This is a genomic window from Streptomyces sp. NBC_01433 (assembly GCF_026340105.1).
Lineage (GTDB): Bacteria > Actinomycetota > Actinomycetes > Streptomycetales > Streptomycetaceae > Streptomyces.
In genome coordinates this window covers 229,248-286,918 of the sequence record NZ_JAPEPM010000003.1, presented here as the reverse complement: position 1 = coordinate 286,918, position 57,671 = coordinate 229,248, and the positions used below count along the sequence as shown (strand labels likewise).

50 protein-coding genes and 1 pseudogene (1 of these 51 only partly in view) are annotated in these 57,671 nt (G+C 70.6%); 27 read left to right on the top strand and 24 right to left on the bottom strand.

The genetic code is table 11. The annotated features are described in order from the left end of the window. Together OG413_RS38075 and OG413_RS38070 are read right to left on the bottom strand one after the other, a co-directional pair. A protein-coding gene (locus tag OG413_RS38075) for a trimeric intracellular cation channel family protein (RefSeq protein ID WP_266813725.1) crosses the window boundary here: on the bottom strand, nt 1-651 show its 5' portion. The gene continues 186 nt to the left of window position 1, outside the view; only the first 651 of its 837 coding nucleotides appear in the window; its start codon is at nt 649-651; its stop codon lies beyond the left edge, outside the window. A 262-nt stretch (nt 652-913) separates the two neighbouring features. Next, nucleotides 914-2,743: an alkyl/aryl-sulfatase gene (locus OG413_RS38070; RefSeq protein ID WP_266813723.1), complete on the bottom strand. Its 1,830-nt coding sequence runs from the start codon at nt 2,741-2,743 to the stop codon at nt 914-916. A gap of 305 nt (nt 2,744-3,048) precedes the next feature. Here OG413_RS38070 and OG413_RS38065 point away from each other — a divergent pair, with 305 nt between their 5' ends. Together OG413_RS38065 and OG413_RS38060 are read left to right on the top strand one after the other, a co-directional pair. Next, nucleotides 3,049-3,627 (top strand): VOC family protein, encoded by a 579-nt coding sequence (locus OG413_RS38065; RefSeq protein WP_266813721.1) that lies wholly within the window; start codon nt 3,049-3,051, stop codon nt 3,625-3,627. Between the two features lie 134 nt (nt 3,628-3,761). Continuing rightward, a complete protein-coding gene (locus OG413_RS38060) occupies nt 3,762-4,490 on the top strand; it encodes a hypothetical protein (protein WP_266813719.1) in 729 nt (242 codons plus the stop codon). Between the two features lie 127 nt (nt 4,491-4,617). Here OG413_RS38060 and OG413_RS38055 read toward each other — a convergent pair whose 3' ends face one another. Continuing rightward, nucleotides 4,618-5,763: a serine hydrolase gene (locus OG413_RS38055; protein WP_266813717.1), complete on the bottom strand. Its 1,146-nt coding sequence runs from the start codon at nt 5,761-5,763 to the stop codon at nt 4,618-4,620. A 291-nt stretch (nt 5,764-6,054) separates the two neighbouring features. On the opposite strand from OG413_RS38055, the gene OG413_RS38050 reads away from it, so the two are divergent. Continuing rightward, a complete protein-coding gene (locus OG413_RS38050) occupies nt 6,055-8,853 on the top strand; it encodes a hypothetical protein (protein WP_266813716.1) in 2,799 nt (932 codons plus the stop codon). Between the two features lie 122 nt (nt 8,854-8,975). On the opposite strand, the pseudogene OG413_RS38045 reads toward OG413_RS38050, so the two are convergent. Both OG413_RS38045 and OG413_RS38040 read right to left on the bottom strand, forming a co-directional pair. After that, nucleotides 8,976-9,846 (bottom strand): annotated as a pseudogene (locus OG413_RS38045) (hypothetical protein); the annotation flags it as partial. A 104-nt stretch (nt 9,847-9,950) separates the two neighbouring features. Next, entirely contained in the window at nt 9,951-10,718 is a 768-nt protein-coding gene (locus tag OG413_RS38040) for an NPP1 family protein (protein WP_266813715.1), read from the bottom strand. A gap of 50 nt (nt 10,719-10,768) precedes the next feature. On the opposite strand from OG413_RS38040, the gene OG413_RS38035 reads away from it, so the two are divergent. Further along, a complete protein-coding gene (locus OG413_RS38035; RefSeq protein ID WP_266813713.1) occupies nt 10,769-11,041 on the top strand; it encodes a hypothetical protein in 273 nt (90 codons plus the stop codon). A 70-nt stretch (nt 11,042-11,111) separates the two neighbouring features. On the opposite strand, the gene OG413_RS38030 is transcribed toward OG413_RS38035, so the two are convergent. Together OG413_RS38030 and OG413_RS38025 are read right to left on the bottom strand one after the other, a co-directional pair. Continuing rightward, entirely contained in the window at nt 11,112-12,275 is a 1,164-nt protein-coding gene (locus OG413_RS38030) for an NAD(P)/FAD-dependent oxidoreductase (RefSeq protein ID WP_266813711.1), read from the bottom strand. A gap of 52 nt (nt 12,276-12,327) precedes the next feature. Continuing rightward, nucleotides 12,328-13,020, bottom strand: a complete 693-nt coding sequence (locus OG413_RS38025; protein WP_266813709.1) for a TetR/AcrR family transcriptional regulator — start codon at nt 13,018-13,020, stop codon at nt 12,328-12,330. A 174-nt stretch (nt 13,021-13,194) separates the two neighbouring features. Between OG413_RS38025 and OG413_RS38020 the strand changes: the two genes are divergently transcribed. Beyond that, nucleotides 13,195-13,719: an SET domain-containing protein-lysine N-methyltransferase gene (locus tag OG413_RS38020; RefSeq protein ID WP_266813707.1), complete on the top strand. Its 525-nt coding sequence runs from the start codon at nt 13,195-13,197 to the stop codon at nt 13,717-13,719. Between the two features lie 65 nt (nt 13,720-13,784). Here the strand turns inward: OG413_RS38020 and OG413_RS38015 are convergent, their stop codons facing one another. From OG413_RS38015 to OG413_RS37990, 6 genes are all read right to left on the bottom strand, one after another. Next, a complete protein-coding gene (locus tag OG413_RS38015; protein WP_266813706.1) occupies nt 13,785-14,609 on the bottom strand; it encodes an aldo/keto reductase in 825 nt (274 codons plus the stop codon). Between the two features lie 86 nt (nt 14,610-14,695). After that, nucleotides 14,696-15,898, bottom strand: a complete 1,203-nt coding sequence (locus tag OG413_RS38010) for a cytochrome P450 (protein ID WP_266813704.1) — start codon at nt 15,896-15,898, stop codon at nt 14,696-14,698. 138 nt (nt 15,899-16,036) lie between these two features. After that, entirely contained in the window at nt 16,037-16,867 is an 831-nt protein-coding gene (locus OG413_RS38005; RefSeq protein WP_266813702.1) for a class I SAM-dependent methyltransferase, read from the bottom strand. 99 nt (nt 16,868-16,966) lie between these two features. Next, nucleotides 16,967-18,223 carry a YcaO-like family protein gene (locus tag OG413_RS38000; protein WP_266813700.1) on the bottom strand — a complete coding sequence of 419 codons (1,257 nt, stop codon included), beginning with the start codon at nt 18,221-18,223 and terminating at the stop codon, nt 16,967-16,969. Next, nucleotides 18,223-19,137 (bottom strand): HEXXH motif-containing putative peptide modification protein, encoded by a 915-nt coding sequence (locus tag OG413_RS37995; RefSeq protein ID WP_266813699.1) that lies wholly within the window; start codon nt 19,135-19,137, stop codon nt 18,223-18,225. Before OG413_RS37995 ends, OG413_RS38000 begins: the two co-directional genes overlap by 1 nt. A 128-nt stretch (nt 19,138-19,265) precedes the next feature. Further along, nucleotides 19,266-19,415, bottom strand: a complete 150-nt coding sequence (locus tag OG413_RS37990; protein WP_158074508.1) for a hypothetical protein — start codon at nt 19,413-19,415, stop codon at nt 19,266-19,268. 945 nt (nt 19,416-20,360) lie between these two features. Between OG413_RS37990 and OG413_RS37985 the strand changes: the two genes are divergently transcribed. The 7 genes from OG413_RS37985 (at nt 20,361) to OG413_RS37955 (ending at nt 28,706) form a co-directional block, all read left to right on the top strand. Beyond that, the gene (locus OG413_RS37985) at nt 20,361-21,518 is read left to right on the top strand and encodes a glycosyltransferase family 4 protein (protein ID WP_266813696.1); all 1,158 of its coding nucleotides are present in this window, start codon (nt 20,361-20,363) and stop codon (nt 21,516-21,518) included. Further along, nucleotides 21,515-23,014, top strand: a complete 1,500-nt coding sequence (locus OG413_RS37980; RefSeq protein ID WP_323137998.1) for a N,N-dimethylformamidase beta subunit family domain-containing protein — start codon at nt 21,515-21,517, stop codon at nt 23,012-23,014. Before OG413_RS37985 ends, OG413_RS37980 begins: the two co-directional genes overlap by 4 nt. 132 nt (nt 23,015-23,146) lie before the next feature. Next, the gene (locus tag OG413_RS37975) at nt 23,147-24,082 is read left to right on the top strand and encodes an NAD-dependent epimerase/dehydratase family protein (RefSeq protein WP_266813695.1); all 936 of its coding nucleotides are present in this window, start codon (nt 23,147-23,149) and stop codon (nt 24,080-24,082) included. 188 nt (nt 24,083-24,270) lie between these two features. Then, complete coding sequence (dhbA, locus tag OG413_RS37970) at nt 24,271-25,101, top strand: 2,3-dihydro-2,3-dihydroxybenzoate dehydrogenase (protein ID WP_266813693.1); 831 nt, start codon at nt 24,271-24,273, stop codon at nt 25,099-25,101. Nucleotides 25,102-25,172: 71 nt separating this feature from the next. Next, entirely contained in the window at nt 25,173-26,378 is a 1,206-nt protein-coding gene (gene dhbC, locus OG413_RS37965) for an isochorismate synthase DhbC (protein ID WP_266813691.1), read from the top strand. Further along, a complete protein-coding gene (locus OG413_RS37960; RefSeq protein WP_266813689.1) occupies nt 26,375-28,012 on the top strand; it encodes a (2,3-dihydroxybenzoyl)adenylate synthase in 1,638 nt (545 codons plus the stop codon). Before dhbC ends, OG413_RS37960 begins: the two co-directional genes overlap by 4 nt. Nucleotides 28,013-28,073: 61 nt before the next feature. After that, the gene (locus tag OG413_RS37955; RefSeq protein ID WP_266813687.1) at nt 28,074-28,706 is read left to right on the top strand and encodes an isochorismatase family protein; all 633 of its coding nucleotides are present in this window, start codon (nt 28,074-28,076) and stop codon (nt 28,704-28,706) included. A gap of 157 nt (nt 28,707-28,863) precedes the next feature. Here OG413_RS37955 and OG413_RS37950 read toward each other — a convergent pair whose 3' ends face one another. Both OG413_RS37950 and OG413_RS37945 read right to left on the bottom strand, forming a co-directional pair. Then, nucleotides 28,864-29,850 (bottom strand): hypothetical protein, encoded by a 987-nt coding sequence (locus OG413_RS37950; RefSeq protein WP_266813686.1) that lies wholly within the window; start codon nt 29,848-29,850, stop codon nt 28,864-28,866. Nucleotides 29,851-29,915: 65 nt separating this feature from the next. Further along, nucleotides 29,916-31,166 carry a hypothetical protein gene (locus OG413_RS37945; protein ID WP_266813685.1) on the bottom strand — a complete coding sequence of 417 codons (1,251 nt, stop codon included), beginning with the start codon at nt 31,164-31,166 and terminating at the stop codon, nt 29,916-29,918. Nucleotides 31,167-31,604: 438 nt separating this feature from the next. Between OG413_RS37945 and OG413_RS37940 the strand changes: the two genes are divergently transcribed. Both OG413_RS37940 and OG413_RS37935 read left to right on the top strand, forming a co-directional pair. Next, the gene (locus OG413_RS37940) at nt 31,605-31,991 is read left to right on the top strand and encodes a DUF6192 family protein (protein WP_266813683.1); all 387 of its coding nucleotides are present in this window, start codon (nt 31,605-31,607) and stop codon (nt 31,989-31,991) included. Next, nucleotides 31,918-33,312, top strand: coding sequence for an MFS transporter (locus OG413_RS37935; protein WP_266814277.1), 1,395 nt, complete (start codon nt 31,918-31,920; stop codon nt 33,310-33,312). The genes OG413_RS37940 and OG413_RS37935 overlap by 74 nt, the downstream gene beginning before the upstream one ends. Nucleotides 33,313-33,435: 123 nt before the next feature. Here the strand turns inward: OG413_RS37935 and OG413_RS37930 are convergent, their stop codons facing one another. Further along, nucleotides 33,436-33,975 (bottom strand): DinB family protein, encoded by a 540-nt coding sequence (locus OG413_RS37930; protein ID WP_266813681.1) that lies wholly within the window; start codon nt 33,973-33,975, stop codon nt 33,436-33,438. A gap of 161 nt (nt 33,976-34,136) precedes the next feature. Continuing rightward, on the bottom strand, nt 34,137-34,808 hold the full coding sequence (locus OG413_RS37925) for a FadR/GntR family transcriptional regulator (RefSeq protein ID WP_266813680.1): 672 nt from the start codon (nt 34,806-34,808) through the stop codon (nt 34,137-34,139). A 97-nt stretch (nt 34,809-34,905) separates the two neighbouring features. Here OG413_RS37925 and OG413_RS37920 point away from each other — a divergent pair, with 97 nt between their 5' ends. The 4 genes from OG413_RS37920 (at nt 34,906) to OG413_RS37905 (ending at nt 38,086) form a co-directional block, all read left to right on the top strand. Next, entirely contained in the window at nt 34,906-35,343 is a 438-nt protein-coding gene (locus OG413_RS37920) for a RidA family protein (protein ID WP_266813678.1), read from the top strand. 113 nt (nt 35,344-35,456) lie between these two features. Then, nucleotides 35,457-35,954: a cupin domain-containing protein gene (locus OG413_RS37915; protein WP_266813677.1), complete on the top strand. Its 498-nt coding sequence runs from the start codon at nt 35,457-35,459 to the stop codon at nt 35,952-35,954. Nucleotides 35,955-36,185: 231 nt separating this feature from the next. Further along, nucleotides 36,186-37,406: an enoyl-[acyl-carrier-protein] reductase FabV gene (gene fabV, locus OG413_RS37910; protein ID WP_266813675.1), complete on the top strand. Its 1,221-nt coding sequence runs from the start codon at nt 36,186-36,188 to the stop codon at nt 37,404-37,406. A gap of 230 nt (nt 37,407-37,636) precedes the next feature. Beyond that, the gene (locus OG413_RS37905; protein WP_266813673.1) at nt 37,637-38,086 is read left to right on the top strand and encodes a GNAT family N-acetyltransferase; all 450 of its coding nucleotides are present in this window, start codon (nt 37,637-37,639) and stop codon (nt 38,084-38,086) included. A 98-nt stretch (nt 38,087-38,184) separates the two neighbouring features. Here OG413_RS37905 and aroQ read toward each other — a convergent pair whose 3' ends face one another. Beyond that, nucleotides 38,185-38,859 carry a gamma subclass chorismate mutase AroQ gene (gene aroQ, locus OG413_RS37900; protein WP_266813672.1) on the bottom strand — a complete coding sequence of 225 codons (675 nt, stop codon included), beginning with the start codon at nt 38,857-38,859 and terminating at the stop codon, nt 38,185-38,187. A gap of 212 nt (nt 38,860-39,071) precedes the next feature. Between aroQ and OG413_RS37895 the strand changes: the two genes are divergently transcribed. Beyond that, a complete protein-coding gene (locus OG413_RS37895) occupies nt 39,072-40,481 on the top strand; it encodes an NAD(P)-binding domain-containing protein (RefSeq protein WP_266813670.1) in 1,410 nt (469 codons plus the stop codon). Between the two features lie 125 nt (nt 40,482-40,606). Here the strand turns inward: OG413_RS37895 and OG413_RS37890 are convergent, their stop codons facing one another. Then, a complete protein-coding gene (locus tag OG413_RS37890) occupies nt 40,607-41,545 on the bottom strand; it encodes a LysR family transcriptional regulator (RefSeq protein WP_266813668.1) in 939 nt (312 codons plus the stop codon). A gap of 261 nt (nt 41,546-41,806) precedes the next feature. Between OG413_RS37890 and dnaE the strand changes: the two genes are divergently transcribed. Next, nucleotides 41,807-45,403, top strand: a complete 3,597-nt coding sequence (gene dnaE / locus OG413_RS37885; protein WP_266813666.1) for a DNA polymerase III subunit alpha — start codon at nt 41,807-41,809, stop codon at nt 45,401-45,403. Nucleotides 45,404-45,420: 17 nt separating this feature from the next. Here the strand turns inward: dnaE and OG413_RS37880 are convergent, their stop codons facing one another. Then, nucleotides 45,421-46,752, bottom strand: a complete 1,332-nt coding sequence (locus OG413_RS37880) for an aspartate aminotransferase family protein (RefSeq protein ID WP_266813664.1) — start codon at nt 46,750-46,752, stop codon at nt 45,421-45,423. Nucleotides 46,753-46,842: 90 nt separating this feature from the next. Here OG413_RS37880 and OG413_RS37875 point away from each other — a divergent pair, with 90 nt between their 5' ends. After that, nucleotides 46,843-47,592: an SDR family oxidoreductase gene (locus OG413_RS37875; RefSeq protein WP_266813662.1), complete on the top strand. Its 750-nt coding sequence runs from the start codon at nt 46,843-46,845 to the stop codon at nt 47,590-47,592. On the opposite strand, the gene OG413_RS37870 is transcribed toward OG413_RS37875, so the two are convergent. From OG413_RS37870 to OG413_RS37860, 3 genes are all read right to left on the bottom strand, one after another. Next, nucleotides 47,521-48,105 (bottom strand): DUF6309 family protein, encoded by a 585-nt coding sequence (locus OG413_RS37870; RefSeq protein ID WP_266813660.1) that lies wholly within the window; start codon nt 48,103-48,105, stop codon nt 47,521-47,523. The two genes, OG413_RS37875 and OG413_RS37870, sit on opposite strands and share 72 nt — an antisense overlap. Beyond that, a complete protein-coding gene (locus OG413_RS37865) occupies nt 48,102-48,896 on the bottom strand; it encodes a phytanoyl-CoA dioxygenase family protein (RefSeq protein ID WP_266813658.1) in 795 nt (264 codons plus the stop codon). Before OG413_RS37865 ends, OG413_RS37870 begins: the two co-directional genes overlap by 4 nt. A gap of 244 nt (nt 48,897-49,140) precedes the next feature. After that, a complete protein-coding gene (locus OG413_RS37860) occupies nt 49,141-49,911 on the bottom strand; it encodes an IclR family transcriptional regulator (RefSeq protein WP_266813656.1) in 771 nt (256 codons plus the stop codon). 161 nt (nt 49,912-50,072) lie between these two features. Here OG413_RS37860 and OG413_RS37855 point away from each other — a divergent pair, with 161 nt between their 5' ends. From OG413_RS37855 to mmsB, 6 genes are all read left to right on the top strand, one after another. Continuing rightward, entirely contained in the window at nt 50,073-51,227 is a 1,155-nt protein-coding gene (locus OG413_RS37855) for a mandelate racemase/muconate lactonizing enzyme family protein (protein ID WP_266813655.1), read from the top strand. Then, nucleotides 51,224-52,228 (top strand): zinc-binding dehydrogenase, encoded by a 1,005-nt coding sequence (locus tag OG413_RS37850; protein WP_266813654.1) that lies wholly within the window; start codon nt 51,224-51,226, stop codon nt 52,226-52,228. The genes OG413_RS37855 and OG413_RS37850 overlap by 4 nt, the downstream gene beginning before the upstream one ends. An 87-nt stretch (nt 52,229-52,315) precedes the next feature. Continuing rightward, nucleotides 52,316-53,317: a hypothetical protein gene (locus tag OG413_RS37845; protein ID WP_266813653.1), complete on the top strand. Its 1,002-nt coding sequence runs from the start codon at nt 52,316-52,318 to the stop codon at nt 53,315-53,317. A gap of 3 nt (nt 53,318-53,320) precedes the next feature. Further along, nucleotides 53,321-54,427 (top strand): multiple monosaccharide ABC transporter substrate-binding protein, encoded by a 1,107-nt coding sequence (gene chvE, locus OG413_RS37840; RefSeq protein ID WP_266813651.1) that lies wholly within the window; start codon nt 53,321-53,323, stop codon nt 54,425-54,427. A 20-nt stretch (nt 54,428-54,447) separates the two neighbouring features. After that, complete coding sequence (mmsA, locus tag OG413_RS37835) at nt 54,448-55,986, top strand: multiple monosaccharide ABC transporter ATP-binding protein (RefSeq protein WP_266814275.1); 1,539 nt, start codon at nt 54,448-54,450, stop codon at nt 55,984-55,986. A 9-nt stretch (nt 55,987-55,995) separates the two neighbouring features. Further along, entirely contained in the window at nt 55,996-57,222 is a 1,227-nt protein-coding gene (gene mmsB, locus OG413_RS37830; protein ID WP_323137997.1) for a multiple monosaccharide ABC transporter permease, read from the top strand. Between the two features lie 95 nt (nt 57,223-57,317). Here mmsB and OG413_RS37825 read toward each other — a convergent pair whose 3' ends face one another. Further along, nucleotides 57,318-57,524, bottom strand: coding sequence for a hypothetical protein (locus tag OG413_RS37825; protein ID WP_266813649.1), 207 nt, complete (start codon nt 57,522-57,524; stop codon nt 57,318-57,320). Nucleotides 57,525-57,671: the final 147 nt, after the last annotated feature.

The following is a 57,671-nucleotide window of genomic DNA, read 5'->3' as shown; positions in this document are numbered from 1 at the left end:
CCAGCCTCGGTACAGCGCCGTGAGCCGCACGGTGAAGCCGACCAGGAACGCGAGCGGGGCGCTCGCGGCGCGGGGCAGTCCGAGCTGGTCAAGGGCGATCCACACCGCACCGGTCAGCGTGGCGATGGCGACGAACCACTCGCCGCGGACGAACTGTTTGGGCGGGACACCGCAGGAGACGTCGATGAGGAAGCGTCCCGCGGTGGGGCCCACGACGGCGAGCGCGAGGCAGCCCAGAACCGGTAGGCCGACGTCCACCCCGGTCTGTGCGCCGACGATGGCGTACCAGGGCAGAGCAAAGGAGGTGACCAGCTGGAAGAGCCCCTCCCGGAAGAGCTGCCCTTTGCCGTAGGCCAGGTGGTGGCCGATGACTCCGGCGATGAGGCACAGCACGATGTACGAGGAATTGGTGAGTGCGGCCGGGACACGGCCCACCAGGACGTCGCGGCTGACACCTCCGCCGATGCCGCCGAGCAGGGCCATCAGCAGGATGCCGACCACGGTGAAGTTCTTGTAGTGGTCGGGACGGCGGGCGAGCAGCGCGCCGTTGAGGGCGTTGGTGGTCGCCGCGACCAGGTTGATGAACGTGCCGCCTCCGGTGAACTCGAAGGATCCGAAGCCGACGGTCATGGCCAGCTCTCTCGTGCTCACGGGGTTCCTTCCGTGGAGTGCTGCGGGAGCGTCCGGTGTACCGGCCGGTCAGGGCGCGGGCGCGCAGGGTCGTTCCCGAGCGTGTGGTGAGCCCGCACCGCGGCCTTGGGCAGGTCCAGGAGGGCCGGACCGCGGCCGTCGCCGGTCAGCGCGGTCCACGCCGCCCGGCCCGCATGCCCGCGCTGCGGCGCGGGTGCGCTCTGCGCGGATGCGGCTGTCCCGGCCGTGGCTCGGGGCAGCCGCGTCGTGCGCGTGGTGGTGGTCAGGGCGTGACGATGGCGAAGTCGGGGTCGGGGGTGTCGAACAGGCCCGCGAGAGTGGCGAAGACCTGTGGGTCGCCCTGGACCTTCACGCCGTCGAGGCCCGCGCCCCCGAGGACGCCGAGCAGTTGCCGCTTCGTCAGGGTCAGCGTCAGGTCGGCGGCTGGCGCCGAACCGTGCGCGTCGGCAGTGCCGTCGGTGCTGCGGTACGTCAGTGCCCCGTTCGACAGCAGCAGGTGCCAGGTGCGGCCCTCGTCGGTGACGTTCCAGGCCATCGTGAGCTTCTTGGTCCATGCGCGCGGCCCGTCGATGCGGATGGCGAGTGAGTCGATGAGCATGTCGACGGTCAGTGCCATCGCCATCTCGGGGTTGGTCATCTCCAAGGAGGTGTGCGCGACCGAGCCACGCAGTTCCTGTGTGCCCATCAGGTAGAAGTTGCGCCAGGTGCCGTTCTCCGAGCCGTGACCGAGCTTCTCGTACACCGAAGCCAGTGCCTCCTTGGCCGCCGTGTCGCCGGGGGCGGCGAAGACCGCGTGGCCGAGCAGCGTGGCGGCGAAGCGCAGGTCTCCCGAGGCTGCGTACTCCTGCCCCTTGGCGACCAGGGCGGCGACGCCGCCGTAGTCGGCGGCGAAACGGGTGGCCAGCTCGGTCGGCGGGTGCTCCCACAGGTGCGCGGGGTTGCCGTCGAACCAACCCATGTAGCGCTGGTAGATGGCCTTGACGTTATGGCTGAGCGAACCGTAGTAGCCGCGGTTCGCCCACCGGCCCGCGATGGCGGGCGGCAGTTCGATCCGCTCGGCGATCTCGCTGCCGGTCAGTCCTTGATTGGTCATGCGCAGGGTCTGATCGTGCATGTAGGCCCACATGTCGCGCTGGCCGGCCAGGTGGTCGACGATGCGGTCCTTGCCCCAGGTCGGCCAGTGGTGGGAGGCGAACGCGACCTCGGCCCGGTCGCCGTACAGCGCGATGGTCTCGTTCAGGTAGTGGGCCCAGATGCGGGTGTCGCGGACCACCGCACCGCGCAGGGTCAGGATGTTGTGCATGTTGTGTGTCGCGTTCTCCGCCATGCACAGCGCGCGCCGGTCGGGGAAGTAGAAGTTCATCTCCGACGGTGCTTCGGTATCCGGCGTCATCTGGAAGATGATCCGTACCCCGTCGACGGTCTCCTCCTGGCCGGTGCGGGTGATGTCGAGCGTCGGCGGGATGAGGGTGATGGTGCCCTTGGAGGTCGTCATGCCCAGGCCCGCACTGATCTGACCGGCGGGCCCCTTGTCCAGTTCGGCGCCGTACATGTACACCGCGCGGCGGGTCATCGCGCCACCCGCGTACACGTTCTCCGCGACGGCGTGCTCCAGGAACCCGGCCGGGGCGATCACCGGCACCGGGGCGTGACCGTGCGGCAGGACGCCGAGCGAGCCGCCGAAGTGGTCGCCGTGCGAGTGCGTGTAGATGAGTCCGGTGACCTGGCGGTCTCCTCGGTGCTCGCGATACAGGGCGAGCGCCGCCGCCGCGGTCTCGGCGGAGATCAGCGGGTCGATGACGATGACCCCGGTATCGCCCTCGACGAGCGTCATGTTCGACAGGTCGAGATTCCGGACCTGGTAGATCCCCTCGGTCACCTCGAACAGACCCTGTTTGTTGCACAGCTGGCTCTGCCGCCACAGGCTCGGGTGCGCCGTGTCCGGGCATTCCTCGTCCAGGAACGCGTACGCGTCGCCGTCCCAGATCACCCGGCCGTCGTCCGTCCGGACGACCGCCGGTGCCAGGGCGGCGATGAATCCCCGCTCGGCGTCTTCGAAGTCGGACCTGTCTGCGTAGTCGAGATCAGTCATATGCGATAAGTAACCCATATAACATCAAATTACTCATTTTCATATGGTGCGTCTCACCGCGCGGCACTCCCCCGGGCTCCCCGGTGGTGCTCTCCGGCCAGCGGTCGCCTCCTTCCGCGAAACAGTCCTCGCGGCGCGAGGCGCCACCCGAGCAGGCGGCGGCCCGACCGCCGAAGCCGCACCGTCCGTGCATCACCGTTGATCCAGTCATGACCCGTACGCCACACTCGGTGATTGGCGCCGCTCACGGGAGGGCGGCGGCCGGACAACGGGACCGCTGTCCCGTATCACTGGAGGTACCAGAAATGACACCTCGGAACACCGAGTTCGAACTCGGGGGAATCAACCATCTGGCTTTGGTCTGTGCGGATATGCGCAGGACCGTGGATTTCTACTCGGGCATTCTCGGTATGCCGCTCATCAAGACGATCGAGCTCCCTGGGGGAACCGGCCAGCACTTCTTCTTCGACTGCGGGGGCGGTGACTGCGTGGCCTTCTTCTGGTTCGCGGACGCCCCCGATGGCGTGCCCGGAATCTCCGCCCCCGTATCCCTCCCCGGCCAGGGGGAGTTCCTCAGTGCCGTCGGCTCGATGAACCACGTCGCCTTCCATGTGCCGCCGGAGCGGTTCGACGAGTACCGCACCCGCCTGATCGCCAAGGGGGTGGAGGTCAGCCCGGTCATGAACCACGACGACAGCCCGACGACAGTGGCCGCCCGTCTGCAGGAAGGGGTGTACGTACGGTCCATGTACTTCCAGGACCCCGACGGGATCCTGTTGGAATTCGCCTGCTGGATCAAGCAGCCGGCCGGTGAGCCGCACAACACCACCGACGAGCCCAGAACAGCGGCCGACCGCACTCCACGCACGCCGGTCCCGGCCTGAGGATTCGTACGGCACCGCACCCCTCCCCCACCGCACCGCGACGCGGGGAGCGGTGCGGCGGGGGTCCCGCCACCACATGACGGCCGGGGGGGACCCCTACCCTGGCGGTACGGCGCGCCGGGCAGACTGTGCGGATGGACAACTATCGCCCGGTGGACCGGGATCCCGCTCCCGAACGGTACGGACGCCTCCGCGTGCAGACGGCTGTCGCGGGCCCGGCCGACTGGCTCACCGAGCGCGCTCCGGGGTACGGGGACTTCGGAACGGTGGCAGGCGTCGCCGCACCCGGATTCGCCGCCTACGCACGGGTGTTGCATCCGGCCTCCCTGGGCGAGCTGCCGGTGCGGTGGGCGGCGGTGGCCGCCGCCCACGGCCGCGAGGTGGTGCCGGGCACGGACTGGCACGATGTGATCGGGATGGACCGCGACTACCACAACGCCTCGGAGTACGGTTTGCCCGGCGTCTGGGACGAACATCCGGCGGAGGGACCGACCCCGCCCGCTGTCGCCCGGATCCTCATCCCCGTCCTGGCCCGGCACACCCGGACCGCCGAGCGCTGCTGGTTCGGCCTGTGGAGCGGCTACGGACGGTGGGACTTCGACCGGGTACCCACCTTCGAGACCCCCGGCCGCGACGAGGTGCTGCTCGCCGGGACGCTCGCCGAAGCCGTCACACCGGTGTCCCTGGACGAGTTCGCCGAGCTGCCCGACCTATGGTGGCCGCAGGGCCGTGCCTGGTGCCTGGGCGGTGACGTGGACCTGGTGAGCACGTACGTCGGCGGCTCCAGCGACCTGATCGCCGACATCCTGGCAGACCCTGACCTTGAGGCGCACCCGGTGGCGCCCGGCGACGGGGTCAGCTGAGCCCTCCCCCGGGCTGCCGGGGACACCGGGCACAGCCCCCTCCGCTCCCACGCCGCCCGCGGAGGCCACGCTGCCCACCTCGCCCGCGCAGGCCACGGCCAACCGGTGTCCCGCCCCCAGGCGGACGTCAGCCGGCCAGGCAGGTGCGTACCGCCGCGATCAGGCGGTCCGCGCGGGCGTCGCCGTGACCGATCATGCGGTTGGCGACGTACGCGAAACCCACGCCGAACTCGTCGTCGCCGAAGGCGAACTGGCCACCGGCTCCGTCGTTGCCGAAACCGCGCTCCCCCAGCATCGGCCGGAACGCCGACGAGTCGAGGAGGAAGCCCGAGCCCCAGCGAGCCCCGGCGTCGAAGCCCAGCCAGCCCTCGCCGGACGACACCTCCCGGACCGCGTCCGTCACGGTGTCCGGTGCGAGCAGCCGCTCCCGGCCCTCGATTCCGGTCACGGCAGCGGCGTAGAGCCCGGCCAGGCCGCTCGCCGACGCGGTGGCACCCGCTCCCGGCAGTTCCATTCCGAGCAACGCCGGGTCGTTCCAGCCGTGCGGCTCGTCGAGGCCGGGGAAGATCAGGGCCCCGTTCATCGTCACGATGCGGGTGAGCAGGTGTTCGGGCCCCGGCATGCCCGGCCGCCCCTCGGCCTCGACGAGCCGCGCACGGCCGTCCGTCTCCTCGGCGGGCAGGCCGATCCAGGCCCGTAGCCCCAGCGGATCGCCCACGGCGCGGCGGAAGTACGCGCCCGGGGTGAGACCGGTGATGCGCCGGATGACCTCACCGATGAGGAAGCCGAAGACATGGCCGTGGTATTCGTACGCCGTGTCCGGCTCCCACAGCGGCTTCTGCTCCTCGACGGCCCGGATCACCGGTGTCCAGGCGGCGATCTCCTCGAAGGTGAGCGTTCGGTCGAGGGCGGGAAGGCCCGCCCGATGTCCGAGGACCGTGCGGCAGGTGATGAGCTCCTTGCCGTGCCGCGCGAACTCGGGCCAGTACCGGCTCACCGGGGCGTCCAGGTCGAGATGTCCCTCCTGGGCGAGGAGGTGGGCGCACAGGCTCACGATGCCTTTGGCGCAGGAGAAGACCGGTACGGCGGTGTCCTGGTCCCACAACCGGCCGGTCCGCCGGTCCGCGACGCCGCCCCACAGCTCCGCGACCTTGCGGCCGTCGACGAACACGGTGACGGCTGCGCCGAGTTCGGGGAAGTCGGCGAAGTTCCGCGCGAACGTGTCGGCGATGACTCCGTAGTGCTCGTCGGCCCATCCCCCGTATTGCTCCACTGTGTCCGGCCCTCCGCATGATCATGGTTGCCCGTGGGGCCGCCCGGGGCAGCGCCCGCGCGCCCCACGGTTGTCGACCGGTCACAGTACGGCGGCGGGCGGCACCGGCACGAACGGTTTGGCCGGGCGGCGGAGAACGGCGGTTCCGGGGCCTCTCCTGGACCGCCGTCTCCTTCGCGGCGACGGTCGTTCGGCATCGAATTCCCTTCTACGAGGCAACCCTTGGCCACAGGTTTCCGTCCTCGGGGGCACAAGAGCCTCAGAGATGACCGGGGCTCCATAACGCAAGTGATGCCGAGGAGTACCACTTTGATACGGGTCCTGCACGTGGCCGGCGCCGCCGTGGCGGCGCTCGCGCTGGCCGCGACGACACTGGGATCGGCACACGCCCTGCCGACGACGGACCCACTGCGGTCCGCGCGCTCCGCGAACGCCGAGGGAAACCTTCCCCCTGGGTGGCGGTTCGCCGACAGCGGCGCCGGGAAGCAGCTGATCTGGACTTCGTCCGACCCGGTGCCGATGGGCGACGCACGGGTCGAGTTCTACACCGGGGACCGGCTGCTCGGGCTGCCCGTGGCGGCGAAGGACCGGCGGTCGTTCCGGCTGTCCCTGGACACCGCGCGGCTCGGCCGGGCGGAGGATCTGCGCGTGCTGGCCGCCGGACGCCGGCTGGACGAGGCGGGGAAGCGGGCGGCGTCGCGCCTCCCGCGGCTCGCCCCACCCGCGCGGCCCGCCGCCACGCTGCCCGCCGCGAAGACCGATCCCGGCCTCCCCGGCCGCTACCGCACCGCGACGGGCGAGTACGCGCTCACGTCGGTCCGCCTGCCGGGCTTCCCGGCAGCGGTCGAGATGCGGGCCCGCGTGGTCGGACCCGTCGGCGCCCCGGGCAAGCGGCCGCTGGCCCTGTTCCTGCACGGCCGTCACTACACGTGTTACAGCACGGCGGGCGACCAGGGCATCGACTGGCCCTGCAAGCCGGGCACCCGATCCGTCCCCAGCTACCAGGGCTATCGGAGCGCCCAGAAGCTCCTGGCCTCGCAGGGCTATGTCACGGTGTCCATCTCCGCCAACGGCATCAACGCGCAGGACGATCAGGCCGAGGACGGGGGTGCTCAGGCCCGCTCCTCCCTCGTGCGCCTGCACCTCGCCCGCCTGGCGGACTGGGCCGCGCACCGCGGCGCCGCTCCCGCCGCCGTACGCGCGGTCTCCCCGGCCGACCTGTCCCGGGTGCTGCTCGTGGGTCACTCCCGCGGCGGCGAGGGCGTCAATCGCGCCGCGCTCGACAGCCTCTCCCCGCCGCCCGCCGACCAGGACGGCTACCGCGGTCCGGTGCGCTGGAACATCCGCGGCAATGTGCTGATCGGGCCGACCATCTTCGGGCAGAACCCGGTTCCCGACGTGCCGTCGACGACCATCCTGCCCGGTTGCGACGGCGACGTGTCCGATCTGCAGGGCCAGATCTACGCCGACGGGACGCGCGGCGTCAGCCGCGGTGCCGCCCTGCACAGCGCGGTCTACATGACCGGCGCCAACCACAACTTCTTCAACAGCGAGTGGACCCCCGGGCAGGCGAAGGCGCCCGCCGAGGACGACTTCTCGTCCGACGACGCGGCGGACCCGGTGTGCACCCCGGGCACGAAGACCCGGCTGACCGCCTCGCAGCAGCAGACGGCCGGGGCCGCGTACATCGCCGCTTCGGCCCGGCTGTTCGTCGCGGGTGACGACCGGGCCCGACCGCTGTTGGACGGCTCCGGCGTACGCATGCCCTCGGCCGACCCCGCGCGGGTGCTGACCAACGCCGTCGGCGCGCACCGCACGCCTGCCTTCCTGCCCGGCCCGTCCGTCTCCGTCCGCGGCGGGCGGCTGTGCGCGGCGGTGGACTCCGACCCGGCGCGCGCCTGCCTCCCCTCCGACGTGGCCGGGGCATCGCCCCACTTCGCCGCCTGGGAGGCCCCGGCGGAACCCGGACGCGACGCGGTGTCGATGACCTGGTCCAAGGCCGGATCACCGGTCCGGATCCGTTCCGCGCGCCCGGTCTCGTTGTCGGGAGCCGAGGCGCTGACGCTTCGGGTGATCGTGCCGCCCAACACCACCGGCACCCAGCTGGACGTCGCCGTCGTCGACGCCTCGGGCCGCCGCGCGGCGCTGGGCCGGGTCCGTGTCGACGGGCTGCCGGGCAGTGACCGGACCGCCTCCTACTGGGGACGTGAGATCCGGGTGCCGCTGTCCGCGGCCCGTCCCGGTCTCGACCTGAAGCGGGTGACCTCCCTGGAGCTCACCCCGCGCTCCGGCTCCGGCCGGGCGTGGCTGGTGGATGCCTGGGGCTGGCGCCCCGGCACTCCGGCCGTGAAGCCCGCGGCCATGCCCCGCGTCGATGTCGGCCGGCTGACGGTCAAGGAGGGCGACTCCGGCGTACGGCACTACCGCGTGCCCGTGCGCGTGGTGGGGAAGGGCAGCGGCCAGGTCCGGCTGTTCGTCCCCGAGCCGGAGACGGGCAAGGTCACGTACCGCACGGTGACCGTGCGCGCCGGAACCCATGCCGTCGACGTGCCGGTCGAGGTGCGGGGCAACACCCGCTACAGCTTCGGCACGTCGCAGGAGGCGTACGTCAAGGCGGTGCACGGCGCGGTGGTCGGCTCCCACCGCGGCGGGGTGACGACGCTCGACGACGACCCGATGCCCAAGGTGACCGTGACGCCCGTCGCGGACCGCGTCACCGAAGGACGGCCGCTGGTATGGCGGATGACGCTGTCGGAGGCCGCCGACGTGGACATCTCCGGCATGCTCTCCATCCTCCCGGTCACCGGGGGTCCGGAGCTGTCCACCATGGACGTCGACCCGGAGTGGCTCGACTACAACTTCAGCCAGTTGCCCGCCCCGGCCAGAGCTCTGTCCGGCATCGAGGAAGAGCCGTCGGTGTACGCCGACGTGCCGGCGGGGGCGCTGAGCTCCGAGGTGAGCGTGCCCACCGTCACGGACGGGGAGATCGAACCCGATGAGTTCCTGAAGCTCCAGTTGATCACCTACGACGACCAGTGGGAGCCCCAGGAGGGGCCCGTGGTCACCGGCACGGTGACCGCCAACCCGTAACCCCGGGAGGCGGATTACCGCAGGTCGACCCTGGGCAGGCCCCCTTGCGAGGGGGTTGCCCAGGGTCGCCCCGTTCCCGCCCGAACGGAAAACCCCTGGTCCGCAGTGCCACCGCCGGGCAAGCCGCCGCGGGCTCCGACACCGGTGATGGATCCTGACTCCGCCCACGCCCTGGCAGGGCGGGCAGCACTTCGATGTGACCGGGCCGCGAGTAGACGAGCATTTCGATCATCGCGGCGGGTGTGCCGAAGTTGGCGTCGATCTGGAAGATGCCGCGTCCCTTCTCCACCTCGTGGATGTCGAAGAGGTTGGATGCGGTGCCGTTGCCACCGCCCGTCGAGGGGCGGAGGTTGTCCACGATCAACCGGTAGGCGCTGTCGGCGTCCTTCAGTCTGGCCCAGCACAGGCCGCGCCAGGCGTTGGTCCAGCCGAAGCTTTCCGCGCCGCGGGCGGTCAGCGGGGCGCGGGCGCCAGATACAGCCGTTCCCGCAGCGCAACGGTCCAGCCCGCGATCCTCCCGCTGGAGTTGCGGTAGCGGTTGCGGGGGTCGTTGAAGAGGGTGCGGGTGAGTTCGGTCCACGACGGCAGTTGGGCGAGGCAGTAGTCGGTGAAGGCGTCGAAGCTGTCGGGCAGGGCGGCCCGGTCGGCCATCCAGTAGTTCACCTTGAGGTTGATGTCGGTGTGGTAATCACCCATCCGGTCCGGGTCGTTGCCGTCCAGCCACAGGCCCTGGAGGTTCAGCGGGAGGCTGCCGCGGGATCCGGCGATCGTCAGATAGCGGCCGTACTGGAGATAGGCGGCTTCCAGTTCCGGGTCGGAGGTGCCCTCGGTGTGGCGGGCCTTTATCCGTTCCCGGGTGTCCATGGCGCGCTGCTGGGCGGTCGAGTCGCCCAGGGAGAGGTCCATGCGGGCGAACCGCTCGCGGTGGTCGGCGGAATGGGTGCGCAGCAGGGTATCCGCCGTGTGCCCGGCGGCGTCGAGGACCTTGGTACGGCCACCACCCGCCGCAGCGGGGCGCCGCTGTTCATTCCGACGCCGATGGCACCGGCGACCCTCCCGGTACGGGGCGGCCTCGGGCCCTCCTCGGAGCGCGCGCGTCAGGCGTTGGGGTCGAAGGAGATGCCGGCCGGTTTGGCCTTTTCGAGGTGGTAATTGAAATTGCCGTCCTTGAGACCGAAGACAGCGCTGCCGAAGTCGGCCTGCGACAGCTTGTCCCGAAGGCCCGCGGGATAGCCGTTCCAGCCGACGAGGCTGGGGAACTGCCAGCTGTGGTGATGGTTCTCCGGCGGCTCGTCGTTGGAGCCGGCCGGTCGGAAACAGTGCGTGCTCACACCGTCCTTGTGGTACACGACCTTGGGATGCGTGCCGTCCCACCGGATCTGGTCACTGCCGTAAATGTCGAAATTTCCGTGGGCGGAGGTGGATACGTACCGTGCCTCGTTGTTCTGTACCCACACCACGACGTGTTCCCAGTCGTGGCGGTGCCCGCCGAGACCGCTGCCCGCCACAGCCTGGTCCTTTTCGAAGTAGAGGCCGTACATGATGGCGCACCAGCCGTTGTTGCACTTGTAGCGCGCGTACCCGTTGGTGTTGTCCAGATCCCCGGCGTCGTGGCAACTCCCGTTGACGGCTCCGGTGGTGTTGAGACCGGGAGCGATGGTTCCGTCGGTGCCGATGGCAGGGGTGGGATAGCAGCCGTCCCCGTCGTAGTCGAAGGCGGGCTGGAAGGTCTGCTCCAGCCCGTCCGCCTGGGCGGGCAGGGCGCTGGGCGGGGCGGCGAAGGCGCTGCCCGCGGAGGCGACGATCAGCATGACCGCGCTGCCGAGGACGAGAGACGCCTTGCGGATCCTTGCTCTGTGCTTCACTGCTGCCTCCTGGTCGGCGCGCGTCGGGCGACACGTCGAGTGGCATGCCCATGACAACGTTGCCGAAACCTCGCGTCCCCGACCCGTCCAACCCGCGGACCCGGTGCGCGGGCCGCCCCCCCGAGCCGGCCCGGTCGTACCGGGCGGGCGGAACCTGCACCGAGACCTTCAACACCGGAGTGTCCGGCCCCGCCCTCGGCACCGGACAGGGGCTGTTGACCAACCCGGCAGCAGGCGGCTCGGTCTCCTTCCGCGCCGACGGCATCGACCGGAAGAGTGCCACGTTCTCGCAGACCGTCATCGACGCCTACCGCACGAAGTGACGCACCGGGCGCGCGTCTCTCCCACGGGTGGTGCGCGCCCGGTTGGGTGTGGGGACAGCCGGCCCCCAGGTCAGACCGACTCCGCGTCGAAGGCGGTGAACATGTCGACCAGTGGCTGCGGTGCGCTGTCGTTGAAGATGACCTCAAGCGCTTGGGCGGACTCGCGCGCGATTCCTTCGCTGCGGGGGAAGAGGATCGCCTCGTACGCCGCCAGAGCCGCCTCGGGATCTCCGGGATGCTCGACCAGGCACCGGCCGAGGTCCGCGCCGTCGATCATGGCGAGGTTGGCGCCCTCGCCGGCGAACGGGGACATCAGGTGTGCCGCGTCGCCCAGCAGCGTGACGCCCGGCACCCGCGTCCAGCGATGGCCGACGGGCAGGGCGTGGATCAGCCGAGGGACCAGCGGGCCGTCCGCGTCGGTGATGAGTCCGCGCAGCTCGGGTGCCCAGTCGGTGAACTGCCGCAGCAGAGCGGACTTGGCTGAATCCGTGTCGTTGAAGTCCAGCGTGGAGAGCCAGTCCTCCGCGGTCCGGAGCGCCGTGTAGATGTGCAGGCTGCCGTCGGTCTCCCGGTGGCCGAGGAAGCCCTTGTGGTCGCCGAGGGCGAAGAACATGCCGCCACCGAGCAGTCGCGCGGACTCGGGGTGGCGGGCATCGGCCTCCAGGAGGTCGAGTTCGATGAAGGCGATCCCCGAGTACGCGGGTGTGGCGCCGGACAGCAGCGGCCGTACGCGGGACCATGCGCCGTCGGCGCCGATCAGCAGGCCGGTGGTGAAGACCGTGCCGTCGGCGAGGGTGACTTCGTGTCGTCCGTCGGGCAGCGGCCGGGTGTGCGTGACCTTGCTGCCCCAACGGACGGTGTCGTCCGGCAGGGAGCCGAGAAGCAGGTCGCGCAGGTCCCCGCGGTCGATCTCCGGCCGTCCGCCCGTCCCGTCGTCGGTTGTCTCCAGCAGGACACGGGCGTGCCGGTCCAGGACGCGCATCGCCTCGCCGCCGGGGTGGATCTTGGTGAGGAACCGCTCGTGCAACCGAGCGGCGTGCAGGGCGGCCTGTCCGGTCTCCTGGTGGATGTCGAGCATGCCGCCCTGAGTGCGGGCGTCCGGGGAGGTTTCGAGGTCGAGGACGGTGGCCGCGATGCCGTTGACATGCAGGACGCGGGCGAGCGTGAGGCCGCCGAGTCCGGCGCCGACGACGGCAATGGGGTAGTGGGGTGTGGTGCTCGTGGAGGTGCTCATGGACGTGCTCTCCTTCGGTCCGGGGGCGGAAAGCCGCAGGCGGACAGGGGTGTCATGGTGTCTTCCGCGGGGTGACACGGGTGCCGTTGATCACCGCGCGGAAGATCCAGGCGAGGCGCTGTCCCGGGGTGCCGGAGACGAGGTCGTTGCCGAGCGTGGCGATGCGCGGGTGCGTGTCGGAGGAGGCTTCGCGCAGTGCGGCGACCAGGGCGTCGTGCTCTTCCGCCGCGTCGGCGGACTGATCACGGCCCGATTGCTCGGCGGCGGTGGCGGTCGCCACCTGGAGGAGCACGTCCACGCCCCAGGCGGCCTGCCCATCGGGCACCTGACCTTGATGGAGGAGCGAGAGAACGGCTTCCACCAGGGCCAGGTAGTGGGGGCCCGAGGGCCGGGCGACCAGGGCGGAATGGGCCAGGCTGGGGTTCCGGAACAGGATGTGCGTATAGGACTCCAGCAGCAGCGTCAGCCGCCCGCGCCAGTCTCCCTCGCCGTCCACCGGGGAAAGATCGACGGCGCCGAGGAGTTCCTCCAGGATCGCCGCGTGCAGCTCGGCCGTGTTGGCCACGTACACGTACAGCGAGGCGGGTCCGGTGTCCAGTTCCTGGGCGAGCCGGCGCATCGTGACGCGCTGCAGTCCCTCGGTCTCCATCAGGTGGACCGCGGTGGCGACGATGCCCTCGTAGGTGAGTGCGGGCTTGGCGGGCCGCTCACGACGGCTGCGGGGCACGGGGGTTCTCGAAGGCATGCGAACAGCGTACCGAACATGTTCGGTACGAACAAGTTCGTGGCTGATATCCACCTGCCCATCGGGGTAACGGGCCGCTTGTATGGAACACGACAGCGTTCCGGCGCCGTCCAGAGCAGTTCGATCCTCAGCGGGCCGCACAAAAACCCGCCACTACCGACCGAAGGGCTCCGCATGCACCCCGACCACGTGACCGCCACCCCGCCCCCCGCACCGGGCGAGCCGACGCACAGCCCGGGGACGGAGCTGCGGGATACGCCGGGCAAGGGAGCGGGGGTCTTCGCCACCCACGCGTTCCGGGTCGGGGAGGTGGTTCTGGCCGGTGCGATCAAGGCCGAACTCGACCGCAATGATGCCCACGCCTCACAGATCGGTCCGGACCGGTTCATCCGGCACGCCGGACTGATGCCCCGCGTCAACCACTCGTGCGATCCGAACTGCGGAGTCCAGGTCAACGGCTCCGGCGCCCACGACCTCGTCGCCCGTTTCCCGGTTCACGTCGGGCAGGAGATCACCTTCGACTACGCCATGCGGAACCACACCGTCCAGCACTTCCCGCCTCGCTGCCAGTGCGGATCCCGGCTGTGCCGCGGCCGGATCACCGGCTGGCAGGACCTCCCGGCCGATCGCAGGCACGCCTACCACGGCTACGTCGCCCCCTATCTCCTCCACATACCGCAGGCACCGCAGCCCCGGTAACCGACCGAACCGAACGCGGACTGAACAGCGGGACAGCGGGACAGCGGGACAGCGTTGGTGCCGGCTCACCACTGGTTCACGGTGTCCGGGTCGGGTCCGATCCGGGCACCGTTGTCCAGGGTGGCGATGTCCCGCAGGTCCCGCGGGCTGAGCGCGAAGTCGAAGACACCCATGTTCTCCCTGATCCGGGAGTGGGTCACGGACCTGGGAACCACCGTGTTCCCGAGCTGGAGATGCCAGCGGAGGACGACCTGGGCCGGTGACTTCCCCTTCTCCTCGGCGATCCGGGCGAGAAGGGGTTCGGCGAGCAGCTTCCGCCCCTGGGCGAGCGGGCTCCACGCCTCCGTGGCCATGGACCGCTCGGCGGCGTACGTGCGCATGGCGCGCTGCGGAAAGTAGGGGTGAAGCTCGATCTGGTTGAGGGCCGGCACGATGCCGGTCTCCGCCAGCAGCCTGTCCAGGGTCGCGGCGGTGAAGTTGGAGACGCCGATCGCCTTCGCGCGCCCCTCGGCGTAGATCCGTTCCAGCGCTCTGTACGACTCGACGTACGCGTTGCGCCGAGGGGTGGGCCAGTGGATCAGGTAGAGGTCGATGTAGTCCGTGCCCAAGCGCCGGATGCTCGCGTCGAACGCGTGGAGTGCGGCGTCGTATCCGTGGTCGGCGTTCCAGAGTTTGGTGGTGAGGAACACGTCCTGCCGCGGGATCCCCGTGTCTCGGACCGCGCGGCCGACACCCTCCTCGTTGTCGTAGACGCGGGCGGTGTCAATGCGGCGGTAGCCGCACTCAAGGGCGTGGGTGACGGCGGTGTACGCCTGGTCGTCCGTCAGCGGCCAGACACCGAGGCCGACCCGCGGCATGGAGATGCCGTTGTTGAGGGTGAGGCGCTGCATACGGGAGCCTTCCGATCCGTGGGTACGGGGACGGGCATGGGCACGGGCACGGCACGGGTGTCGATGGGGCGCTCGCGGTGGACGGCTCACCAGGTCACAGGGAGCGAACGAGGTGCCCGGGTCTTCAGGCCGGTCTTCCACTCGGGCGGGGCCGCCGCGCGCAGGCCAGGGAATCGGCGTACGAGTCCGGCCAGGGCCTCCTGGAGCTGGACGCGGGCAATCTGCGCTCCGACACAGTGGTGGACACCGTGGCCGAAGCCCATGTGCGGATTGCGGTCACGGTCGAAGTCGAGCAGAGCGGGGTTCTCGAAGACGCTCTCGTCGTGATTGGCGGACGAGTTGACGGCCATGACCGCGTCGCCCTCGGCGATGATGTTCCCGCCGAGTTCCACTTCTTCGGTGGCGACGCGCAGGTTCGCCTGAACATTCGTCTGGGCGTACCGCAGCAGCTCCTCCACCGCTTGGGGAATGGTGTCGGGCTCGCGCCGGAGCCGCTCGTACCGCTGGGGTTCGTCCAGCAGGAGGTGTGCCATGCCGGCCAGCCGGTCGGCGGTGGTGCCGTACCCTCCGGCGAGCAGCACGAGGCTGAAGGAGATCAGCTCGTCCTGGCTGAGCCGATCGTCCTCGTCGCGGGCGGAGATCAGGGTGCTCAGGAGGTCGTCGCCGGGGTGGCGGCGTTTGGCGGCGACGAGTGCGCTCAGGTAGCCGGTCATCTCTCCGACAGCGGCAGTGACCTCGGTGTCGGAGCTGGCCGTGAGGTTGCGCAGCCTGTCGCACCAGGTGTCGAGCCGGTCGCCGTCCTGCCGCGGGACGCCCAGCAGGTCGCAGATGACGGCCAGTGGCAAGGGGCGTGCGAACAGCGCCACCAGATCGGCGGGGCGGTCGTGGGCGGCGAGCCCGCTGAGGAGTTCTTCGACCAGCAGGGCCACGTCCCGCCGCATGGCCTCGGCGCGGCGGACGGTGAAGGCCGGGGCGACCAGCTTGCGCAGCCGGCTGTGCTCCGGTGGGTCCGCGGCGAGTATCGAGTCGGGCAGGGTGGGCACACGCGCGATACGCGGCCCTGATCCCTGGGTGGCACGTCTGCGGCTGAAACGCGGATCGGCAAGTACGGTGCGCACGTCGGCGTATCGGGTGACCAGCCAGGCCGGATCGCCGCTGGGCAGCTGGATTCGGGCGCAGGGCGCCTCGCGGCGCAGGTGGGCGAACTCCGGGAGCGGGCCGAGGCCGTCGTGATGGGGGAAGGGGAAGTCCACGGTGTGAGGGGGCGGTTCGGGGTCCGCGTAGGTCACGAGTGCTCCAGGGATGGTGTTCGGCCGCCCGGTCGCGGCCTTTCGCCCGCCGCCGGGTGGAGGCAGCGTCGGCTGACGGGTACGCGGGCGATCGGCGCGGGTGGTTGGGTACGGGGCGGGGCGGGGGCGGCGGGGGTGTCAGCGGAGCTCGTAGGCGGAGACGTGGTACGTGCTGTCCGGGGCGAGCGGGCCGCCTCGCCAGGAACCCAGGCGCTGTCGCAGCCGAAGTCCGGCGCGCTCGGCCATGAGATCGAGTTCGCCCGGTGAGGCGTAGCGGAAGCGGACCCTGAGGTGACGGGTGCGGTCCGCCTCGTGGATGAGGTAGTGCGACTGGTACGTCTGGGTCGAGGGATCGATCCTGCGGTGGCAGAGGATGAGGTGCTCGTCGGTCTCGGACACCACCTCGGGTACGCCCGATGCCGCGGCCACGGCGAGGGCTTCGGGCAGATGCGCGTCGAGGACGAAGACGCCGGTGGGTTCGAGGTGGGTGGCCACGGCCGTCAGACAGCGCTGTTGGGCGTCGCGTCCCGCGAGTTCGAAGAACGTGCCTCCGACGACATGGACGAGGGAGTACGTGTCGGCGACCGGCAGGTCGGCGAAGTCGCCCAACGTGACGTGGACGCGGTCGCCGCCGGGTTTTGAGCGGAGCCGTGCCACCATCGCCGCCGACGCCTCGACACCGTGGACGTCCAGGCCGCGCGCTGCCAGGGGCAACGCGACTCTCCCGGTGCCGATGCCGAGTTCGAGGACGGGGCCGTCACCGGCGAGCGAGGCGAGGGTGTCGACGGTCGCCGCGGTGATGCCCGGCTTGCCGAACCAGCGGTCGTAGTCGTCGGCGTGGAGGTCGGCGTATCCCTGGGATGGGGCCGAAGGTTGTGCCGGAGCGTTGCCTGGGCCGCCCGCGTTGCCTGGGGCACCGTCTGCCGCCGCCGTGGGCGTGGGTGCGGGGTGGTCGTGGAACGTGGACATGGTCGGGGTCTCCTCGGCCTGCGGTCGGTTCGGTCCCCGCGGCGCGGGCCGGACCGCGTGGATGGGGGTGAGGGCGCGGGCGTTGCGAGCGCCCGCCGGTCAGCCGAAGGGGTGCGGGCCCGGAGCGGCCGGAAGGTGGCGTTCGTCGTCCGGACCGGTGGGCAGGGCGTGGGCGCCGGGGGCCACGACGCGCACCACGGCGGAGCCCAGACCCCGCGCCGGTTCGCACGTCGTATCCACCAGGATGAGGTCCTGGCCGGTGTGGGTGGACAGCACGGCGGTGCCGGAAGGTTCGGCGACGGTGTGTGATCCGCTTCCGGAGCGGTCCGGGCCGGTGCGCGATCCGGGTCCGGAGCGGTCCGGGCCGGCCGATGGCGGTGGGATTTCCCGGGGCGTCACCGGGGGTCGTTCCGTCCACAGGCGCAGGCTGTCCTGCCGGTGGTAGGCCCAGAGCGCGTGCTTGACGGCGGAGTCCGGGGCGTCGCGGCCCTGCCAGCGCGTCCAGGTGTCGTCGGCCACCGGGGTGTGCACGCTCCAGCGCACCATGAGTGCCTCGTACGCGGCCTTCTCGATCAACGGGGCGATCCCCTGGCCGTCCGGGCCGCAGCGGGCCCCGAACGTCTGCCGGGTCCCGTCCGGTGCGTGCAGGCATACGGCGACGCATCGTGATCCGACGGGTGCCGGGAGGTCGAGCACCGTCGCCGTCACGCCGATTCCGTCCAGGAGGTTCGCCAGCGGTCCCGGGAGCTCACCTGCGGGAATCACCTCGGGAGCGCGGGAGAGTCCGTACCAGCTCCGGCGGATGAGGTCGCGTTCGAGAACCTCCCACGCGGCGTGCTGGACGGCGGCCTCCGGGTCGGGATGTGTCGCGAGACCGGTGGACCCGGCGCCGGGACCGGGGTCGCAGCCGACCGGCGGCCGGTGGTGCAGAAAGACGGCACCGGCCGGTACGTGCGTGTCCGCACCGGTGCGCAGGGAGCGGCCGCGTACCCAGAGCCGACGGGCGTGGCGGGAGTCGTCCGGGGTACCGGCCGGGCCTCCGGGCATCAGGTCCGCGGGATCCAGGGCGGGTATCCCCTTGCGGCGCAGTTCGCCATGGGTCGCCACGATCCCCGCGTCCGACTCGGCGTCGCGGCCCGCGAGAATGTTGCTCACGCGTTCGAGGAGTTCGCCGCGGGCGCTCGCGACGACGCGTGGTGGACGGTGACCGGCGGCGCTGCCCACCACGATGGGCCGGTTACCGGCGGCGCAGACGGGATCGAACTGCGGCGAGCGTGCCGCGACCCGCGCGAAAACGACCTCCGGCCAGGCGGCGTAGGGGGTGAACACCTGTGGTTCCCACGGAGAAGCGGACATCAGGCACGCACCCGGACCACCTCGGCGGCATCCTTCAGGACCGCCTCACCATGGTCGGTGAGCGCTTCGGTGTGTCCCGTCATGATGTGTACGGCATCGGCGGCGGAGCGGGCGAGATCGTCGTGGCGTGCCCGCGCGGCCGCGGTCGTACGGGTGTCCGCCGAGGTCTCCCCGAGCAGGCGCCGGTACAGCAGGACGCTCCGGGCCAGGACCACCATCTGCTGGAAAAGCCCGGTGAGCGGACGCGGGTCGAGGCGGAGCGGGGTGGTGACCAGTGGACCGCCGTTCGCCGCGGGCCGCAGGAACGGCTCCGCCGCCACGGAGGCGGCGTTGCACCGGGTGTGGGTGCCCTCGTGGACGAGTGCCTCGGCGAGCCGGACGGTTCCGGGGAGTCCGACGGTGTCCGGTCGCAGCCGGTCGCGCCGGATGAACACGGCGCCATGGACCGCGAAATCCGTGAAACCGTCCAGTGCGGGTCCGTCCAGCAGGACTGTCTGGAGAAGGATTTCCTTCAGTTCGGCATACGCGCCCGGCCAGGTGTCGGCGAGGAGGGCGATCGTCCCGCGGATCACCTCCGTATCCCCTTCGCGCCACGCGACGACTGCCGAGCCGCTTCGGGCGCCTGAGTCGGCGTCGGTGCGGGGGACGGCCTTCAGCGCGCGGGCGACGCTGCGTTCGAGGTGGGGTTGGGGCGCGGCGAGCCCGACCGGCCAGGGAAGGCCGGACGGTGGCGTGTCCGCGATGCCCGACCGGGCACGGTCGAGCATGCCCGAGAGGCGCGCGAGGTGTTCCGGGCCCGGAGGTCCCTTTCGCAGGACGCTTTGAGCGATGTGCGCGGCCTCGACGACCGCGGGGTGCACGGCCTCTTCCGGGGTGACGTCCAGCCCGGCTCGTTCCAGGGCCGACCGGGTCATGCGCGCCAGTGCGGAACGTTCTTCAGCGCTTCGGCGTGCGTCGGGCTCCACTCGCACCGCGGGTACCTCCGTGTCGCCGTTGGGGGACGGCGGGCCTTGAACGGCCCGCCGTCCGAGGTGACTTGCCGTCAGCTGGGCACGTCGATCATCAGTGCCAGCTCGGGCAGTTCCTCTTCGGGGACCTGCTCGATTTCCTCGTGCATATCGATCTCCCTTCGGCGACCGGCTCCACCGACGTCCGACGGGGAGTCCCGGCGGCGCCAAGGTACGCACGGCACCGACGTGATCACAAGGTGCGGTCGGATCGTCACGCTGAGGACGGAGAGGGCGGGAGGCCGACCCGGAAGAGCCCCGCCCAGGACATTCCCGGCCCGTCACGTCCAGCCCGGCAACGGCAGTCGCGCATCGGCTACGGCCTGCGGTTCTCGTTCCTCCGTCGACAGCGTTTCCACCCACGGGAGTTGGCCGCGCGCCGGGTCGGGCCACGGGACGAGGACCGGCCTGTCCGGCAGGGCAACCGGCGCAGTCCAGCCACTCTCTGTCCGGAAGAGGGGAGGCCGCTCCGGCTCGTTTCGCTGGGACGAGGCTCAAAGGTGGCCCGCTGAGGCGCGGGGCATGTTCGGCGCGGGTGTCCCCGGCCGACGGCACCGAGGTCGGGGGCGGGCCGTCGTCCGCCGGAGGCCCGTTGGCCCCGCTCCCGCGTGCACGGCGCCGCGGGTTTCCTCCGGGGGTGTCCCGCCGGGCGTGTCCCGCGAGCGCGAATCAGACCGTGGGAAAGGCTGAAATGCCGCTCTTGGAACGCTGACCGGCACCCGCGATGATGACCTCGCCCGACCGGCGGCCGTGGCCGCGCCCGCGGCGTTTCCTCGCACCCGACCCGATCAGATCGGGGTGCGGGGCCCGGGGCGTGCGACCGCGCGTCGAAGAGGGAGGTAGGGACCGACAACGCCGTGGGAGGACCGGCAGAGGCCCTCACTCACTGTCCACTCGTCGCGGCCACACGAGGAGATGCCAGTGGATCCGACAGACCCCGCCACAGACCCCGCACTTCACCGCAGCCCCGCCGCGGACGGCGCGCTTCACCGCGCCCCCGCGCAACGTCGCGACGCCGGCGCGGACCGCGCGCTTCACCGCGTCCCCGCCGTAAACCCCGCGCTTCGCCGCGACACCGCCACAGACCGCCGTCGGTCGCCCGCATCATCGGACCCGCAGGAGTAGGCACCATGCGCATCAGCTACCTGCATGGCGGCAGCATCCCCTCCCTCTTCGCCAATGGCGTCCACGTCATGCGCATGTGCGACGCCTTCGCCGCGGCCGGACACGACGTCACCCTCTACTCCATGCCCGGCTCGGACCCGGCCGAGGACCCGTACACCTACTACGGCGTCAGTAACCACTTCCCGATCCGCCTCGTCCCCGCCCCCGACCACACACCCAGCGGATACTGGCGGCGCGCGGACACGATCCGCCACATGGTGGCCCGCGGCCCCCTCCCGGACATCGTCTACGGGCGCGACCCCTACGCCCTGTCCGTCCTCTCCGATCTGGCGCCCTTCGTGTACGAGGTCCACCAACTGCGCAAGGACCTGGTTCCGGTGGGGACCGAGAGGAAACTGCTCGGCAAGCCCGGTCTGGCCCGCGTCGTCACCATCACGCATGCCCTCGCGGGCGATCTGCGGAAGAAGTACGAAGACCTGGGCACCTTGCCGATCCTCGTGGCACCCGACTGCGCCGACCCTCCCGGTCCCAACGCGACGACGGAGGCGCCGCAGCTGCCGGGCCGCCCGGACGTACCGCGCGTCGGCTATGTGGGGCACCTGTACGACGGACGCGGCATCGGCCTCGTCCTCGATCTCGCGGACCGCTTTCCCGGTCTCGACTTCCACCTGGTCGGGGGCACGGCCGAGGACCGGGCCCGCTGGGAAAAGACCTGCCGGGCCTCCCATGTGTACTTCCACGGGCACCGGCCGCCATCCACGCTCCCGGCCTACTACGGCCTCTTCGACATCGTCCTCGCCCCCTACGAGACCAAGGTCTACACCTGGGGCCGACTCGACGAGACCGGGCGCTGGGCCTCCCCCATGAAGGTGTTCGAGTACATGTCCCACGGGCTGCCGATGATCGCCTCCGATCTCCCGGTTCTGCGCGAAGTCCTCCAGGACCGGGTCAATTGCCTGCTCCGCCCGCCCGAGGATCCGGCGGCGTGGGCGGAAGCCCTCGGCGAGCTCGTCGCCGACGGGGCCCTGCGGCGCAGTCTCGGCGACGAGGCCCGGCGTCAGGTCCTGGAGCGCTACACCTGGCGCCGGCGGGCCGATGACGTCCTCGCGGACATCGGCCCCCCGGCCCGCCCCGGGACCGGGGAGACCGGGCTCCCGAAGTGACGGCGCCTGGTGCCGCGCGGAGCTGGGGCGACGCCGCCGCGCTCCCCGGTACCGCCGCGCGCGGCGAGGCTCCGCTGCCCGCCGGGGCGGCGGTGGACGGATATCCCGCACGGCCGAACGTTCGGGCCGGGGAGGTCCTGCGGTTCCATGTCTCGACCCGCGCGGACCGGTTCCGGGCCGACTTCTACCGCTGCGGCGCTCGCCCCCGTCTCATGGGCAGTACCGCGGGACCGGGCCGGTACGCGCCCCCCGGCCGCCATGACGCGGACTGGCACTGGCCCGGCCATGACTTCGCCGTTCCCGGGGACTGGCCCTCAGGGGTGTACGTCGCGGTGTTCAGCGCCGGCACCGCCCGGCCCGCCGTCCCGCCGCCGGCCGGGGCCGCGGACCTGGACGCCCGGCACTCCCGGATGCTCTTCGTGGTGACGGCACGCGAACCCGCACGCCACACGCGCATCCTGTACAAGGTGCCCGTCTTCACCTATCACGCGTACAACCGGAGCGGCGGCGCCAGCATGTACGGGGCGCTCCCCCACGACGAGGCGTACCGCACCGTCACTCTGCGCCGCCCCGGAGGCGGAATCGGCGGCCCCGTGAAGGGGCTGCCCGACGCCCACGATCCGCGGACGCCGCGGCAGACCTTCGCCCACTGGGACGCTCCCTTCATCTCCTGGCTGGAGGCCTCAGGGCACACCGTCGACTACTGCACCGACCTCGACCTCGACGAAAGCCCCCAACACGCCTATGGATACCGGCTTTTGCTTTCCGCGGGACACGACGAGTACTGGAGTGCGCGCACCCGTCGGCACATCACCGCCTTCCGTGACCAGGGGGGCAATATCGCTATCTTCGGGGCCAACACCTGCTGGTGGCGGGTCACGCCGACCGCCGACGGCACGGCCATCAGATGTGCCAAATACCCGCCCGGAGTCCCCCAGGGCTCCGAATCCGACCGGATGCGGGGCGCCCCCGACCACTGGTGGGAGGGTGAACCCGAGAACTCCCTCATCGGTGTCAGCTACCGCAACGGCGGCGGCCACTGGGAAGGCCCTCGCGAACCCCTGGGATTCACGCTCCAGCACACCGGCCACCCCGTCTTCGCGGGCACCGGACTGAGCGACGGCGACGTCCTCGGCGAGGAACACGCCCTTGTGGGCTACGAATGCGACGGAGCCGCCCACCGGCGCGACGCCCTCGGACGGGCGGTCGCGACCGGCACGGACGGCACGCCCGCCGACTTCACCATCCTGGGCGCGGCCGACCTCCCCACGGCCCCGGGCTCCGGCTGGAACACCGCTGTCCGGGAGGACACCGACCCGGGCAGGGCGGCGACCTTCGGCCTCTACACCAGGGGCGGCACGGTCTTCAACGCGGCCACCACCGACTGGGCGCGGCTGCTGGCCCTTGACCCGCTGGTGGACACCATCACCCGCAACGTCATCAGCCTGCTCCGCCGAGGCGGGGCGGGGCCGCACCGAGGAGCGCGCACTCCTTGATGTTCGCGAGCCGGTCTCCGCGCCGACAACTCGGCCCACCGTACGGGCCGACGGCTCAACAGCTCGACGGCTCGACGGCTCGACGGCTCCAATATCGACGTTCTCTTGACCCTCAGACCAGGAGTGGTGGGCATGAAGATGGTGATCACCGGGGGCGCCGGATTCATCGGCAGCAACCTCGCACACACGCTGACGCGGCGACCCGAGGTGTCCGAAGTCCGGGTCGTGGACGATCTGTCCACCGGGTTCAAGGAGAACCTCCGCGGCCTGGACGTGCACTTCACCGAGGGCAGCGTCCTCGACGGCGCCCTCCTGGACCGGGTGTTCCGGGGCGTGGACACGATCGTGCATCTGGCCGCGCTCCCCTCCGTGCCCAGGTCGGTGGCCGATCCGATCGCCAGTCACCACGCCAACGCCACCGGCACCCTCTGCGTACTGGAAGCCGCCCGGCGCGCGGGCGGGGTGCAGGTGATCGCCTCTTCCTCGTCCTCCGTCTACGGCGCCAATCCGCAGCTGCCCAAGCATGAGGGGCTGCGCACCGCCCCGCTCAGTCCGTACGCCGTGAGCAAGCTGGCTTCCGAGGCGTATCTGGGAGCGTTCCACCACTGCTACGGCCTACCGGTGCTTCCGTTCCGCTTCTTCAACGTCTACGGGCCCGGACAGCCCGCCGGGCACGCGTACGCCGCGGTGGTGCCCGCCTGGATCAGCGCGATGGCGGCCGGTCAACCCGTCCTCGTGCACGGCGACGGTCACCAGACCCGCGATTTCACCTACGTCGAAACCGTCTGCCGGGTCCTCACCCGGGCAGCCCTGCGAGGAGCCGTCTCCGCCGAGCCGGTCAACCTCGCCTACGGCACCCGGACCTCGCTCCTGGAGCTGATCACCGAGCTGGAGTCCGTACTGGGCAAACCCCTCACCCCCCAATACCTCCCTGCCCGTCCGGGCGACGTACGGCATTCCCACGCCGACAACGCCCGATTGCGCTCCCTCTTCCCCGAGGTCGAGCCCGTGCCTCTGCGAGAGGGGCTGGAGCGTACCGCCGAGTGGTTCCGCACCCGCGCCCAGTAGCTCACGGGCCATCCCCTCCTCCCAACTGGGCGAAGCGGGGGTCATGTTCGGGAACAGAGGCCGTGGCCTCCTACGCGGCTTTTATGTAAGGTGAGGCTAACCTAAGTAAACATCGACAACCCGACGCTCTCGCGGGCGGTCGTTGCAACTTAGGTTACCCTTACCCAACATTCCGTAGGAGGTTGCTCGTGCCTGAGCACATACCGGGCGGAAGCGGCGAGTTCGATGGCCGCACCGTCCTGGTGACCGGTGCCGCACAAGGCATCGGGGCGGCTGTCGCCGATCTGCTCGCCACCCTCGGCGCCCGGGTGGCCGCCACCGACCGCGCGCAGGACGGCATCGACGCCCTGGCCACCGCGTGGAACCGGCGACAGGCGAAGAAACCCGGGAGCGAACGCTCGGCGGGCCGGCTGGAGCCGTACGTGATGGACGTCACCGACCGGCCCTCGGTGGTGAGCACCGTGGCGCGCACCGAACGCGAACTCGGCCCCGTCGACGTGCTCGTGAACGTCGCGGGCATCCTGCGTACCGGCCCCGCGGCCGAACTCACCGCCGAGGACTGGTCGGACACCTTCGCGGTGAACGCCGGAGGTGTCTTCAACGTCTCGCAGACCGTCGCACCACTGATGGCGGGCCGGGGCAACGGCTGCATCATCACCGTCGGTTCCAACGCCGCGGGGATTCCCCGCACCGGCATGGCCGCCTACGCCGCCTCGAAGGCGGCGGCCGCCGCGTTCACCAAATGCCTGGGCCTCGAACTCGCCCGCAGCGGCGTACGGTGCAACGTCGTCGCACCCGGATCCACCGACACGGCGATGCAACGCGCCCTGTGGACCGACTCCGGCGCCGAACAGCGCGTCATCGACGGAGACCCGGCGACCTACCGCACCGGCATACCGCTGGGCCGGATCGCCGCCCCCGGGGACATCGCCGACACCGTCGCGTTCCTCGCCTCGGACCGCGCCCGGCACATCACCCTGCAGGAGCTGTACGTCGACGGCGGCGCGACCCTGCGCTGAACCGTCCTCAGCTCTTCCGTACACCTCATCCCCCCGCACCCGCTGGCGGAATCATCGAGAATGGAGTCCCCGTGTCGACGGCATCCCAGGTCGCCACGCACAAATCCCCGGCCGATCCGGCTCACCCGGCCGTAGGCGCGGCCACCTCGCTCCTGGACGCCTACACACCGGGCGACCGCTTCCTCGCCACCCCTGACCGCACCCTGCTGGCACACGGTGCGGCGCGCCAAGTACCGCACGACGAAAGGCCCCTGGACGAGCGGGTGAACGCCACCCTGGCCGAGGCCGGAGCCGCCGGACAGGAATCGCCCGTGGTCATCGGTGCCATCCCGTTCGACCACGAGGCACCGGCCGCCCTGAGCGTGCCGGGCGCACTGCGTGTCGCGCCGCCGCTCGCCTCCGATCCGCTGATCGCCCTGCCCGTCGGCGTGTCCGGCTCGGCGGACTGGCGGATACGCCCGGTGCCCGAACCCGAGGTCTACGGAGCGGGCGTCGCCTCGGCCGTGGAGCGCATGTGGCGCGGGGAGTTCAGCAAGGTGGTGCTCGCGCGCACCCTCGAACTCACCTCCCGCACCCCTCTCGACGTGCCCGCCATGCTCCAGCGCCTGGCCCGCCGCGACCCCCTCGGCTACACCTTCGCGCTGCCGACCGGGGCCGGCCGTACCCTCATCGGCGCCAGTCCGGAGCTGCTGGTCTCCCGGCAGGGGCGGCAGGTGGTCGCCAATCCGCTCGCCGGGTCCACCCCGCGCAGCGCCGACCTCGCCGAGGACGTCCGCCGGGCCGCCACACTGCTGGAGTCCGTCAAGGATCTCCACGAGCACGCCGTCGTCGTGGACGCGGTCCACCAGGCGCTGGCCCCGCACTGCACGGAGCTGACCGTCCCCGCCCGGCCGACGCTGATCCGCACCGCCACCATGTGGCACCTGTCCACCACGGTGACCGGCACGCTCACCGCTCCCGACACCTCGGCCCTGGCTCTCGCCTGCTCCCTGCATCCGACGCCCGCCGTGTGCGGCACCCCCACTCCGACGGCACGTCAGGTCATCGCGGAGACCGAGCCGTTCGACCGGGGCTTCTTCACCGGCGTGGTGGGCTGGGGCAATGCCCGGGGTGACGGCGAGTGGGTCGTCACGATCCGCTGCGCCGAGACCGAGGAACGCACGCTGCGCCTGTACGCGGGCGCCGGCATCGTGGCGGCGTCCGAGCCCGAGGCGGAGACCGCCGAGACGGCGGCCAAGTTCCGCACCTTCCTCAGCGCCGTGGGGGCCGAGCTGTGAACACGAACGACGCACCCACCTGGCCGTCGGAGTTCGCCGAACGCTACCGGGCCGCCGGCTGGTGGCGTGGCGAGACGTTCGGCTCCATGCTCCGGGAGCGGGCCGAGGCGCACCCGGGCCGGATCGCCGTGGTCGATCCCGTCGCGGGAACCCGATGGAGCTACGCGGAACTGGACCGGCGTGCCGACCGGCTGGCGGCGGGCTTCCTCGCCCGGAACATCGGCAAGGGCGACCGTGTGGTGGTGCAACTGCCCAACATCGCGGAGTTCTTCGAGGTCGTCTTCGCACTGTTCCGGATCGGCGCGCTGCCCGTCTTCGCGCTGCCCGCTCACCGCGAGACGGAGATCTCGTACTTCTGCGAGTTCACCGAGGCGGTCGCGTACGTCATCCCGGCGGAACACGGCGGCTACGACTACCGGGAGCTGGCGGCGAAGGCCCGCGCCGGTGCGGGCACACTGCGGCACGTGTTCGTCGCCGCCGGGGATCCGGGCGGGTTCGAGGCACTGTCCGACGTGGCTCGGGATCCGGTCGGCTACGGCGCTCCGCGCCCGGACGACCTGGCCTTCCTCCAGCTGTCCGGCGGCAGCACCGGCGTACCGAAACTGATCCCCCGCACCCACGACGACTACATCTACTCGCTGCGCGGCTCCAACGAGATCTGCGGGGTCGACGAGAACAGCGTCTACCTCTGTGTGCTGCCCGCGGCGCACAACTTCCCGCTCTCCTCCCCCGGTTCACTCGGTACGCTCCATGCCGGCGGGCGCGTGGTGCTGTGCCCGCAGCCCTCCCCCGAGGTGGCGTTCCCGCTGATCGAGCGGGAGGGGGTGACCATCACCGGGCTGGTCCCGCCGCTGGCCCTGCTGTGGACCGATGCGGCGACCCGCACCGCGCACGACCTCAGCAGCCTGGACGTCCTGCTGGTGGGCGGTGCCAAGTTCAGTGAGGAGGCGGCACGGCGGGTACGGCCGGCGCTCGGCTGCACCCTTCAGCAGGTCTTCGGGATGGCCGAGGGGCTGGTCAACTACACCCGGCTGGACGACCCGGTCGAGGTGATCGTCACCACTCAGGGGCGGCCGATCTCTCCGGACGACGAGATCCTGGTCGTCGACGACGAGGACCGCGAGGTGGCGCCGGGCGGGACGGGCCACCTGCTGACGCGGGGGCCCTACACGATCCGTGGCTACTGGAGGGCGCCGGAGCACAACGCCCGCTCGTTCACGAAGGACGGCTTCTACCGCACGGGCGACGTCGTCCGCGTCACCGGGAGCGGCCACCTCGTCGTCGAGGGGCGCGCCAAGGACCAGATCAACCGGGGCGGTGAGAAGATCGCCGCCGAGGAGGTGGAGAACCATATCCTCGCCCACCCGTCCGTGCACGACGCCAATGTGGTGGCCGAGCCCGACCCGTATCTGGGTGAGCGCGTCTGCGCGTATGTGATCCTGCGCTCGGGCGCCGGTCCGCTGAAGCAAGTGGACATCAAGCGGTTCGTACGGGGCCGGGGTCTGGCCGCGTACAAGGTGCCGGACCGGGTCGAGTTCGTGGACGCGTTCCCGCAGACCGGGGTCGGAAAGGTCTCCAAGAAGGACCTGCGGACCGCCGCCGCCCGTGAAACCCCCCTCTCCCCGCACGCCTGACCCTCCCGGGCCCGCGCGCCGGCCCGGCTTCCCAGCGACCCCGAACGGAATCTCCCGCACCATGGCCCTGCCCGCTATTGCCCCGTACCCCATGCCGACCGCCGACGAGCTGCCCGCCAACCGGGTCGAGTGGACCGTCGACCCGTCACGCACGGTGCTCCTCGTCCACGATCTGCAGAACTACTTCCTGTCGGCCTATGACTCCGGGGCCTCACCGATTCCCGAACTGCTGTCCCATGTAGCGGCGTTGAAGAAGGAGGCGACGCGCCTCGGCGTTCCGGTGCTCTACACCGCGCAGCCGGGCGGCCAGAGCGCCGAGGAGCGCGGTCTGCAGCAGGACTTCTGGGGTCCGGGCCTGCCTGCCGACCCGTACGCCGCCGCCATCGCGGACGACGTCGCGCCCGACGAGGGCGACACGCTGCTCACCAAATGGAAGTACAGCGGCTTCGTCCGCACCGATCTCCTGGAGCGGCTGCGTGAACAGGGCCGCGATCAGCTCGTCATCACCGGCGTGTACGCCCACATCGGTGTCCTCATGACCGCGTGCGACGCCTGGATGCGGGACATCCAGGCATTCGTGGTGGCCGACGCGGTGGCCGACTTCTCCGCGGCGGACCATGCGATGGCGCTGCGCTGGGCGGCGGGCAAGTGCGCCGTCGTCACCACCACCCGAGCCGTCTTCGAGGGGAAATGACCGAGGCGGCTCTGAATTCTGAGCGACCGCGCGCCTATGCGCTGTATGACGCCGAGGTCTGGATTCGCGCCGCCGAGCGGAGGCAGCCGGAGCGCCGCGACGCGTAGCGGCGCCAAATCGCCGACGGCGGGCGTGCGGTGCGGGGATCTCCGTGAGGTCACCCCGTGGGCGCCGGGGCGTTGTGCCGAACCGGGAGCACACCGCTCCGCGGTGGCCTCGCCGGCAAGAGGTCGCCGTGGTATCGGTGGAGCAGGTCTTCGTGGGCGGGGGTGAAGAGCGCCCGTCCGGTGCCCACCGCGACTTCGGCGTCATCGTCGGTGACCAGTGGTGCGGTGGCGAGCGCCGCCGACGGGTCGGGATGGCCTACGGCGTGCAGAAGTCGGGTGAGGGCCTGTGCACGGGCGCCGGTGGTGGCTCCGGCGAGTTCTTCGTGGGTGATGACACAGACCGCGGGGTGGTGCAGCAGCCACTGGCTGCGCCGGGCTTCTTCCATGCCGGGGAAGCCGGGGTCGGTCAGCGCGAGGGTGATCCGGTCGTCCAGGGTGGGCAGGGCGGCGAGGACGTCACGGTAGATGAGGTGCTCGGGCATCGAGCCGACGCGGTCGGCGGGTTGGGAGAGCATCCGGATCTGGCTGATGATCCGGTCGCGGATGTCTCGGTGGTGGAAGACGATGGGTGGCTGCCGCCCGGCGTGCCAGGCGCGCAGGAATCCGGCGTCGGCCCGTTGGAGGTCCAGGCCGGTGAGGTACCAGCAGCCACGGCCCGGCAGCAGTTTCAGCAGTGCGGTGTCCGGCAGTCCGGTCAGGCGGGCCTCGGTGCCCGGGTCGACGGGTGAGGCGAGCGTGGTGGGCTGGCCCAGGCGCATCCACCAGACCCGCCACAGGGCGCTGACCGCCTCCTGGAAGGCGGCCTCCAGTGCTTCGCGGTTCTGCCTCTGCTCGTGCAGCAGCAGGGTGGCCCGGTCCTGGCCGAAGGCGGCCTCCAGCAGGGGGTGGACCTCACCCGGGCCGGGCCGGTCGTCGCCTCCGCGCGGGTCGCCGCTCATCGTGCCGTAGGAGGTGTAGCCGAGGGCGGTGGTGATGTCGGCAAGGAGCGGGGTGCCGCTGCCTCGCAATGAGACGACGATCATCTGGGGCACGACCATGGAAGATCTCCAGCAGGAAGGCGACGGTCGGGTGGATCGGGGTCCCGCGCAGGGGGCGGGGAGGGTCAGCGGGACACGGTCACCCCGGTCGGCGCGGCGGTGGTGAGGAGGAGGTCCTCGTAGGTGTGGTGGTGGCGGGTGGTCGTGCGGTGGTGGAGCAGACCGGCCGCGCGAACGTGGTCGCCGGAGTCGATCAGGGCGCGGGCGAGGGTGTCCTGGATGATTTCGCGTTCCACGCGTACGCCACCGATGCGCTCCGCCTTCTCGCCCAGGGTGCTCAGCAGAATCACCGCTGCCCGCGGGCGGCCCGCGGTGATCTCTGCCAGCGCCTGGACCACGGGGGCCAGGACTTCGCGGTAGTCGGGGCGTTCATCGGCGGCGGCCCGGCGGGCCAGGGCACGCAGGTCGTCGGTCGCGGCCTCCACGGCCAGGGCGAGGGCGAGGTTGAAGGTATGGAAGACCTCCGCCGTCCCGCCCGGGGCACTCAGCAACTCCCGTACATGGCCCGGATCGCTGCGTCCGGCCGGTGCCTGGCCTGCGAGCAGCAGGCGCCAGTTCGTCGCGGCCCGCATCCCGACATCCGCATGCCCCAGTGCCGCGTCCGCCCGCCGTCGCGCGTCCGGGAAGTCACCGGCGGCGATCGACTGCAGCGCCGCGTGCCAGTTCAGATGACGTAGCTGCACCGCCTGCGGGTCAGCGGCGAGCCAGCTGTCCAAGAACGTGACGGAAGCGCGGCCGAGTCCCATTTCGTGTTCCGCGTGGGCGAGGGCATGGACGGCCACACCCGCGCGCGGGTACAGGTCCAGTGCCCGCTCGGCCAGTGCGTGAGCCTCCCGTACCCGCCCCTGTTCCGACCTGGTCGAGGCGAGCCAGCTCGTCCACGGCCAGTTGTCCGGGCCTGCCAGCACCGACTGCCGCTCCACGAGAGCGTCGCCGTGCGCGCGGTAGGCCGGATCCCCGCAGGAGGAGAAGGCTCCCAGCATCAGCCCCGCCACCTCGTCGGCGGGCCACCGGTCGAAGTGCAGCGTCAGGTGATCGGCCGCCGGCCGGTACTGCCGGTGCGTGTACAGGAACACCCCGTACACCAGGCTCGCCTGCCACTCCCCCGCTGCCAGCGCATCGCGGTGGGCGACCACCAACTGCTCCCGCAACGCCGCGTCGTCGAGGCTGTCCCCGGTCGCCAGTGCCAGCAGCGCCCGCGCCACACCGCAGCCCGGCTCCCCCGCCACCCACTCACGCAACAGAGGCATCGCCCGCCCGCTCAGCGCGAGCATCTCCGCCACCGCCGGGTGCTCCACCGGCTCACCTGCCGCCACAGTCGCCTCCATCTAGGCCGGACACCCGTCCTCGACCTCTCCTCCCCGGTCGGACCGCAGCCGGGAACAGGGCGGTGCACACGATGCCGCCGGTCCCCCAGCGATGACGCGGCAGGCTCAGCGGCAGGGCCACCTGGTTACCACTCACCGCACCGCTTGCCGTGCTGCGCATCCCCACGCTCATCGCGCTTCTCCTTCATCCCGGAACCGGCTTCCGTCCCGGAACCGGCTTCCGTCCCGGAACCGGCTTCCCGGTGGTCCGCCGACCGGACCGCTCGCCGGACGAACCCTGCCCGCACGTCGACCAACGACGGACCGCCACTCCCGACACGCCCCGAAGGTCGGGCCGTTGCCAGTCGGCCCGGTGGGTGACGCCTGGACGAGTCACGGGGGCCGCGCTCGGTCGCCGTTTCGACCGCGTCGGCGACGTACAGATCGATGGAGGCGTCGACGAAGAAGGGTGGCTCCTGCACCGTCCACCGGGTCCCGGCCCGCATCGAGAACGACGAGGAACGGTTCGCCGCGATCGCCTCACCGCCCAAGGGCAAGCACCGGTGGACGCCGGACGACATGCCCGCGACTGCTTCGAGGGCACCGGTTTCCGTCGGCGATTCGGGGACCGAGGCGGCTCGGAATACCCGAGGGGGGTATATTGCTGATCCCGAGGAGATACCCCCCTCCGGTATAGGAGATAGTTATGTCAGCCCCAACCGCACCTCCCAGTCCCCGCCGCTGGACGGCGCTCGTCCTCATAGCCCTGGCCCAGTTCGCGGTCATCATGGACACGTCCATCATCGGTGTCGCTCTCCCCAAGATGCAGGTTGACCTGGGCTTCTCCCCGGAGAACCTGTCCTGGGTGTTCAACGCCTACGTCGTTGCCTTCGGCGGGCTTCTCCTGCTCGGCGGGCGGCTGTCCGACCTGTTCGGCGCCAAGCGGATCTTCGTTGCCGGCTGGACCGTGATGGCCGCGGGATCCCTGGCCGCCGGCCTCGCCTCCGAGGTCTGGGTCGAGCTGACCGGCCGTGCCCTGCAGGGCGTCGGCGCCGCGCTGATCGCCCCGTCCGCCCTGACCCTGCTGATGATGCTCTTCGGCTCCCGCCCCAAGGAGCTGACCAAGGCGCTGGCTCTGTACGGCGCCGCAGCCCCGGCGGGTGGCACCGCCGGCGTCTTCCTCGGCGGTGTCATCACCGAGTACGCCAGCTGGCCCTGGGTGTTCTACATCAACATCCCGATCGCCCTGGTCGTGCTGGCCCTCACCCCGTCCGTCATGCCCTCGGCCCCGGTCCGCCGCGGCTCCATCGATTTCGCGGGAGCGGCCACCGTCACCGTGGGACTGGCCACCGCCGTCTACGCCATCGTCCGCGCCCCCGAAACCGGCTGGGGTTCAGCCGAGACCTGGCTCGTACTGCTGGCCGGCGTGGCCCTGATCGCCGCGTTCATCGCCATCCAGTCCAAGCGCCGCGAGCCGCTGATGCGGCTGGGTATCTGGCGGGCCCCCAACCTGGCCGGAGCGAACATCGCGCAGCTGCTGATGGCCGCCGCGTGGATCCCGATGTGGTTCTTCCTCAACCTCTACCTCCAGCAGGTCCTGGGACTGGGCGCCTTCGCCTCCGGCGCGGCCCTGCTGCCCATGACGGTCGCCACCATGATCATGATGATCGTCCTGGCGCCCCGCCTGATCGCCCGCTTCGGGACCAAGCCGCTGATCGTCACCGGCCTGCTGGGCCTCGCGGCAGGCATGCTGTGGCTGTCCTTCGCGCGGGCCGAGGGCACCTTCTGGGTCGACGTCCTGCCCGCCTCCCTGCTGGCCGCGGTCGGCATGTCGCTGGCGTTCATCCCCTCCCTCGGCACCGCACTGTCCAGTGCGCGCCCCGAAGAAGGCGGCCTGGCCTCCGGCATCGTCAACACCAGCTACCAGGTCGGCTCCGCTCTCGGGCTGGCCGCGATGACGGCCGTGTCCGCGGCGTACGGCGCCCGCGAACTCGGCAACCCCGGTGCACTCACCAACGGGTTCTCCGCCGCCTTCCTCGGCGCGGCAGCCCTCGCCGCCGTCGGCGCACTCGCGTCGCTGCTCACCCTGCGCACCGCCCCCGCGCCGGATTCCACTCACAGTCAGGAGCAGTCCGCCAAGGCGGACGCGGCCTGACCCCCGCCGGGATCATCACGCGCCCGCGCCACACGTGCCGCCTGACAGGGGAAGGAGCCCCGGTCGGGCGGCACGGGCGGGTTCAGGAGCAGCACTCGGTGGTGGCCACGCCGGAAACCGGCCTCACAACCCGTTCGCCTCCGGTGATGCGGCACGCAGCAGCCGGAGTTGACCGATCTCGGCGACGTTCTTCATCAGCTCGGAATTCACCCATCCGACCATGTGGGCGACGGTGTACGAGGGGTCGTTCCGCCACGGAAACGGGGCGGTGGCGTCCAGGTCGACGTCGGTGAGACGTTCCAGCACCTCCAGCCTTTCGACGCGGAGGGCGCGCAACCACTCGATGGCCGCCTTCCCCTCACCCGGCCAGACGATCTCGGTCCGCTCCCGTGGCGCCCGTCCCTGGGCGTGATCGGTGCTCACGCTCCACCACCAGCCGATATGCCAGGTAAGCCAGCCGATCGTGGGGATCGGTACGGGCTCGGGCTCCGTATCCGCCCAGTCCGGAACCCACGTTCCGTCGGTGTCCGCGCGCACCGTCCAGCAGAGGCGCGCGGGTTCCCACAGGAAGTCCTCGGGCTCCAGCCGCGCCATGTGGTGGTCGAACAGCGACCAGGTCAGGTCGAACTGCCGGCGCAGCAGGTCACATCGGGAGACGCTCACCGGCCGACCCTGACACACTGCCGCGTCACCTGGAAAGCGATTATGGGTCCTCTCCCGCCCGTTGGGGGCAAGCGAACCGCTGCCCCAGTCGCTTCCCTGCGGCGTATCGGCGAGCGAGGCCGAGACCACCCGGGGCAGGCGGCGTACATACCGCTCCTCGGTCAGTCCTGCGGCGGGGTGAGCGCCTTGAGGCTGGGGCGGATCGCCGCCGCGGCCGCGTCAGCCGCCGCGGCTTCGTCTCCGGCCTCGATCGCCGCCAGCAGCGCGTCGTGCGGCTCGGCACCGCTCTCCTGGATCACGTCCTGGCTGCGCAGCGCGTGCAGGCTGTCGTGGAGCCGGCCGACGAAGAAGCGGTAGCACTCCAGCAGCACACCGTTGCCCGCCGCCTCCACCACGGCCAGGTGGAAGTCGGCGTCGGTGCGGGCGAACTCCTCCGGTTCGGTGGCGCGATTCCGCGCGGCCAGCAAGCTGCGCAGCCGCCGCAGGTCGGCATCGGTGCGGCGGGTGGCGGCGAGCCGGGCCGCCTGAACGTCGAAACCGAGCTGCACCTCGAACACCTCACGCACATCGGCGGTCCCGAACCGGCGCAGCATGGGCGCGGGATTGGCCGTGGAGACCACATAGGTACCGGCCCCCTGCCGGGTCTCCAGTACGCCGAGGTGCACCAGGGCCCGTACCGCCTCGCGGATCACCGTACGGCTCACTCCCAGCTCCTCGGTGAGCCGCTGCTCGGTCGGCAGTCGGTCCCCGATCACCCAAGTGCCCTGCTCCAGAGCCTCATTGAGCTGACCAACGACCTCGTCGACCGAGGACCTGCGGCCGATCATGCGCATGAGTGCTCCCTTTCCCGCCGATTTGCGATCTTCCAGCCCTACCGTATCCTGATCACCTGCCGTCATTCATCAGTCATCATACAAATTTGGAGCTACGGTGAAGCAGTTCATCACACCCGATTCCCTGGCCTGGGCCGCACAGCTGCGGGAGGACACCGGGGCGGACGCGATGCCGTTCGCCCCCGCGGTCGTCACGCGCGGCGACACCGTATGGCTCTCGGGCGCCACCGCCTACCCGCTCGTACATCAGCACCCCCACGACGAGGCCGAGCTGACCGTGCCCGAGGGCATCGCCGAGCAGACCCGGGCCTGCCTGGACAATCTGCTCATCGCGCTGAAGGCGGCCGGCGGCGATGTCCAGGACATCGTCAAGGTCACCATCTTCAACACCGACATGGACGCCCAGGACGAGGTCAACCGGGTCTACGCGGAGTTCTTCGGCGAGCACAGGCCGGCCCGCAGCCATATCGGCGTCAACCGGCTGGTCGGGCCCGAGCTGAAGATCGAGATCGAGGCCGTAGCGGTCCTCGGCTGACAGTGCGTGACCCACGGCCGACGGTGCGCCGCCCTTGACCGAAGGCGCGTAGCCCATGGCAAACGGCGCGCAGCCCTTGGCCGACGGCGCGTCGACTACCGCAGGAGCGAGTAATGTCCCTCTTCATCCCCGACTTCGACGGAACCGTCGTCGTGCGCTCCGCCGACGCCGAATTGATCGGCAGGGGCGGCCCGGTGACCAACCAACTGCTCGTCGACAGTTCCGCCACGGGCGGCGCGCTCTCCAGCATGCGAGTCACCCTCGACAAGGGTGCGAACGGCGCCCGTCCGCACCACCACGGCAAGTCCGCCGAGATGTTCTACGTCCTCGACGGCACCGCCCAGCTACTGTCCGGGGATCAGGTGGTCACCGCGGAGCGCGGGGACGTCGTCGTCGTACCGCCCGGTACACAGCACGCCTTCGCCGCGGCACCCGGCGAGATCGCGGACATGCTGGTCATCATCACACCCGGCGTGGAGCGCTTCGAGTACTTCCGCCACCTGGAGCGCATCCGTTACGGCAAGGTGCCGCCGGAGAGCCTCCTCGAAGTTCAGGAACTCTACGACTCCTATTTCGGGACGAGCGCTGTCTGGAACGCCGCACGCGAGTAGCGCCGCTCGGCGCGGCAACGACCGGGGTGTGCGGGGAGGGAAAGCGCGGGGCGAGGCGGGCCGTGTCGTCCTTCGAGTGGGAGTGGTGGGAGTGGTGGGAGTCTCCAAGATCGGCTGCCCGTTACTGTCCCGGCCGGGAATCCCGCCCGTGTCTGTGCGGTCGCAGACTGACGGAGTGCGGTGGATCGGTCGCGGCCGCACTCCCCTCCCCCATTCCAAGGACACAGGCCTGTGAGCGAACGCGTCATCACCCCCCGTAACCGTGGTTTCCTGTTCATCGACTCCCACCCGACCGGCTGTGAGCGTGTCGTCGAGCAGATGTGGCAGGCCGTCTCCTCTCCGGACGGCTCATCGCACGGCTCATCGGACGGCGCGCCGGTCGCGCTCGTGATCGGCTCGTCCGCCGGCTACGGGCTCGCCGCCACCATCGCGGGCCTGGCGAGAGTCGGCATCCGGGGCATCGGCGTGTGCTTCGAGAAGGCACCCGACAGGCGTACGGGAACGGCGGGCTGGTACCGCACGGCTGCCACCGCCCGGCTCGCCCGCAGCCACGGCCGGGACATGACCTTCCTCAACGGCGACGCCTTCTCCGACGCCATGAAGGACCAGGTGGCCGATCTGCTCAAGCAGCGCTTCGACGGGCGGCTGGACTACCTCATCTACTCGGTGGCCGCGCCCCGGCGCACCGACCCGGACACGGGCGTCACGTACGCGTCCGTCCTCAAGTCCGTCGGCAAGGCGCACCGGACGAGGACTCTCGTCTTCGACGGTGACGGGGCGCCCGAGGTACGAGAAGTGGAGTCGCCACCCGCCGAGGGCGACGACATCGCCCAGACGACCGCCGTCATGGGCGGCGCCGACTGGGAACGGTGGATCGGCCATCTCTCGGCGCGGGGCCTGCTCGCGGACGGTTTCACGACGGCCGCGCTCTCGTACATCGGCTCGCCGTTGACCGCCGGTATCTACCGGCAGGGGACCATCGGCGTGGCCAAGGCCCACCTCGAACAGACTGCCCGGACGTTGGACGAGCGACTGGCCGGGCTCGTCGGCGGCAGAGCGGTCACCTCCGTCAACGGCGCCGCCGTCACCCAGTCCTCCACGGCCATTCCCGGCATCGCCCTTTACCTGGGGCTCCTGCGCGGGACCCTCGGTGACACTCTCGTACCACCGATCGCACAGCTCACCGATCTGTGGGACCGGCTCACCGGCATCCGCCCGCTCGACCTGGACGATGAGGGCCGCATCCGCCTCGACACCTGGGAACTCGCCGCTGACGTCCAGGCGGCCGTCACGGATCGCTGGAACCGCGCCACCACCGAAACCATCGGCGAGCTGGCCGACCTCGACTGGTTCCACACGGAGGTCAAGCGCCTGTACGGCTTCGCCGTGCCCGGAGTCGACTACGACGCTCCGGTCAGGACCGACATCCCGTGGCCCGGCACCGCGTCCTGACCGTCCGGGACGATGCCGCTGTCAGCGCTCTCCCGTGGGCAGGCCGAGGTGGTCGTGCAGCGCCGGGCAGAAGGCGGCCCGGGTGCCGTCGCCAGCAGTCCGGCCACGGCCGCGAGATCCACACCCACGTCGTGACCCGCGCGCTGAACGTCCATACCCCCGATCGTCGCCGATCTCCGACACGACCGTCAGCGCGCCACGACACTCCGGGCCCCGGGTAGAGCTCCCTCGTGCCCCGGGCGGACCTCGTCGTCGCCGACGACCCGCATCCCGCGGACATGGCGCTGATCTCCGACGCACTGGACCGGTTCAACATCGAGAGGACGGGAGTCGGTGACCGGCGGCCTGTCGCCGTCCTGGTCCGTGATCCCCGCACACATCAGGTGATCGGCGGGCTGACCGGACGCACCTCGCTCGGGCTGTTCTTCGTCGACCTGTTCTTCCTGCCGCCCGAGCTGCGCGGCAGCGGGCTGGGCGGCGAGATCCTCCGACAGGCCGAGCACGAGGCACGCGCCCGTGGCTGCCGCGCGGCCGTGCTCTATACGATCACCTTCCAGGCACCCGGTTTCTACCTGAAACAAGGGTGGCGGCATCTGGGAGAGGTCCCTTGCGATCCGCCGGGCACCAGCCGCGTCTTCATGACGAAGGATCTCGCCGCACCGGCCGACGACAGAGACTGACCGGGCAACCGGGCAACCGGGCAACCGGCAACCGGCAACCGGCAACCGGCAACCGGCAACCGGCACATGCTGCCCGGTACGGCACGAGCAGTGCTGCGTCACCTCAACTCGATCGGCGTCTCGGTCCTCCGGACGCAGACCGAGCGCAGTGCGTGGCTCAACGCCGTCGCGTGGAGGCGGTCGAGGTGCCGGTCGTGCCGTACGTGCGCCTCGGCCGCGGTCAAGGTGCCGCCGCAGGAATGAGCCGCGCGTGCCGCCGGGGAAGCGGCGATCGCACGCACCAGGTCGACGTTGACGCGGTTGATCTCCTCGCGCACCTCCGCGAGGTCCGGGCGTCCCACCGGCGCGTCGGAGGGATCCGCGTCCCAGCGGCTGTGCAGGGCGCGCTGCACCCGTTTGTTCGCCTCGATCTGATCCCGGGAGATCCGTACCGTCGCACCCGGATCGGCTCCCGCCTCGCGCGCCTGCCGCGCCACCGTGTCGAGGACCTGCTTCTCGCGGACCGGGTCGTCGACGGGGCTGCCCGTCCCCCACTTGGCGGCGGCGACGAGGTCGGCCGTGGCGAGGCGCCGGGCCGAGAGGTCGGCGAGCGGGAGGAGCCGGGTGTACGCCCCGTAACTCGCCCCGGCAACAGGAGCGGTCGGGGACGGAGCGGTCGGGGACGGAGCGCTCGGCGGCGCGGCGGCAGGTGATGGCCCGGCCGGGCCAGTGAAGACGGTGGCCGTGATCGCGCCGACGGTCAGTAAGCGCCTTGCGTACGCGGTCGGTTGCATGGGCCGATCGTACGGACCGCATAAGCCACGCCGACCGCCACGCGCGGAGCGGGCCGTCCACGTACGTCCGGATTCCGCGGCACGCTCCACAGCTCCCCACTTCGACGTGTGTCTATATTGACATTCGCCGATACCGAGTGCCAGGCTACAAGTATCGACATCGATCGAAACAGCGGCCTGTCCGGTCGCGTACCCCGGAGGACAGACCTGCCATGAGCACCACTTCAGGACTCCCCGTCGTCATCATCGGGGCCGGTCCCGTCGGGCTGGCCGCCGCCGCCCACCTCGTCGAGCGCGGCATCGCCCCCCTGGTCCTGGAGGCGGGGCCCTGCGCCGCCTCCGCGGTACGCGACTGGTCCCATGTGCGGCTCTTCTCCACCTGGGGCGAGGTCACCGATCCCGGCGCCGAGAAACTCCTCGCGCCGACCGGCTGGGTCAAACCCGACGCCTCCGCCTACCCGACCGGCGGGGACTGGGCCGAGCGGTACCTCCAGCCCCTCGCCGATGTCCTGGGCGACCGGGTCCGCTACCGGACCACTGTCACCGGCGTCTCGCGCGCAGGCCGCGACCGCGTTGTCGACGCCGACCGCGCGTCACAGCCCTTCGCCCTGCACCTGACCACCCCTGACGGTGAGGAGCGCGTCTTCGCGCGCGCCGTCATCGACGCCTCAGGCACCTGGCTCACGCCCGGCCCCGCAGGAGCCGGTGGCCTGCCCGCCCTCGGCGAGAAGGCCGCCGCCGACCTCTTCACCTACCGCGTGCCCGATCTCAAGGACCCGGCCGTGCGCGCCCGTTACGCCGGCAGCCGCACCGCCGTCATCGGCTCCGGGGCCTCCGCGCTCACCGCCCTGGCCGCCCTCGCGGACGTCGCGAAGGACGAGCCCGGTACCCACTCCACGTGGATTCTGCGGCGCGGGATCAGCGGCTCCACCTTCGGCGGCGGCGCCTCCGACCAGCTCCCCGCCCGCGGCGCCCTCGGCCTGGCCGCGAAGGCCGCCGTCGACAACGGATACGCCGACGCCGTCACCGGTTTCCGCACCGAGGCCGTCGAGCGGGTCAGCGACGGCCGTCTTGTCCTTGTCGGCGAGGACGGTCGGCGCTCGGACCCCGTGGACGAAGTCATCGTGCTCACCGGTTTCCGCCCCGATCTGTCCTTCCTCTCCGAGATTCGCCTCGGCCTCGACGAACGGCTCCAGGCCCCGACCGCGCTCGCGCCGCTGATCGACCCCAACCAGCACTCCTGCGGCACCGTCTACCCCCATGGCCACCGCGAACTGTCCCACCCCGAACCCGGCATCCACCTGGTCGGCATGAAGTCCTACGGACGCGCCCCGACCTTCCTGGCCATGACGGGCTACGAGCAGGTCCGCTCCGTCACCGCCGACCTCGCCGGTGACACCGAGGCCGCCGACCGCGTCGAACTCACCCTCCCGGAAACCGGAGTCTGCGGCGGCGCCGGACTCTTCGACGACCCGGCAGCCGGGCAGGCCGACGCCGGAGGCTGCCGCGATGCCCCGGAACCCACCCTCAGCCAGCTCGGTGCCGGCACTGCCGAACCCGCCCTCGACCGGCCCGGCGCCGCCCCGGCCGAACCCGTCGGGACCGGTGGCTGCTGCTCGTGACCGAGCTCGGTGCCCGCGGGGCCGCCACCGGAACGGACGACCGGTCGCGGCCCCGCACCGGCCTCCCGGCGCTGTGCGTCACACGGGTCACCGACCGGGCATCGTCCGCTACGCCTTCCCCGTGCTCAATCGGGACGCCGGGCCCAGGCCGGTGTCCAGGTCTCGCCATCGGGGCGTCCGGGGTACACGGCGGCGAGGTGGGCGCGGAGCGCGGCGAGGGCGGGATGCTGGTTGTCGGTGTGCCAGAGCAGGGAGTGCGGGTAGACCGGGGTCGGGTCGTGCAGCGGGATGCGCCGCAGGTCGTGGCCCGCGGGCCAGACGAGCGGGGTCCGTTCACTGACGAAGGTCCCCAGCGTCGAGGAGTCCGCGATCGTGTCGAGGAGGGGCTCGATACCGAAGTCGGGGCCGATCGCGTCGAGGGTGAACCCGAACGCGGCGGCGAATTCGTCGTAGTAGGCGGCCCACTCGGTACCGGGAATGTTGCCGGGCATCCAGATGCGGCGCCCGGCGAGCTGGGCGGGCGTGATCGCGCGGGCGGCCGCGAACTCGTGGGCCGGTCCGGTGAACAGCTGAAGGGGCTCGTCGAACACCGGGGTGGCCTCGACGCCGTCGGGGAGCTCCCGCCCGGGCATGGTGACGGCACGGAAGGTCGCGTCGATCGTTCCGGACCGGATGGCCGCGATGGCCGTACCGGAGTCCAGGAGGGTCACCACATCGAGTTCGACGTCGGGGTGCGCGCGGTGGAAGTCGCGCAACAGACCCGCCACCGAGAGCCGACGGCCGATCACATCGACGCGCAGGGCGCGGCGTCCGGGTCGCACGGAAGCCGCCGCCCGCTCCTCGGCTTCGAGAAGTGCGCGGGCGTGGGACAGGAACGCCTGCCCGTCGATGGTGAGCCGGGCTCCGCGCGCGGCGCGATGGAACAGTTGCACGCCGAGGTCCTTCTCCAGCACGGCGATGCGCTTGGAGACCGCCTGCGGAGTGATCGACAGGGTGAAGGCGGCTTCCTGGAACTGTTCCGCGTCGACGGCGGTGACGAAGGTACGCACGGCGGTGAGGTCCACGCGTCCCATCATAGGAGCGCAACCAATGGTTGTTCCATCCGGGCGAAATAGTTGTTTGATTCCCCTACTCGAAGCTCGCTTTGATGTCTCAGGTCAACGTGTGGTTTCGCAGACAGTGCAGCAGGACGGCGGCGTAACCGCACCGCGACGGACCGGGCCCCACCCGGGCGACCGATGCCGGTGCCCTCGGCAGCCGGCGACGGCTCCCTCGCGTCGCGGACCGGGGTGGGGCTTCCCTCTCGCATCGGAGGCGACCCGCCCATGCCGGATTCATTCGTCCATCTGCACAATCACACCGAATATTCGATGCTGGACGGCGCACAGAAGCTGAAGCCGATGTTCGGCGAGGTGGCCCGGCAGCGGATGCCCGCGATCGCCATGAGCGACCACGGCAATATGTTCGGTGCCCATGAATTCACGCAGGTCGCGAAGGGCTTCGAGGGCATCACACCGATCATCGGCATCGAGGCGTACGTGGCGCCCTCGTCACGTTTCGCCCGGAAGCAGGAGTTCTGGGGGCCGGGCGGCCGTCGCGCCGTCAGCGCCGACGGGGAGGGTTCGAAGGACGTCTCCGGCGGCGGCCGTTTCACCCATATGACCATGTGGGCGCGGAACGTCCAGGGCCTGCGGAACCTGTTCCGGCTCAGCACGCAGGCCAGTTACGAGGGCCAGTTCCCGGCCGGGAAACCGCGTATGGACCGCGAGTTGATCGCGGAGCGGCCGGACGGCATCATCGCCACCACCGGCTGCCCCTCCGGCGAGATCCAGACCCGGCTGCGGCTGGACCAGTACGACGAGGCGAAGGCTGCCGCCGCGGCCTACCAGGAGATCTTCGGCCGCGAGAACTACTTCCTGGAGCTGATGGATCACGGTCTGGACATCGAGCGTGAGGTCCGCGGCGGTCTGCTTCGCCTGGCCGGGGAGCTGAGCATCCCGCTGCTGGCCACCAACGACGCGCACTACGTCACCGAGGACCAGGCCGATGCCCACGACAGTCTGTTGTGCATCGGGGTCGGCAAGAACAAGGCCGACCCGGGCCGATTCCGCTTCAACGGCTCCGGCTACTACCTCAGGACAGCCGCCGAGATGCGCCGCCTCTTCTCGGAGCTTCCGGAAGCCTGCGACAACACCCTGCTGATCGCCGAGCGCGTCGAGTCCTACGACGAGGTGTTCGACTACGCCGACGAGATGCCGCGGTTCCCGGACGTGCCCGAGGGCGAGACCCAGGAGTCATGGCTGCGCAGGGAGGTGCTCACGGGCCTGGCGATGCGCTACGGGAGCCCGGTGCCCCCGCACGTCATGGAGCGGTTCGAGACCGAGATGACGGTCATCGGCCCCATGGGCTTCAGCTCCTACTTCCTCGTGGTGGCGGACATCTGCGCCCACGCCAGGGAGAACCGGATCCCGCTCGGTCCGGGCCGCGGGTCGGCCACCGGCTCCCTCGTGGCCTACGCCACCCGCATCACCGAACTGTGCCCCTTGGAGCACGGCCTCCTGTTCGAGAGGTTCCTGAATCCCGAGCGCATCAACCCGCCTGATGTAGACCTCGATTTCGACGACCGCCAGCGCGACAGAATGGTCCGTTACGTCACCGAGAAATACGGCGACGAGTACACCGCCATGGTCAACACGTTCGGCAGGATCAAGGCCAAGAACGCGACGAAGGACTCCTCCCGCATCCTGGGCTACCCCTACTCCCACGGCGAGCGGATCACCAAGGCGCTCCCGCCGGATCAGAACGGCAAGTCCGCTCCGCTGGCGGCCGTCTTCGACCCCTCCCACGAGCGGTACGGCGAGGCCGGCGAGATCCGGCAGATGTACGACAACGAGCCCGACGTGAAACGGGTGATCGACACCGCCCGTGGAGTGGAGGGCCTGACGCGCGGCACCGGAGTGCACGCCGCCGCGGTGATCCTTTCCAAGACGCGGCTCACCGACCGGATCCCGCTGCACATGCGTGCCTCGGACGGCGTGCGGATCACGGGGTTCGACTACCCGTCGTGCGAGGCCATGGGATTGATCAAGATGGATTTCCTGGGACTGCGGAACCTGGGGGTCATCGATCAGGCCATCGAGAACATCCGCGAGAACCGGGGGGTCGACCTGGCCACCGTGGATCCACTGGACGGCGGATCCTCGGCCGTCGTGATCCCGCTGGACGACACCACCACGTACCGTCTGCTGGCCGAGGGCAACACGTTCGGGGTGTTCCAGCTCGACGGCGGTGGCATGCGGGTCCTGCTGAAGCAGATGGAGCCCACCCGGTTCGAGGACATCGCGGCGGTCAACGCCCTCTACCGGCCCGGCCCGATGGCGGCGAACGCGCACACCAACTACGCGCACCGCAAGACCGGCCGCCAGGAGATCACCCCGATCCACCCCGAGCTGCGCGAGGCTCTGGAACCGATCCTCGGGAACACCTTCCATCTGCTCGTCTACCAGGAGCAGATCATGGCCATCGCCCGGGAGCTGGCCGGGTACACCCTGGGCGGCGCCGACCTGCTGCGCCGCGCGATGGGGAAGAAGAAGCCGGAGGTGCTGGCGGCGGAGTGGGACAAGTTCCACAGCGGCATGCGCGGCAACGGCTACACGGAGGAAGCGGTCAAGGCGCTGTGGGACGTCATGCTTCCGTTCTCCGGCTATGCGTTCAACAAGTCCCACACCGCCGGGTACGGCCTCGTCTCGTACTGGACGGCCTATCTCAAGGCCAACTACCCGGCCGAGTACATGGCGGCCCTGCTCACCTCGGTCGGCGACGACAAGGACAAGGCCGCGGTCTACCTCGCCGACGCCCGGAAGAACGGCGTCCGTGTTCTTCAGCCGGACGTGAACGAATCGGTCGCGGAATTCACCGCGGTCGGTGACGACGTACGGTTCGGGCTGCGGTCCGTACGCAATGTGGGCGACAACGTCATCGACGCCGTGGTGGCCGCCCGCCGGGGCAAGGGGAAGTTCACCTCCTTCTCCGACTTCCTGGACAAGGCCGGTCTGCCCGCGCTGAACAAAAGGGCTGTCGAGTCCCTGGTCAAGGCCGGCACCTTCGATTCCCTGGGGCATTCGCGCAAGGGACTCGCCGCCATTCACGAGGCGGCCATCGACGCGGTCATCCCGGTGAAGAAGGCGGCCGGTTTCGGGCAGGACGATCTCTTCGCCGGTCTGGGCGAAGAGGGCGGCGACGGACCGGCTTTCGGCCTGGACCTCGCCATCGACGACACGGAGTGGCCGCGCGGGCTGCTGCTGGCGACCGAACGGGAGATGCTCGGTCTGTATGTCTCCGCCCACCCGCTGGACGGTGCCGAGCACATCCTCTCCGGCGCGCGGGACTGCTCCATCGCCGAACTGCTCGCCTCCGGCCGCACGACCGGGGACGTGCGGCTCTCCGGGCTGATCACCGGCATCCAGCTCAAGGTGACCAAGCAGGGCAACGCCTGGGCCATCGTGAACCTCACGGACCGGGACGCCGGGATCGAGGTCCTGTTCTTCCCCGCCTCCTACTGTCTCGTGCGGCACGCGCTCGCCGAGGACAACGTCATCTCCGTCACCGGCAGGATCGAGGACCGCGACGGAACCGTGAACATCTTCGGCAGGGAACTCGCGGTACTGGACGTGTCCTCGGCCGAGCACGGCGGGAGGCCGCCCGTGCGGCTCGCGCTCCCCTCCCACCGGATCACCGAGCGGTCCGTGGGCGAACTGAAGAGGATTCTCGCGGACCACCCGGGCGGCAGCCCGGTCCACCTCAGCGTCCGCGGCGCGCGGAAGACCACCGTCTACGCGCTGGGGGCCACGGTGGACGCCACCACCATCGCCTCCGACGTGAAGGGCACGTTCGGGGCCGAAGCCTGGGTGGGTCTCGCGTGATGCCGGGCCGGGCGCGGCTACAGGACCGTGAAGGCTTCCTCCACGGCACGGCAGGTGGCCGCGAGGTCGTCCTCCGACACCACGGCGGGCACGAACCAGCAGGCCATGCCGTAGGCGTTGGTGTGCACCCCGCGCTTGAGCAGTTCGTGGCGGAAGGCGTCGTACCGGGGCTGGTCGGTCCGCAGCAGGTCCCGGTACTGCCGTGTGGGTGTGCCGTCCGGGGTGAACACCACCTGGAACATGGCTCCGACCCCCTGGACCGCGCACGGTACGCCGCTGTCGTGCGCGGCGCGTCGCACGGTTTCCATCACACGGCGCCCGGTCTCGTCGATCCGTTTGGTGACCGCGGGGTCGTTCAGGGCGCGAAGTGTCACGAGGGCGGCCGTGGCGCACAGGGGTGACGCGTTGTAGGTGCCGCCGTGTTTCACCTCCGCGCGGGCCAGTGGCTCCATCACCTCGCGCCGGCCTGCGAAGGCGGCGATCGGGAGACCGCCGCCCAGCGCCTTGGAGAACACCGCGAGGTCGGGCAGCACCCCGAAGAGTCCCTGGGCGCCGCCGGGGCCCGTACGGAATCCGGTGCACACCTCGTCGAAGATCAGCACGATCCCGCGTGCCGTGCACTCGTCGCGCAGCAGGTCCAGGAAGCCCGCATCGGGCATGGTGCAGGCGTTGTTGGCCACGATCGGTTCGCAGATGACGGCCGCCAGGTCGCGGTGGGCGTCCAGGACGGCCCGCAGGGCCTCGGGGTCGTTCCACGGGCAGACCACCACGTCGTCCACGACACCGGCCGGAATGCCGGGCGAGTGGGGTACGGAGTGGGGTGCGTCGTACGGCCCGGCTTCGGCGAGGGTGGGGCGGTTGGAGATGGCCAGGGTGTCGGACCAGCCGTGGTAGTGCCCCTCGAATTTGAGGATTCCGGACCGCCCGGTGTATCCGCGTGCCGCGCGCACCGCGCCCTGTACCGCCTCGCTCCCCGAGTTGGCGAAGCGGACCAGATCCGCGCAGGGCACCATCCGGCAGATGAGCTCGGCCAGTTCGACCTCCGGCACGTTGCAGGTGCCGAACATCGTGCCGGTGTGCAGGACCTGGGTGAGGGCGTCGGTGAGGAGAGGGGAGGCGTGGCCCAGGACCGCGCTGCCGTAGGAGACGAGGTAGTCGATGTACTCGTTGCCGTCGACGTCCCGGATGCGGGCGCCCGAACCGCTCTGCATGTAGAGCGGGTACGGGTGCGGTCCGGTCGAGGTCAGCCGGGCCGAGGAGCTGATCCCGCCGGCGAGGGAGGCCTGCGCGCGCTCGAACCAGGACCTGCTGCCCTCGGTACCGCCGAGCGCCGGGAAAGCGTCATTCATCGCTGCTCCTGTTTGGGTGGGAAGACTGGGGGACACGCTCCGAGAGCCACGCGTACGGTGGCTGACTCACGGAGAGAGGGTGTGTGCGACGTGGTGGTGAGAACGGCTGTTGTCACGGGGGCGGGGAGCGGTGTCGGGCGGGCCTGCGCACTGGGGCTGCTGGCCGACGGCTGGACGGTCGTGCTGACCGGCAGGCGTACGGCGCGGCTGGAGGAGACGGCGGCGCTCGCGCCCGCGGCGGACCGGGGCCGCGCCGTGCCCGTCGCCGCGGACATCACCGACCCGGTGGCCGTCGATGGCTTGTTCGCGGCGGTGGGAGAGCGGTTCGGCCGGCTCGACCTGCTGTTCAACAACGCCGCCGACACCATGCCGTACACCGCCACCGAGGATGTCGGCGTCGAGGACTGGCACCGGGTCATGGACTCCATCGCCACCGGCACCTTCCTGTGTTCGCGGGCCGCGTTCCGGATGATGAAGCGGCAGTCGCCGCGAGGCGGGCGGATCATCAACAACGGTGCCCCTTCCGCCCAGGCGCCCCGCCCCGACTCGATCGCCTTCACCGCGGCCAAGCACGCCGTGGCCGGACTGACCCGTTCCCTCTCGCTCGACGGCCGCCGCTACGACATCTCCTGCGGCCAGATCGACATCGGCAACGTGACGCCGCACGACCGGCCGCAGCCCGAGGTGCGCCAGGCCGACGGGTCGCTCCGGGCCGAGCCGACCATGGACATGGGGCATGTCGTCGACATGGTGCGCGCCATGGCCGCACTACCGGCCGGGGTGAACATTCAGTCCGTCCTGGTCATGCCGAGCTCCATGCCGTACATCGGCCGGGGATAGCCCCGCGACGTAGGCCCGCACCCATCGCCCGGGGACCAGGTGCCCGGCCTGCTGCCAGGCCAGCATCCGGTGCAGTCCGTCGAGGTGGATCAGCCCCTCGCGGACCGTCAGCGCCTCGTAGTCCTGGCCCGGCACCGCGCTGGTGCTGAGGAACAGCGGCCGGGGCCGGGCGTGGGTCTGGCGTGCGAGCTTGCGCCGGCACAGCGGATTGGTATCGGCGTACGACGTTCCCAGTGCGGTGAGCCGGGCCGCCGCCGCGGCCACGGTCAGGCCCGTCCTCGGGATCAGCTCGACCTCGCCGTTCTCCCCGAGATGCCAGGGCAGCACGACGTCGAGCACTTCGTCGCCCTCCAGCATCACCTCGTGCCAGCGGCCTCCGAGGGTCAGCTGGGCGTGGTGGATGTGGGTCCGGGCTTCGTCGTTCGAGTTGGCCTCGTCGTCCGGGTCATACGGGTGCTCACGGCTGAATCGGCTCATGAGTGCGTCAAAGGTGACCGCTTCCAACACCTTCATGCCGGCGTTCCCGTTCCTGTGCGGACGTATTCGCTGAAATGCCGGTCGGCGAAGAGTTCCGGCCAGCGCCCCTGCCCCAGTCCCCGATCCCGGCCCACGGACAATACCTCGCGCCAGTACGGCTTGACCGGGGGCCACAGCGTGCCCGTCCGGCAGTACGACGCGTCGATCATGTAGCGAGGGCCCCCGCCCCCCGTCGGACCGGGCGCGGCGCGCCGGGTGTGGAACAGCGCGGAGTGCAGGAGCACGGTGGAGCCCGGCGGGAGCTCGTCGATGAGTACTTCACCCGGCTGCGCGGTCGTCCCGAGGTGTGTCCACGCGTCCTTCTCGGCAACCAGGTGATGCGATCCGGGCAGCACGGCCAGGGAGCCCATCGTGGGCTGGAGCCCGCCTATGTAGTGCAGGGTGTGGATCATGGGCTGATCGCGGTCGCGTTGCGGCTGCTGCTCGTAGTCGTGGTGCCAGTTCTTGCCGCTGCCTCCGGACGGGCGGCGGTCGCTGTGCAGGTGGTGGAAGACGAAGGACGGCCCCAGCAGGCTGTCGTCACTGAGCAGTTCCAGCAGCGGGGCGTGGGCGGCGAGTTCTCCGTGCGCCTCCATCTGTAGCTCCACCGACGGCGGAGGGCATTCCTCCGGGCGTAAGCACGCGTCGATGGACAACTGCCTCAGGCCGGAATCGACCCACTCGTCGACTTCGCGCGCGAGGCGCTCGACAAGGGTGCCGGGAAGCAGTCCGGGCAGTACGAGGTAGCCGTTCTCCTTGAAGTTCGCCACCTGCGCTTCGAGATCCATGAAGCCGATCACGCGATGAAACCCCCACTATTCACCGAGATGCCAAGGGACGTACCGCTGAGCGTCCGGTCCTTTCTATCCCTCTCCACTACGGCGCACGCCCTGCCGACCGACAATGGCCAAAGGCCAGCGCTTTGGCCGGAACCGCCACGACGGTGGCCATCGGGCGGCACCGGCGGGGAGCCCCCCAGGGATCACGGGAGAGGCCTTGGCCCGGCCGCTTCCCGCCCGGCGACGCGGGCCCTCATCGGCGCCCCCGGTGACCGAGCCGCGCCGACAGGTCCTCGGCGCCCTTGGCGGCCAGCGCGGCGAGCTCCGCCTCGCGGTCCTCGCTCCAGCGGATCATCGGTACGGAGATGGAGAGCGCGGCGACGACACGACCGGTGCTGTCGCGTACCGGCGCGGCCACACAGCTCACATCCGGGTTGGACTCCCGGTGCTCCACGGCGATGCCGCGCTCCCGGACCCCGGCCAGGGCCGCACGCAGCTCATCGGGATCGGTGATGCTGCCGGGCGTCATCCGGGCGAACTCGCGCCCCTCGATGCGGGATTGGAGTTCGGCTTCGGGCAGCGAGGCGAGCAGCATCTTGCCGACGGAGGTGCAGTGCGCGGGCAGTCTCCGGCCGGCGGCCGAGACCATCCGCACGGCGTGCGTGGAGTCCACCTTGGCGATGTAGATGACATCGGCGTCCTCCAGGACGGCGACATGGACGGTCTCGTCGCAGGTCTCCGCGACGTCGCGGGCCACCCGTTGCCCCTCGGCGGCGAGGTCCAGTTGTTCGGCGTACCGGCTGCCGAGCTGGTACGTGCGTACGCCGAGCCGGTAGCGGCCGGGCTGTTCGGGGACGGCCACCAGATAGGAGCGGGCGGCCAGGGTGGTGAGCAGCTCGTGCACGGTGGTGCGCGGGAGTTGGAGCCTGCGGGTGACATCGGGGGCGGAGAGTGTCCCGTCCCCTTCCAGAAACAGTTCGAGTATGTCGAATGCCCGGGTCACGGCCGGTACCAATCGCCCCATGACGCACACCTCTCGCGTTCGAGATTCCGACCATTGGCCGGTATGACGAACAAAGGCTAGCCGCCGCGCGATCCATTGACACTACCGAGGGTCGCTGAATACGGTCACGCCAACATTTCGAACGAGTGACGAAATATCGAACAGAGCTGGGGGCAACTGCCGTGCGCATCACGGGAATCAGCACTCACGTCGTCGGAACGCCCTGGCGCAATCTCACCTATGCCGTCGTCCGGACCGACGAGGGTCTCACCGGTGTCGGTGAGACCCGGATGCTCGGCCGCACCGACGCCCTCGTCGGCTACCTCCGCGAGGCGGCGGCCAACCACATCACCGGTTCCGACCCGTTCGCGGTCGAGGATCTCGTACGGCGGATGAAGTACGGCGACTACGGGCGGGCCGGCGAGATCGTCATGTCGGGCATCGCCGTGGTGGAGATGGCCTGCTGGGACATCAAGGGCAAGGCCCTGGGCGTCCCGGTCTGGCAGCTGCTGGGCGGCAGGGTCACCGACCGGGTCAAGGCGTACGCGAACGGCTGGTACACCACCGAGCGCACTCCCGAGGCGTACCACCGGGCCGCCCGGACCGTCATGGACCGCGGCTACCGGGCCCTGAAGATCGATCCCTTCGGAACCGGGCACTACGAGCTCGACCGGGCGGGCACCACGTACGCGGTGTCGCTCATCGAGGCGGTACGGGACGCGATCGGCCCGGACGCCGAACTGATGCTGGAGATGCACGGGCGCTTCAGCCCCTCCACGGCGGTGCGGCTGGCGAAGGACCTGGCCCCGTTCCGTCCGGCCTGGCTGGAGGAACCGGTGCCGCCGGAGAACCTCGACGCGCTCAAGAAGGTGGCGGACAAGGTGGATCTTCCCATCGCCACCGGCGAGCGGATCCATGACCGGATCGAGTTCCGCGAGCTGTTCGCCTCCCAGGCCGCCGACATCATCCAGCCGGACGTCGGCCACATCGGGGGGATCCTGGAGACCCGGAAGCTCGCCGCGACCGCCGAGACGCACTACACGCTCGTCGCCCCGCACAATGTGGGCGGCTCCGTCCTGACCGCCGCCTCGCTCCAACTTGCCGCCTGCACACCGAACTTCAAGATCCTTGAGCACTTCAACGACTTCGCGGACGCGGACATCAAGCAGGTGGTCAGGGGCGCGCCCCGGGTCGATCCCGACACCGGCTGCTTCGAGGTGTCGCACGCACCGGGCCTCGGGGTCGAGCTGGATGTGGACGCCGCGGCCGAATTCCCCCAGCAGAGGGCCCGGTTCGACCTGTGGGCCGAGGGCTGGGAGCGGAGGGCGCCGAAGTGAGCCGCGCACTGGTCGTCGGGCGGCCGGGCGAGTACCGCCTGGTGCGCCGCGAGGTGCCAAAGCCGGGGCCGGGAGACGTACTGGTGCGGGTCGCCGCCGCCGGGATCTGCATGAGCGACCGCGAGGCGTACGACGGGCACCGCGACACCGGCCATGTCCGCTATCCGGTCACGTTGGGCCATGAGTGGTCCGGCACCGTGGAGGCGGTCGGCGCGGGCGTGGACCCGGCGCTCGTCGGCCGCGCGACCGTCGCCGAGGGGTTCAGGTCCTGCGGGACGTGCGAGCGCTGCCGGTGCGGCGAGACCAGCCTGTGCTCCGGCGGGTACGCGGAGACCGGGTTCACCGAGCCGGGCGCGTTCGCGGACCATCTGACGCTGCCGGCGCGGTTGTTGCACCCGTTGCGCGACGACGCGGACCTGCGGGCCGCGGCCCTGCTGGAGCCCGCCGCCGTGATCGCGGCCGCGGTACGGGCCGGGCGGCCGCGCCCCGGCGAGCGGGTCGCGGTGGTCGGCGCGGGCACTCTCGGGCTGCTCGCGGTACAGCTGCTGTCCGCCTCCTCCCCCGCCGCACTGACCGTGATCGACCCGCGGGTCCCGCGCGGCGAACTGGCCCTGCGGTTCGGGGCGAGCGAGGCATGCGTGCCCGAGGAAGCGGAGCACGGCCGCTTCGACCTGGTCGTGGAGACCGCGGGCGCACCGGCCACGGCGGCGTCCTCCTGCCTGCTGGCGCGCCGGGGCGGACGGGTCGTACTGACCGGGATGTTCACGCCCGGCGCGACGGGCATCGATCCGGTGCATCTCTCGCTGAGCCAGCTGGAGGTGCGGAGCATCTTCGGTGCGCCGTCGTCCGCCTGGTCCGAGGCAGTACGGGCCTTCGGCCTGGGGCTGCTCGACCCGGCGCCGCTGATCACCCACGAGTTCCCGCTGGAGCGGTTCGGCGAGGCCATCGCGCTGGTCGGCGGCGGGGACCCGGAGACCGGGAAGGTGCTTCTCCGGCCGTAGTCCGGGCACCACCGGGAGCGAGCCGGGTCACCGCTCCGGCGTGGCTTGTTCCGCCGCCCTCGCGCCCCCGCACGACCCCCCATCCGAATGACGCCCCGAGATACCGGACAAAGGAGTCCTGTGAACGCCTCCCACGTACCTCGCCGCCCCGGCGTCGCTGCCCTGGCCCGCATCGGCCATCCCTCCCCCGGCGTCGATCCGGCCGACGCCTCACCGCACTCCTTCCCGGACGGCGGCACCTGGCGCACCGAGATCCCCTCGGTGGAGGGGCCCGAGGCGCTGGCCGTCGTACTCGCGGAGAGCCTCCGCCTGGATGTGCCCGTCCACCGCGTCAGTCAGGGCAGCGGTATCTGGATGCTGACCGACGACGAGATCTCCGGGATGGCGGAGTCCTGCGCCGAACGCGGCATCGAGCTCTGCCTGTTCACCGGTCCACGCGGCACCTGGGACATCGGCGCGGCCACCCGCACCGACTCGGGCGGTGGCGGGCTCCGCGCCCGCGGCCATGACGCGCTCGCCGGCTGCGTCGAGGACGCCCTGCGTGCCACCGGCCTCGGGGTGCGCTGCCTGCTCGTCGCCGACGAGGGCGTGCTGTGGACGCTGCACCGGCTGCGCGCCGCGGGACTGCTGCCGGACGGCACCACCTTCAAACTGTCCGCGCTCACCGGTCCGGTCAACCCGGCCGCGTACTCCGTGTACGAGCGGCTCGGCGCGGACTCCCTCAACGTGCCCTCCGACCTGACCCTGGACCACCTCACCGAGATCCGCCGGGTCAGCCGCGCCCCGATGGACCTCTATGTCGAGGCCCCCGACGACCTCGGCGGCTATGTCCGGATGTATGAGGTGGCCGAGCTGATCCGGCGGGGCGCGCCGCTCTATCTGAAGTTCGGCCTGAGCAGATCTCCGGCCATCTATCCCTACGGTGCACAGCTGCGTGACCTCACGCTCGCCACCGCACGTGAGCGGGTGCGGCGCGGTCGCCTCGCTCTCGACCTGCTGGCCCGGCACGGGGCGGACGGCGGGATGTCGCCGCTCGGCTCCCGGCTGCCGGGCCCGCTCCGGCGCTTTTCCGTCCAGGAAGGGGACTGACCCATGCGCACGCGTACTCCTCGTATCGCCACCGCGGCAGCACTGGCCGCGGTGCTCACGCTCTCGCTCACCGCCTGCGGCCAGGAGGCCAGGGGCGGCAGCCGCTACCGGGCCGACGACGGCACGACCGGCACCATCGGTCTGGCGATGCCCACCAAGTCGTCGGAGCGCTGGATAGCCGACGGGAAGAACATGGCCGAGCAGTTCCGGCGCGCGGGCTACCGGCCCGACCTCCAGTACGGCGACGACAAGGTGGAGAACCAGGTCGCCCAGCTGGAGAACATGATCGCCAAGGGCCACCGGCTGCTGGTGGTCGCCGCGATCGACGGCTCGGCGCTCACCGATGTGCTGGAGCGCGCGCACGACGCGGGCATCCCCGTGATCTCGTACGACCGCCTCATCATGGGCACGGAGAACGTCGACTACTACGCGTCCTTCGACAACGAGCGGGTCGGCGAGCTGGAGGCGACGTACATCGTCGGCCGGCTCGGGCTGAAGCGGAACAAGGACACCTTCAACATCGAGCTCTTCGCGGGCTCACCGGACGACAACAACACCAAGTACTTCTGGAACGGCGCCATGAAGGTGCTGAAGCCGTACATCTCGGCGGGCCGTCTCGTCGTACGCAGCAAGCAGACCGGTCTGAACCAGGCCACCACGCTGCGCTGGGACGGCGGTACGGCGCAGAAGCGCATGGACGACCTGATCAGCAAGAACTACGGCGACGCGCGCGTGGACGCGGTCCTCTCCCCGTACGACGGGATCTCGATCGGCATCATCTCGGCGCTGAAGAGCGCCGGTTACGGCAGCGGGGACCAGCCACTGCCGGTCGTCACCGGCCAGGACGCGGAACTGGCTTCGGTGAAGTCGATCATCCGGGGCGAGCAGACACAGACCGTCTTCAAGGACACCCGCAAGCTCGCCGCGCAGGCGGTCCAGATGGGCGACGCCGTCCTCACCGGCAAGAAGCCCGAGGTCAACAACACCAAGGACTACAACAACGGCAAGAAGACCGTGCCGTCGTATCTGCTGGACCCGGTCAGTATCGACAAGTCCAACACCCAGCTCCTGGTGAACGAGGGGTACTTCACGGCGGGGCAGCTCACGTGACGGGCCGCCCGGTCCTTGAGATGCGCGGCATCACCAAGACCTTCCCCGGCGTCACCGCACTCAGCGAGGTCTCCCTCACCGTGCGCCACGGGGAGATCCACGCGATCTGCGGCGAGAACGGCGCGGGCAAGTCGACACTCATGAAGGTCCTCAGCGGCGTCCATCCGCACGGCAGTTACCGGGGCGAGATCCTCTTCGAGGGCGAGCCGGTGGCCTTCAGGGACATCCGGGCCAGCGAGCGGCAGGGCATCGTGATCATCCATCAGGAGCTGGCCCTGATACCCCACTTGTCCATCGCGGAGAACATCTTCCTCGGCAATGAACAGACCTCCGCGCGTGGCGTCATCGACTGGAACGAGACGCTGCGCAGGGCGAGCGAGCTGCTGAGGCGGGTGGGGCTGCGCGAGAACTCGCAGACCCCGGTCACCGATCTCGGCGTGGGCAGACAGCAACTGGTGGAGATCGCCAAGGCGCTGTCGAAGGAGGTGAAGCTTCTCATTCTCGACGAGCCTACGGCCGCCCTGAATGACGAGGACAGCGCGAAGCTGCTCGATCTGATCCTGGAGCTGCGCGCGGAGGGCATCGCCTGCATCATCATCTCCCACAAGCTGAACGAGATCAGGCAGATCACCGACTCGGTGACCATCCTGCGCGACGGACGGACCATCGAGTCCCTGACGGTCCGTGAAACTCCGCAATCGAAACCGGGGTTGTCCGAGGACCGGATCATCCGGGGCATGGTCGGCCGCGATCTCGACCACCGTTTCCCCGACCGCACCCCGTACGAGGGCGACGACGCCGGGGCACTCGCGTTCCAGGTGCGGGGCTGGACGGTACGGCACCCGGTCGACCAGCAGCGCACCATGGTCGACGATGTGTCGCTGACCGTGCGGCGCGGCGAGATCGTCGGGGTCGCGGGCCTGATGGGCGCGGGCCGCACCGAGCTGGCGATGTCCGTCTTCGGGCGCAGTTACGGACAGTACGTCGCCGGGACGGTGGAGGTGGGCGGGCACGAGGTGGCCACCAGGACGGTCTCCGCGGCGATCGACGCCGGTATCGCGTACGTCACCGAGGACCGCAAGCGGTACGGCCTCAACCTCATCGACACCATCACCCGCAATGTATCCCTGGCCTCACTGCCCGGCATGCGGCGTCGCGGTGTCGTCGACGAGCACCATGAGCGCCGGGTCGCCGAGCGCTACCGCACCACCATGAACATCAAGGCGCCGACGGTCTTCGAGCAGGTGGGGCGGTTGTCCGGCGGCAATCAGCAGAAAGTCGTCCTCAGCAAGTGGATCCACGCCGACCCCGAGGTGCTGATCCTCGACGAGCCGACGCGCGGGATCGACGTCGGCGCCAAGTACGAGATCTACACCGTCATCGACCGGCTCGCGGCGCAGGGGAAGGCGGTCCTGTTCATCTCCTCCGAGCTGCCGGAGCTGCTGGGGATGTGCGACCGGATCTACACGATGGCCGAGGGCCGAGTGACCGGTGAGGTCGCCCGCGACGAGGCCACGCAGGAAGTCCTGATGCGCCAGATGACCCTGAACAGAAGCTGAGGTCCCGTCATGACCACCGTCACTCCCCCGCAGGGCACATCGGCCGTGCCACCCGCCGCGGCCTCGGCCGGTGCGCTGATCGTCCGGAGCATGCGCTCCCACATGCGCCAGTACGGCATGCTCGTCGCCCTGGTCCTCATCGTCGCGCTGTTCCAGATATGGACCGACGGCACCCTGCTGCTGCCGAACAACGTGTCCAATCTGATCCAGCAGAACGGCTACATCCTCATCCTGGCCATCGGCATGATGATCGTCATCATCGCGGGCCACATCGATCTGTCCGTCGGCTCGCTCGTCGCCTTCGTCGGTGCCATGTCGGCCGTGATGATGGTGAAGCACGACATGCCATGGGTGCTCGCCCTGGTGCTGGCGCTGCTGATCGGCGCGGTCGCCGGTGCGTGGCAGGGCTTCTTCATCGCGTACGTCGGTATCCCGTCCTTCATCGTGACGCTGGCCGGCATGCTGCTCTTCCGCGGTCTGACCCAGATCGTGCTGGAGGGCCAGTCCCTCGCCCCGTTCCCCGAGGGCTTCCAGAACATCGCCAAGGGCTTCATCCCCGAGATGGGCCCCTACACGCAGTACCACAACCCGACCCTGCTGATCGGCCTCGCCGTCCTCGCCCTCCTGCTCGTCCAGGAGTGGCGCGACCGGCGCCGACAGCTCGCCTTCGCACTTGAGGTGCTGCCGGCCGGGCTGTGGGCGCTCAAGTGCGTGGCGATCGTCGCGGCCGTTGTCGCCTTCACGCTGACCCTGGCGAGCTTCCACGGGGTGCCGGTGGTGATGCTGATCATGTGCGCGCTGCTCATCGGCCTCGGCCATGTGATGCGCAACGCGGTGATCGGCCGTCATGTCTACGCGCTGGGCGGCAACAAGGCGGCGGCCGTGCTCTCGGGCGTCAAGGACAAGCGCGTCACGTTCCTGGTCTTCGTCAACATGGGGGTGCTGGCGGCACTCGCGGGCTGTGTGTACGCGGCACGCCTCAACGCGGGCACCCCGCAGGCGGGCCTCAACTTCGAACTGGAGGCCATCGCGGCGGCGTTCATCGGCGGCGCGTCCATGAGCGGCGGCGTCGGCACGGTGATGGGTGCGGTGATCGGCGGCCTGGTGCTCGGCGTGCTCAACAACGGCATGTCGCTGGTCGGCATCGGCACCGACTACCAGCAGGTCATCAAGGGGCTGGTGCTGCTGGCGGCGGTCGGGTTCGACGTCTGGAACAAGCGCAGGGCCGGTAAGTGACCGCTTCTCCCGCGAGGCCGCGAGGCACCGCGGCCGCCTCCGGAGCGGAGAGACCGTGCGCGTGGAGGTGCCACGGCTGTTCCCGGCCCCGGCGGTCACCCACGAGGAGGTCTCAAGCCGTCGAGCAGGGCGCGCAGCACGGCGAGGCGGTGGGCGCGGAGGCGGTCGTCCGCCTTCGAGCCGCCCGATGGGCGCAGCGCCCGGCGGGTCGCGTGGATGGCCAGTACGCCGAGGATCAGCCGGACCAGCGCGCCGCTGATGACGACGACCGCCGGCACCCACGCCGCATGGCTCAACTCCATGAAGAGCATCTTCGATCACACCTTCATCGGTCGGGAGTCCCGGTCTAGCGCGATCGCCCGACGACGCGCCGCCCCGCAGTCGCGCGGTACCGGTCCGCGCGGGGGTATCTCCGCGCGGCTGCGCCCCTTTCCGCCGAGCGCGTGCCG

Excerpts from the sequence above, each read along its gene's own strand:
- OG413_RS38070 (WP_266813723.1), bottom strand. The coding sequence starts at position 2,743 with ATGACTGATCTCGACTACGCAGACAGGTCCGACTTCGAAGACGCCGAG.
- OG413_RS38065 (WP_266813721.1), top strand. The coding sequence starts at position 3,049 with ATGACACCTCGGAACACCGAGTTCGAACTCGGGGGAATCAACCATCTG.
- OG413_RS38060 (WP_266813719.1), top strand. The coding sequence starts at position 3,762 with ATGGACAACTATCGCCCGGTGGACCGGGATCCCGCTCCCGAACGGTAC.
- OG413_RS38050 (WP_266813716.1), top strand. The coding sequence starts at position 6,055 with ATGCCGAGGAGTACCACTTTGATACGGGTCCTGCACGTGGCCGGCGCC.
- OG413_RS38035 (WP_266813713.1), top strand. The coding sequence starts at position 10,769 with ATGACAACGTTGCCGAAACCTCGCGTCCCCGACCCGTCCAACCCGCGG.
- OG413_RS38030 (WP_266813711.1), bottom strand. The coding sequence starts at position 12,275 with ATGAGCACCTCCACGAGCACCACACCCCACTACCCCATTGCCGTCGTC.
- OG413_RS38025 (WP_266813709.1), bottom strand. The coding sequence starts at position 13,020 with ATGCCTTCGAGAACCCCCGTGCCCCGCAGCCGTCGTGAGCGGCCCGCC.
- OG413_RS38020 (WP_266813707.1), top strand. The coding sequence starts at position 13,195 with ATGCACCCCGACCACGTGACCGCCACCCCGCCCCCCGCACCGGGCGAG.
- OG413_RS38015 (WP_266813706.1), bottom strand. The coding sequence starts at position 14,609 with ATGCAGCGCCTCACCCTCAACAACGGCATCTCCATGCCGCGGGTCGGC.
- OG413_RS38005 (WP_266813702.1), bottom strand. The coding sequence starts at position 16,867 with ATGTCCACGTTCCACGACCACCCCGCACCCACGCCCACGGCGGCGGCA.
- OG413_RS38000 (WP_266813700.1), bottom strand. The coding sequence starts at position 18,223 with ATGTCCGCTTCTCCGTGGGAACCACAGGTGTTCACCCCCTACGCCGCC.
- OG413_RS37995 (WP_266813699.1), bottom strand. The coding sequence starts at position 19,137 with ATGACCCGGTCGGCCCTGGAACGAGCCGGGCTGGACGTCACCCCGGAA.
- OG413_RS37985 (WP_266813696.1), top strand. The coding sequence starts at position 20,361 with ATGCGCATCAGCTACCTGCATGGCGGCAGCATCCCCTCCCTCTTCGCC.
- OG413_RS37975 (WP_266813695.1), top strand. The coding sequence starts at position 23,147 with ATGAAGATGGTGATCACCGGGGGCGCCGGATTCATCGGCAGCAACCTC.
- OG413_RS37955 (WP_266813687.1), top strand. The coding sequence starts at position 28,074 with ATGGCCCTGCCCGCTATTGCCCCGTACCCCATGCCGACCGCCGACGAG.
- OG413_RS37950 (WP_266813686.1), bottom strand. The coding sequence starts at position 29,850 with ATGGTCGTGCCCCAGATGATCGTCGTCTCATTGCGAGGCAGCGGCACC.
- OG413_RS37940 (WP_266813683.1), top strand. The coding sequence starts at position 31,605 with ATGGAGGCGTCGACGAAGAAGGGTGGCTCCTGCACCGTCCACCGGGTC.
- OG413_RS37925 (WP_266813680.1), bottom strand. The coding sequence starts at position 34,808 with ATGCGCATGATCGGCCGCAGGTCCTCGGTCGACGAGGTCGTTGGTCAG.
- OG413_RS37915 (WP_266813677.1), top strand. The coding sequence starts at position 35,457 with ATGTCCCTCTTCATCCCCGACTTCGACGGAACCGTCGTCGTGCGCTCC.
- aroQ (WP_266813672.1), bottom strand. The coding sequence starts at position 38,859 with ATGCAACCGACCGCGTACGCAAGGCGCTTACTGACCGTCGGCGCGATC.
- OG413_RS37895 (WP_266813670.1), top strand. The coding sequence starts at position 39,072 with ATGAGCACCACTTCAGGACTCCCCGTCGTCATCATCGGGGCCGGTCCC.
- dnaE (WP_266813666.1), top strand. The coding sequence starts at position 41,807 with ATGCCGGATTCATTCGTCCATCTGCACAATCACACCGAATATTCGATG.
- OG413_RS37880 (WP_266813664.1), bottom strand. The coding sequence starts at position 46,752 with ATGAATGACGCTTTCCCGGCGCTCGGCGGTACCGAGGGCAGCAGGTCC.
- OG413_RS37870 (WP_266813660.1), bottom strand. The coding sequence starts at position 48,105 with ATGAAGGTGTTGGAAGCGGTCACCTTTGACGCACTCATGAGCCGATTC.
- OG413_RS37865 (WP_266813658.1), bottom strand. The coding sequence starts at position 48,896 with ATGGATCTCGAAGCGCAGGTGGCGAACTTCAAGGAGAACGGCTACCTC.
- OG413_RS37860 (WP_266813656.1), bottom strand. The coding sequence starts at position 49,911 with ATGGGGCGATTGGTACCGGCCGTGACCCGGGCATTCGACATACTCGAA.
- OG413_RS37845 (WP_266813653.1), top strand. The coding sequence starts at position 52,316 with ATGACGCCCCGAGATACCGGACAAAGGAGTCCTGTGAACGCCTCCCAC.
- chvE (WP_266813651.1), top strand. The coding sequence starts at position 53,321 with ATGCGCACGCGTACTCCTCGTATCGCCACCGCGGCAGCACTGGCCGCG.
- mmsA (WP_266814275.1), top strand. The coding sequence starts at position 54,448 with ATGCGCGGCATCACCAAGACCTTCCCCGGCGTCACCGCACTCAGCGAG.
- mmsB (WP_323137997.1), top strand. The coding sequence starts at position 55,996 with ATGACCACCGTCACTCCCCCGCAGGGCACATCGGCCGTGCCACCCGCC.
- OG413_RS37825 (WP_266813649.1), bottom strand. The coding sequence starts at position 57,524 with ATGGAGTTGAGCCATGCGGCGTGGGTGCCGGCGGTCGTCGTCATCAGC.